Raw genomic sequence first — 57,671 nt, forward strand, 5'->3', positions numbered from 1 at the left:
ATTCCAGAGTATCGTGCATCCAGCCCATATTCCACTTCATGCCAAACCCCAGGCCTCCCATCCAAGCCGGGCGGGTCACCAATGGCCAAGCCGTTGACTCTTCAGCAATCATCAATACTCCCGGATAACGACGATGGATAATCTCATTCAACTCTCGCAGAAATACAATAGCTTCAAGATTTTCATTACCGCCAAATGGATTCGGCTCCCACTCGCCAGAACCTCGGGCATAATCCAGATAGAGCATCGAAGCTACAGCATCGACCCGCAAGCCGTCCAGATGATATTCCTCCAGCCAGAAACAGGCGCTAGCCAACAAGAAATTCTTAACCTGATTTCGGCCATAATTGAAGACCAGCGTTCCCCAACCTCGATGCTCACGGCGGGCAGGATCCGAATATTCATACAAATAAGTACTATCAAAACGCGCTAAGCCATGATCATCCTTTGGAAAGTGGCCCGGAACCCAATCCAGAATCACACCAATACCCGCCTGATGGCAATAATCGACAAAACCGCGAAAATCATCCACCGTCCCATATCGACTTGTCGGCGCGAAATAACCCGTTGGCTGATAGCCCCAGGATGCATCCAACGGATGTTCAGTAATCGGCATTAACTCGATATGAGTAAAACCCAGTGCAACAACATAAGCGACTAACCGTCGCGCTAATTCCCCATAACTCAAATAGCCGCCCTGCGCATCGCGCTGCCAAGAGCCAAGATGCACCTCATAGACGGAAACCGGCTCCTGATCCGGCTTCAGACGCTTTCGTTGCGCCATCCAAATTTCATCACGCCATGCATAAGCCTCATTATCAATAACAATTGACGCGATAGCTGGTCGTCGTTCAAAGAAATATCCATAAGGATCGCTTTTTCGCAATAACTCTCCTGTTTCCAGCCCCCGAATTTCAAACTGATAGCGCATACCCACCATAACATCCGGCATGAATAATTCCCAAATAGAATCACGCCGATGCAAGGGATGACACCTCCCATCCCAGTTGTTGAAATCGCCAATTACGCTGACCCGTTCTGCATTAGGCGCCCAGACAGAAAATAGAACACCATCAATACCATCAACTTGGCGCAGATGAGCGCCCATGATTCGATAGGCATGCAGATAACGGCCTTCATTAAAAAGATGCAGGTCATAAAGACTTAACTGTGGAGCAAAGCTATAGGGATCATACCTGGACTGCTTACAGCCTTGAATATCCACCCAAGTCAACCGATAATGTAAAGGCAACCGTTCACCCAGACCCCGCCATTCGAACAAATCCGTATCCGCCAACCGCCGCAACGGTTGACCCTCATCAGTCAACCAGACCTGCACCGCGCCTGGTATAAACGAACGAACTGCAACCCGATCGCCATAGCCATGACGGCCTAGTACTGCGCAGGGATCAGGATGACGCCCCTCCTGCAACAGGAGAGCTTCGCCAATCATAGATTCATCTGCGGTCGAAGCCAGATTTATATGGTTGTTATCGTTAGATTCCATCATCGGAAAGCCGATTACCTCACCCATCCAACCCGCCTATGCGTCGAAAAGGGATCCATGAGTTGCAAAAATCAGTTTTGAAACCAATTGCTATACTGAAACATTCCAGGGCTTGCCCAAGGTAACAGTGGTTCGTTCATACCCTACACTTCATCCACACTTCACTTCCAAGTCCTATAATTGAGGGAAGCATACCAAAGAGGGAAATCAAACGCATGAGCGATGCCACAACTTCACGTTTTGTTAGTCGTCTGACCCGGGAGACCCTGGCGCTGGTCCTGGCGGGCGGTCGGGGCAGTCGGCTGAAGCATCTGACCTTATGGCGCGCAAAACCCGCCACGCCCTTCGGCGGCAAGTATCGAATTATCGATTTCCCCCTGTCCAATTGCATCAATTCAGGCATTCGGCGGGTCTGTATACTCACCCAATACAAAGCCCATTCACTCATCCAGCACATTCAGCGTGGCTGGGGATTCCTTCGGGGCGAATTTGGTGAATTCGTTGAATTATTACCCGCTCAGCAGCGCATCGATGAAGCGTCATGGTACAAGGGAACTGCAGATGCGGTCTATCAAAATCTTGATATTATTAGAAACCATATGCCAGAATTTGTACTGATTCTGGCAGGGGATCATATTTACAAGATGGACTACGGCCCCATGTTGGCCCACCATGTCGAAACCAAAGCCGATGTTACAGTCGGCAGTATCGAGGCGCCCCGCGAGCGCGCCCGAGAGTTTGGCGTTATCACCATCAACGACAGGGATCAGATTACCGAATTTCAGGAAAAACCCGAACACCCCATGGGATTGCCAGGACGAGAGAACACCACATTAGTTTCCATGGGAATTTATGTATTCAACACAGAATTTCTTTGTCAGCGACTGATGGATGATGCCGAGAATGCTCATTCCAGCCATGATTTCAGCAAGGATATTCTTCCTGGCCTCCTTAACCATTATCGCGTCGTCGCCTATCCTTTTCGCGATGTACAGACCAAGACCCAGAGCTATTGGCGTGATGTAGGCACCGTTGACGCCTTCTGGGAGACGAACATGGAGATGGTCGACATCGATCCGGATCTCAACCTTTACGATCAGAATTGGCCGATCTGGACCTATCAGGACCAAGCGCCTCCCGCCAAATTCGTATTTGACGATGATGGACGACGGGGCATGGCTGTGGATTCCATGGTGGCGGATGGCTGCATTGTATCAGGTGGTTATGTGAATCACTCATTACTGTTTCCCCGAGTGCAAGTTCATTCCTACGTTTACCTGCGCGATGCCGTTGTATTACCCGATGTCGATATTGGCCGTTATTGTCGCCTGCGCAAGGTTATCATTGATCGGGGCTGCATCATTCCGCCAGGTACAGTAATTGGAGAGAACGCCGAGGAAGACGCCCGGCATTTCTATCGAACAGAGCAGGGCGTAGTACTCGTCACTCGGGAAATGCTGGGCCAAGAGCGACAACATATCCGATGACCGCCTCTTACGCTAGTACGCTCAACCACTTAAACTCAAACAAAATCAGAGGATAATATTTTATGAGTATGGCTTCGCCATTTGAACGGCGCCGCGCCGGATTATTGTTGCACCCGACTTCACTACCTGGCCATTATGATAATGGCGACCTAGGACCCAATGCTTATCGATTCCTAGACTTAATGGCGGCCTGTGGTTTTACAGTCTGGCAAACCCTGCCGCTGGGGCCACCTCACGAGGATTTATCACCTTATTCAGCACAGTCGGTTCATGCCGGCAATCCACGCCTGATCGCTCTGGAACCGTTGTTGGAGGCAGGCTGGTTGCAACCTGATAACGGGCCGCAACTGGGAGAGGACGGCTGGGCCTATCGTCAGCGGCGACTGGTCGAAGCTTATCAGGGATTCCAGACGCATGGCGCTGCTGAACGGGACGCCTATATAATCTTTCAGCGCCATCATGCCCATTGGCTGGATGATTATGCGCTTTACCAAGCCATCCGTGCAGCGCATCGGCAAAAAGCATGGTGCGAATGGCCACGCGAATTGCGTGACCGTCATCCAGACACCCTGATTTCGGTGCGGGAAGAATATGCGCCAGTTATCGCCCAACGCAAGTTCGAGCAATTTCTGTTCTTCCAGCAATGGATCCGGCTCAAGCAGTACGCCAACCAGCGAAACATTCTCATCTTTGGCGATATCCCATTATTTGTTGGGTATGATAGCGCCGATGTCTGGGCTCAGCGTGAGGCATTTCTGCTCGATCAAGAGGGGCGACGGGAGGTCGTTGCCGGGGTGCCGCCAGATTATTTCTCGGCCACTGGCCAGTTATGGGGCAATCCCCATTACGACTGGGAGGCAATGCGCCAGATGGGTTTCCAATGGTGGAAAGCACGTATTCGCACACAGCTTACACAGTTCGATCTCTTACGGATTGATCACTTTCGAGGACTGGAAGCTTACTGGGAGGTGCCTGCTCAAGCGGAGACAGCCGCACATGGACGCTGGCAACCCGCGCCTGGCGATGAATTATTGAAGTCGCTACGGGAGGAGTTTGGCCGCCTGCCCCTAGTGGCCGAGGATTTGGGAATTATCACGCCCGAAGTGGAGGCCTTACGTGATGCGCATGGTCTGCCTGGAATGAAAGTCCTGCATTTCGCATTTGGCGGTGATGCAAATAATCCCTATCTACCTCACCATCACATTCGTAATACTGTAGTATATACAGGAACCCATGATAACAATACCACGCTTGGCTGGTTTAATGAGCTAGATGCAGGAACAAGAAGCCATCTGTTCGATTACCTGGGTGGAAAACCTGAACAGATGCCAGAGTTACTAGTCCGCACCGCATTGACATCTGTTGCGCGTTTAGCGATCATCCCGATGCAGGATGTGTTGGCGCTTGATAGCGAGCATCGGATGAATCAACCGGGAATTGCGGAGGGGTGTTGGCGCTGGCGCTTTCGTTGGGAACAGGTCGGGCCACAGGTCGCCGGGCACTACCGGCATCTTCTAGAGTTATATGGGCGAACGTAAATTCCATGAAGACCAATGGAGAATAACAATGCATCATTGCAAGTTGGGTTGGCGTCCTTTCGGCAACCCAGCCGCACGCTATACGCAAAGAGGAATCTATCTTGATTCAAGATGCTGATAATAAATTGAAAGTTTCGACGCGAGTCATCATGTTAAAGCCCGGCATGCATATCTTTCGCTATGCATCCAAGCTACCTAGGGACGAAATTATCCTGTTAACCTTACAACCTGCTCCGCTTGGTAAAGGAACCATCGATTTTTTTCCGGCCGAGGGCGTTTCCAGAAATACTTTATCTCGCTTGGGCGATTGCGTGATCGTCCGGGTGCGCGGGGACCAGGCAGGGATCCTGGTGGCTGAATATCACTTACAGGACAATACTACCTCCTCTGTTGATTTACGTATTGACCGTATCGATACTTCCGAAAATCTTATTCAGTCTTCACCTTTGAGTAACATCAGCCGCGATCAGCCGGCGATGGACAGCAGTCCATTTGAATCAGCCGCAACAATGGTTAATCCCTCCAGACCGGCGACGCCAAGCCGTGCAAGCCCGGCTTTCGAATTATTGCAGTTGTTCGGCCACATTGAGCGGCGAGGCGATGTATCAGTGACTAATGACTGGTTGGGTGATCCGAATGGTCAGGCGCGCCTTGAAGGCTTTGCCATCGAATGGAAAAACCGTTCACAGGATGTGGATTTGGTCTACACTTGCAGGGTCGAGGGGATTGGTCAGACACCCGCCATTTTTTCCGGCGGTTATGCCGGCACTCGCCGTAAGGCGGCGCCGATTACTGCGGTATCGTTCGCGCTGGCTGGTCCAAAGGCTGCTGATTTTGAACTGTCCGGACAAGTGGTTTTCGCAAGTGGTCCCCCGCTTGCCATTGTCTCCGGACAAAAGCTTTCCGGACCCAAGGGTTCGGAGCATTTGGTTGCTCTGTTTGTATCGATTGCCCCGAAGAAGGAAGCTACCGTTTCCCGTTTCACTTCCCCTTGGGATGATCCACGAATTACGCAAATATTCAGGGCAAATTAGAGGCATGAAACCTTAAACTCTCTTACGGGAAACTGCTATGCAATACGATGAGCCGATAACAGGCGGTGAATTTGACAACCTGCTGGACCAAAATCCCGGCGTATCCGAGTCAACCAAGAACGCTATCGAGCAAGTGCTTGGCATCACGGATCCAAGTGAACCGATCAATGTCGCTAGCGCGACTTTTGATCCGGAAACCGGCGAGCTGACTGTTGTACAACCCTCCGGCCAAGTTAATGTCCTGATTGTTGATCTATCTGGCGCTACTGAGGGTCAGGTTATCCAATTGAACGAAGCGCTGAGCCAGGCCAATGTCCTTATCATTGATTCCGATGTTAGCGTTACTCTGACAATAGGAGGTGCTACTGCTAGTGGTAATGACGATGGAATTTTCGCTGCTAAAGCTGATTTTAACACGGTAGATCGAGTTATTGTTAGTGGTAATGGCGATGACATTATTACTGTTAGTGACAATAGTAACACGACTCTGGAAGGCGGCAGTGGCAATGACACGCTGACCACATCAGGCGGCAATGATAGCGTGACGGGCGGCACGGGCAATGACAGCGTCAGCGCGGGCGCCGGCGATGACACCATTGTCTCGGGTTCCGGCAGCGACACTGTTGACGCTGGCGCGGGCTATGACCTGTTACAGATGAGCGGCTCCAAGAGCAGCTACAACATCACTGTGCAGGATGGCGCTTTAGTTATTGCGGGCGCGAACAATGCGACCGTGAGCAATGCCGAGTACATTTCCTTCACCGATGGCGGCTCCATGACGGTATCGGGCGATGTGAATGTTGCGGCCGCCATGCGGATGTATGAATCCTTATTGGAACGCTCTGCCGAACCTGGCGGTGCGGAGTTCTGGGCCGAGGCTGCCGCAAGCGGTAGCTGGACTACGGCGCAAATTGCTGAATTCTTCCTGCACTCCGACGAATTCCAGTCTAAGTTCGGCAACCCCGATGATCTCACGAACGAACAATTCGTACGCGCCCTGTACGAGAACTCGCTGGGTCGCGAAGCCGAGCAAGAGGGCCTGGATTTCTGGGTCAACGTACTGGAAACTGATGCGTACTCGCGTAGTCAGGTCACGGTATTTATATCCGGATCTCCCGAAGCCGCGAACTACCATAGCGATACGGTACAGTTCATCGAAGGCTGGATCTGATTCTTAACTTTTAACTCAACCCCTCTGCTTGCCGCTCCCCGCTTGGGGAGTTGGTTAAGCAGAGGTTTTTTGTTGTTCAAAATCCAAAAAATCGAATAATTTCGTTTGTTTTATGAACAATTAAAGAAACTTTAAAGTGAGTGAGACGCTGGATTTACAGGATACTCTGTTTTCACGCTTTGACCGACTATTGCGATCTGGCGCGATCCAGGAAGCTCATGCGCTATTGATGTTGGCGATGGCAGAACCCACGACGCGCCCTGAGGCGTTGTTGTGGCGAGGTCTGTTGGCCCTGAGAAATCAGGCTTATCAAGAGGCTTTTGCATTTCTGGCGAATGCCCGGTTGCTATTACCCGAGCGGGCGGATGTACTGGCCTTGCTGGCGCGGGCGGCGCACCTTCAAGGCGCTGTCAAGATAGCGGATACCTTGGCAGATCTGACGCTGGAAATCGATCCTTTCAATCCTGCATACCAGGCGATGGTTCGTTCATCCAATCGCTTGGTATCTGATGAATGCTTGACTGTTCAAACACAGGCTAGTACGCCGCCTTTTGTCCCACCGCCGGCTCCGGTTCAGGATCCATCGACGCAACCCGTAGATGTGCTGGTTCCCGTTTATCGTGGTTACACGGATACGCTGGCTTGTCTGGAAAGTCTGATTGCGGCCCGACCACTGAATGCAACGCCTCACGAAATTATCGTGCTAGACGATGCATCGCCAGAGCCAGAGTTGACGACTGCTCTTGAACAGTGGGCGAATATCAGAGCAGTAACGCTGGTACAACATGTAGTGAATCTGGGGTTTATCCGCGGGATGAACCGGGGCATGGCGCGCCATCCGGATCGTGATGTCGTCTGGCTAAATGCGGATACCCAGGTTTGCGGGGACTGGCTGGATCGGTTACGCGATGCAGCTTATCGCGATCCCTGGATTGCTTCGGTGACGCCGTTCAGTAATTGCGGGGAATTGATGAGTTTTCCCAGATCGCGGCACTGTTATCCCTTGCCAGATACAAAGCTGCAAGCGACTCTCGACCGGCTGGCTCGGCAATCCTGGAAAGGGGAACTACCGAACCTGGAGGTGGGTTGCGGGTTTTGTCTTTATGTGAAGCGTCGCGCCCTGGCCGAGGTAGGTTATCTGGATGAAGTCAGCTTGACCGGCGGTTATGGCGAAGATACCGACTGGTGTCTACGGGCGAAACGGCAGGGTTGGCGGCATGTGGGTGCTCCCGGGGTGTTTGTCGCTCATCGGGGTGGAGTATCGTTCGGTGTGGAGAAACGTTGGCGCGTGGCGCGGAATAATGCAATGTTACGTCAACGATACCCAAGCGCTGAGGCGGATTATCAGGATTATTTGCGACGCGATCCAGTGGGCCCGTTCCGGGAACGCTTACAACGCGCCAGATTAAGAGATCAGGATGGACGATGGCCAGCCGGTTTGTTGCATATCATCGGTCCCAATGGACTGGATGATCCGCGTTTGCCGTTTTCCATGCTCTCTGATGTCTTGCCGCAGGAAAACCTGTTATGGTTGTGCTGGCAATTTGCAGAGAATGAAGTGACCGCGACGCTGGGTGCGGCCTGGCGACCCTTGCCATTATTGCTGAATTATCGGTTGTCCGAAGGATTGGAGGCGCTGCTGGCGGATTTGGCGAGGTTGCCGGTATCCGGATTGGTGTTTCATCAGCTCACAGATTGCCCATTTCTGGAGTTGCCGGCGCGGTTGCAATTACCTTATATATTGCACGGTCTAGATGACGCCTTGTTGGAAATGCCAGTCGCCGTTGCTTGTAATGCAGCAGCAGTCCTGTTGCCGTTTCAGGCGCTATTGCCACGCTATAAAGCGGCGCATCCGCAAGCACAGTTACAAGTTGTTTCATCAGTCAGAATTATTTTCCCTCTGGGCGACAGGGAGAAATTGGCGTCGTCATCAGCGGTGGTGATTGCTGACCGGTTGGATTCGGCGCGGATTGCTGGACGCTGGCTGGCGCTGGCCCGCCATTTTGCCTTGAATAACGGACCCTTCCTGTTGTTAACGGAGGCGACACCCTGGGAGCAGGAGCTTCAGGCAACAGGGCAGGTGTTTCGTCTGCCGATCATTCGCGATGTGCCGATGTCCGAACTTGCTCGTCTGGCTGGTGGCCAAGCGGCAGTGAGCCTGGATGATGATCCAGGAGCAGGCTGGATGGCGCCTGCATTGGCCAGCCGCTTGAAGTTGCCGCTGTATGCGCCGCCATCGGCGGTAGGCGAGGAAGCAGGTGCGGAGGTGTTGCCGTTTCCTGCACCCTTCGCTTCACCTCCCCACCCCAGCACTCCTCCACAAGAGGCGCTTAATACGGTCGTCGGGGAGTTGAGCGGGTTAGCCGGAAATGTGCTGCATGGTTGGGTGTTGGATCGGGCGGTGGCGGATGTGCGGCTTTGCGTGGAAGTGCATGTAGACGAGGCAGTCGTGGCGGTGGCGCGGGCTGATCAATTTCAGGGAGCTGCCAGCGAGGGCGATGGATTTCATGGGTTTGCTGTGTCATTACGTTCGGGGCAGTTGCGCCGGGCGCGGCGGATCGCAGTGCGGGTGACGAATCAGGGACCTTGGTTGCCCGGTGCGTTGATGTTGTCGGAACGCCGGGAATCGCTGGCGCCGCCGCCAGCTTTTCAAGCCTGGTTTAGTGGTGGATTACAGATTGTGGGCTGGATTTGGGATCCAGTTGCCCCAGATCGTCATGTCGAGGTGTCAGTTCGGGAAGGTGGCCAAATATTGGTGCGGGCAATAGCGAATCAGCGTCATTCTGCCTTGGCGAATCGATCCTCAGATGATCATGGATTTACTATTGATTTACCTTGGTCGCTGGCGGATGGAAAACGTCATGAGTTGTTCCTGGAGTCGGATCGAGGACATTCTCTGACTGATAGCCCGATTTCGGTGTGTTGCCATCCTGAGGGGCTGGCGGCGCTGGTTAATCGTCTTTGGCCGGAGGTGGATGCTGATCCGGCGCGCGCGTTGCTAGTGAATTTGGCGATATCGCAGGATCGGCGTTCACCGCGCAACGTGGGGTTTGTTCATTATCCAGATTGGTTTGCAACCTTTGAGCAACCGGGAGCGATGTCGGTGACCTCCGGAAAGATCGGAGTGCTATTGTTGGGGGAAGGAACCGAGGCGGAGATGACGGTTAGCAAGGCGAGTCTGGCTAACCAGCGTCTGCTGGCAGTCAAGGTATGGCGGGTTGCTGCCGGTGAGTTGCGGAGCGCTTTGGAAACAGCGCTGGCTACGCTGGGAGAAGAGGCGTTGCTGGCTCCATTGTGGGTGGGCGATCGTTTGACTTCTCATGCGCTGGATCATCTGGCGGCGCTGCTCGCGGATCCCGGGATTGCCTGGGGATATGCCGATTGTGATCAGGAGGGGCCGGAGGGTGGGCGAACCCATCCATGGTTTAAACCAGCCTGGGATCCAGAGTTGTTCTTTGGCGTGGATCTGGTATCAACGGGGTCGGTGTTTCGCATACGGACGTTGTGGGCAGCGCTGGAGTTGTTGGGGAAAATCCCCCCCGACCCACCTTTTGCAAAGGGAGGAACTTTCAAGGAGCCTTTTGCAGAGGAGGGAGCTTCGGGCGTCGAACTAGACTGGCCGTGGTTGCTGGCAGCGGTGGTTGCTAGCGGCGGTCGCGTAGCTCATGGGCCGCGAGTGTTATATCACCGGCGGCGGGATGCGCCCCATTGGCCGCAGGAAGGACCATTGGATAAATCCCGGTTGGCGGCGTTGCAGTGGTTGGCTGCTCGGCAGGCGCTGGGTGCGCTGGTGAAGCCGTTAGTGGATTGGCCAGGGTTGAGTCAGGTGGTGTGGCCGTTGCCAGAGTTGCCCAAAGTGAGTCTGGTCGTGCCAACGCGCGATCAGCCGAAGTTATTGCGGGCTTGTTTGGAAGGATTGTTAAATCGGACGGATTATCCGAATCTGGAGATTGTGGTGGTCGATAACGACTCGATTGAGGCGGAGACCCGTGAGGTATTGGCGACTGCCGTCAGTCAAGGAGTGCGCGTACTGGCGCATCCATATCCGTTTAATTATTCGGCGATTAACAACCGGGCGGTTGCAGTAGCCAATGGGACGATTGTTGGATTGGTGAATAACGATATTGAGGTGCTTGAATCCGGCTGGTTGCGGGAGATGGTGAGTCAATTGTTGCGTCCAGGCGTGGGCGCGGTGGGGGCCAAACTGTTGTGGCCAAATGGTATGGTGCAACATGGCGGGGTTGCGGTAGGCATTGAAGGATTGGCGGCGCATATTGGGAATGCCTGGCATGACCGCGATCCGGGTTATCTGGGGTTTAATCATCTGGTCCGGCGACAGAGCGCAGTGACGGCTGCGTGTTTGTTGGTAAAAAAAGCGGATTATGTGGCGCTCGGTGGTCTGGATGAGCAGGCCTTTCCTGTAGCGTTCAATGATGTGGATTTTTGTCTACGGTTACGGGAACGGGGCTTGACCGTAGTATGGACGCCGTTTGCGCGATTAATGCATCGGGAATCAGCCAGCCGGGGTAAAGAGGATCGTCCCGAAAAAGCCGCACGCGCCCAGCGCGAGCAGGCGAATGTGCGGCAGCGCTGGGCGGGACAGTTAGCGGGCGTTGATCCATGCTATCATCCGTCTCTGAATGGAGATTGGAGTGTGGGACCTTTTGGGGGATTGGCGTTGCCGCCGTTTCGGAGGACGCCTCGCAATGTGGAGGGGTGATCGATGAGCGATGACTTGAGTGAGACTGTCGAATGTGCGGAACCGGCTGAAGTCGCGGAAATCCCGGAGGAAACCCCGGTTAAGTCTTCTCTCCCGATCACTCGCCCGCTGGCAGAAGGGAATGAGTTACCTCCAGACAGTGCGTCTGCATCGCCGCCACAAAAATCCTTTTTGCATATCGGTTGTGGAACGGCGGGTCCCGAGCGCTTGCCGGCTGTGTTTCGCGGCGAAGCGTGGCGGGAAATCCGGCTGGACATCGATCCAGCAGTGCGTCCGGATATTGTAGCTTCTTCCGCGGATATGAGCACGGTGGCGGATGCGTCGGTGGATGCGGTGTGGTCGTCGCATAATCTTGAGCATTTGGAAGCGCATGAAGCGCCTTTAGCATTACAGGAAATGTATCGGGTGTTGAAAGCCGATGGGTTTGCCTTGATCACCTTGCCGGATTTGCAAGCGGTAGCACAGTTAGTGGCGATGGGCCGGTTGTGCGAAACGGTCTATCAGTCGCCGATGGGGCCGATTACGGCGCTGGATATGCTCTATGGACATCGCAAGTCGTTGGCGGCAGGTAATCGGTTCATGGCGCATCGAAACGGATTTGACGCGAAGTCTCTTGGGGAGTCGCTATTGGCGGCGGGCTTTAAGGAAGTGCGAGTGCGCGCGGGGACTTGTTATGACCTATGGGCCTATGCGTTGAAGACAGTGTTATGAATGAACCGGTTCAGCCGATGAAATCATCCGTTGCAAATGCTCGCGAGTTGTCTCTGGCGAGATGCCAGGCTGTAATCGATGATATCTTTCCAGTCGGGGAGACGGGGTTGTTCGTAGTCGGCTGGATTGCCGGGACTGGGAAACAGGCGCGGGAAATTTGGCTGGGTCCGGGTACCGAACGCTACGACATCTTACGGTACGCGTGTCGGTATCCGCGGCCGGATATCGTGGCGGCGAAAGGTTCTGATCCGCAGCTTCGCTACGAGGATGCTGGATTCATGGTGTTCGTCCCGGATGGCGCGTTGCGGTTTCAGGAAAAGCGTTTGGCCGTGGCCTGCGATGGCGAGTTGTTGTACCACCTGGAAATTCGCAAAATGCCGGCACAGGGAATGCGACCGCTGGAAACAGCGAAGCGATTATTGAAACATGTCAATATCCATTCGACGCGAATGCGGGAGTGGATGGAACGGCAGATTGCTCCAGCGATGGCGACCCTGAATTTGCCGAATTCAGTGACAGTCACGCCGGAGGTTCGGGAGTATGGGAGCGCGCCAAAACAGCCAATCGCGTCGGTGATCGCGCCGCTTTATGGGCGACTGGATTTAATGGAGCACCAACTATGTGAGTTTGGGTTGGATGCGCAGTTCCGCGCTGAGGTCGAGCTGATTTATGTGCTGGATGACCCGAAACTCCAGGATTCTTTTACGAGGCTTTGCCATGAAGTAGCGCCATTGTATGGCGTGCCGTTCAAGACGCTGACTTATCCAGTGAATCTGGGTTATGCAGGGGCGAATAATGTTGGGGCGCGGGTAGCGCGAAGCAGACATTTGGTGTTGTTGAATTCCGATGTATTTCCAGATCAACCTGGTTGGGTGCAGGCGCTGGCGGCGACGCATCGGCAACTACCAGATTGCGGGGCGCTCGGTGTGCGATTGCTGTTTCCGGATGGGTCGGTTCAACATGACGGCATGCGTTTTGAGCGGTTTCCGTTCCTGGATCATTTGTGGATTAATACCCATCCGGGCAAGGGGTTGCCGGTTTCTGATGCGCCGGTTGCTCCTGTCGCGCTGGTTCCGGCGGTGACGGCGGCCTGTTTGTGGATCAGCCGGGAGGATTTTCTGGTGACTGCGGGAGGGTTTGATGAGGGTTATATCATCGGCGATTTCGAGGATTCGGATTTGTGCCTCAAGCTGTTGTTGAAGGGACGAAGGAATTATCTGACCCGGAATATAGTGCTTTATCACTTGGAGCGTCAGTCTCAGAGGTTGGCCGGCGCGGAAGACTGGCGGCAGAAAGTAACAGCTTATAATTGCTGGCGGCATACGCAGCGTTGGGATGCGGTGTTGAGCCGCCTGTGCGGAGAGGCGGCGTAAATGCGCGTGTTGATTATTGCGCATGGCCATCCTGATTTTGCCAAGGGCGGCGCGGAGCTGGTTGCGTATCAGATGTTTATTGCGCTCCGGCGACGAGGTGAGGATGCCTGGTTTCTGGCGGCCCATCGGGAGCAAAGTTTGGCGTATGGCGGAACGCCGTTTTCGACGCTGCGAGAGCGGGAAATATTGTGGTTCTCGCCAATGACGGATTATTTCTTGATGGCGCCACCCGATCGACGTCTGGTGTGGAAGGATTTTCAGGAATTGCTGGAGCGGTTGCAACCGGAGGTAATCCATTTCCATCATTACTTGCATCTCGGGGTCTCTTGCATTTTGCAAGCGGCTCATTATCGTCAGATGATGACTCGACCAGTACAGATCGTATTGACGTTGCATGAGTATTTGGCGATTTGCGCGAACGATGGGCAGATGATCATGCGCCAAACGCAAGAATTATGTACGGAATCGAGTCCGCCGCGCTGTGCATATTGTTTTCGTGATATTGGCAAACAACCCGAGGATTTCTTTCTGCGAGAACGATTATTCCGGGCGTGTCTGGCAAGGGTGGATGCCTTTGTAGCGCCGAGTCATTTTTTGAAGCAGGTTTATGTGCGCTGGGGCCTTGCTGAGGAGCGCATTACGGTCATTGAGAATGGCCAACCACCGGTGGACAAGTTGCCGCCACGGGTGTTGCGAGCATCGGAAATGCGGGGTGAGTTTGCCTATTTTGGGCAAATCAATCAATTTAAGGGCTTAGATGTATTACTGGCGGCACTGGTTTTTTTGCCCAAAGCGATCCGGAAAAGGATCAGGGTTCAGGTGTTTGGTGGAGGCATTGAAAGTCAGCCCGAAACCTTTCAGCAAACGATTGCGGCGCTAAGAAAGCAGCTTGGATGCTGCGTAGTGTTTCATGGATCTTATCGACCAGAGCAGTTGCCAGGGTTATTGGCGATGGTGGATACCGTGGTTGTGCCTTCAATTTGGTGGGAAAATTCGCCACTGGTGATTCAGGAGGCTTTTAAGTACGGCCGGCCGGTGATTTGTAGCGATATTGGCGGGATGCGGGAGAAGGTGCGGCATGAGGTAGATGGGTGGCGCTTTGTTTGCCGGTCACCGGCCAGTTTAGCCGAGGCGATGATGAGAACATTAGAGCCTGAAACGTGGGATAAGCTGCATCGCAATACGCCCGTTCCAGTGACTATTGATCAGTCTTTGGAAAATCATCAAGCCATTTATTCAGGAAAAATGAGAACAGATGTAAAATCATGATTGAACAATTTCGACCGCTTGTTGATTTGACGTCCTATCCCGTTATAGTTGGCGCCTTTGATATGGTTGCGGAGGGGTGCGCCCTGGGCTGGGCGCATATTCCGACGAAACCAGGCCAACGCCTGACGATCGAGATTGTTGGTGATGGAGGCGAAATAGTTGCGCGAGGACTCGCTGATCGATTGCGGGAGGATTTGCTGGCGGCGGGTATTAGCGATGGTAGATGTCATTTTTTATTGACGTTATCTTATGAGTTGTTTGATGGAGAGACACATTATCTTTACGCACGGGATGCAGAAACAAATGTGCTCCTTGAGGGTAGTCCGCAGGCTTTCGATGCACCGGTCAAGACCCAGCCGTTTGATGTTTTGACGCGGCAAGAAGGGGTACGTTTTTTTGAAACGCTGCTGGAGCAACCGGCGTTTGCCACGCAGAAAGCGCAATCAGGCGAGTTGATCAAAGCCTATCGCCACGCCAGTTTACTGCAAGAGACCGGTCAGTTTGCCGAGGCGCGGAAAGCCTATATGAAGGTGTTCGAACCGGTTGGCGATTGTGCGCTGGGTCATTGCAAGATCGGCGAGACCTGGCTGCTGGAAGGCGCATATATCCAGGCGCTGGAGGCATATCGAGCAGCGGCGACAGCAGATTTACGGTTTCCTTGGGCGCATTTAGGGATGGGTCATGCGCAGCGGTTGCTGGGTCAGTTTCCGGAGGCTGAAGACGCTTATCAAGTCGCTTTGGAATTGCAACCCGATAATGCAGCAATCCAAGGCTGGCTGACCGAGATGCAGAAGCAATCCATTCCAATGCGCGCCGATGCGCTGGCAGCGCGAGGAGAAATCGATGCGGCAGTAGTGTTGTTAAAGCAGCGGATGATTGAGCATCCGGATCAGGTGATAATTGCTGATAAATTGGGGCAATTGCTGATGCAGCAAACGCCGCCTGCGTATGATACGACTCTGCCAGGTTTGAGCGAGTTGCCGGAATTTGATAAGGCCCGGCGGTTGCTGGAGCTGGTGCTGGCAGATGCCGAGGCTTTGTTGAGCGAGCGCGCCTGATGGATACCTTGTTACAACAGATTGTGCGGAATAGCTCGCTGAAGCCTGGCATTACTTTAGTGGTCGGCGCAGGGGATGGTGCGACTTTGCCTGCTCTGCGACAGCTAGGCAGTCGACGTCTGGTGCTGGTTGAGGCCCATCCCCGGCAGGCGGAGGAATTAGCCCGGCGGGTTCAGTTGGATCAGGGCGAGGAGGTGTGGTCTCTGGCGATTACGCCGGATTCGTCGTCGCGGACGACCTTGCAGGTGTTGAATAATCTCCGATATAGCAGTTTGCGAACGCCGCAGGCGCTCTTCGAATGTGCGCCTAATCTGCGCGTGGTCGGTCAGGTGGATGTTCCAGCGCGCTCGCTAAGCGAAGCGATTGAGCAGTTGGCGCTGGATGAGCATGAGAATCATGTATTGATCCTAGATGCGCCAGGGCTGGGTCGGGAGTTGTTCCATTCTGCGCCGAGCGCCATGTTGCGAAGCTTTGCCTGGATTTTGTTGTGTGGCGGTTCTCTTTCCGAGTTGTACGTGGACGATGTTGCGGTTGCAAAAGCAGCCATTGAATTGATTGATGTCGGTTTTGATCAGGCAGGCGAGGAACCGGATACGTTGTATCCCTGGGCAACATTGCTGATGCAGCGTAACGCTCAGCGGATTGGCGCCTTGCGATTACAGGAGCAGTTGGCTGATTTACATCGGCAGATGGATCATGCCAATGAGATGATTGCGGCCTTGGTCACTGCCCGTGATAACCAAAGTCGGCTTGCGGCTGAGCGTCAAACACAGTTGGAACAGGTTCAAAAAGCGCTGGAGGAGCGCCAACACCAGGCTGAGGACTTGGCCAATAAACAAACTGTGCTGGCTCAGGAGAACATTGATCTGACCAAGCAGTTGGAGCAGGGGCAAAAGATTGTTGCTGACTGCAAGGAAGAGATGATTGCCTTGGCTGGAGAGAAAGCCGCGCTGGTTCAGGAGCAGGCTAATCTCAATGGACAATTGACGCAAGCCCGGAAAGCGTTGACGGAACATCAAGGCCAGGTCAAGGCGCTCACTGCGGAAAAGGCTGCGCTGGCTGGAGAGAAAACTGAGCTGACGGAGCAATTGACGCAAGCCCGGAAAGCGTTGACGGAACATCAAGGCCAGGTCAAGGCGCTCACTGCGGAAAAGGCTGCGCTGGCTGGAGAGAAAACTGAGCTGACGGAGCAATTGACGCAAGCCCGGAAAGCGTTGACGGAACATCAAGGCCAGGTCAAGGCGCTCACTGCGGAAAAGGCTGCGCTGGCTGGAGAGAAAACTGAGCTGACGGAGCAATTGACGCAAGCCCGGAAAGCGTTGACGGAACATCAAGGCCAGGTCAAGGCGCTCACTGCGGAAAAGGCTGCGCTGGCTGGAGAGAAAACTGAGCTGACGGAGCAATTGACGCAAGCCCGGAAAGCGTTGACGGAACATCAAGGCCAGGTCAAGGCGCTCACTGCGGAAAAGGCTGCGCTGGCTGGAGAGAAAACTGAGCTGACGGAGCAATTGACGCAAGCCCGGAAAGCGTTGACGGAACATCAAGGCCAGGTCAAGGCGCTCACTGCGGAAAAAGCCACGTTAGTTCAGGAGAGGACTGACTTGACTATGCAACTGGAACAGGCGCAAAAAACCGCTGCTGACCATAAAAGTAATCTGGATGCTGTACAACAGCAAACTAGTAAAGATAAAAAACAGATTCAACAGCTTCAAGCACAAAACAGCGAAACTGCTCAACGCCAGCAGCTCTTTCAGGAAGAGCTTATCAAGGCTGAGGCTCAGATCGAACTGATCAAGGATCTGCTGCTGCGCGAACCAGGATTATGAAAACATGACAATAAATAACCAAATAAATAACCAAATGAAAATTGTTATAGCCGGATTAGATGCGGAAACCTGTCGCCAACTTCTGCCGATTCAACCCACTGAGAATTCGCTTGAATGGCTGTCGCCGGCTGATTTTATGGTTGCTGCAGAATCTGCGGATTCGGAAGTTACCGAGAGACGTTGGGTCTGGCTGTATCGCGCACCCTGGACGCTGCTGTTGACCTGGTCTTCCGAAAAAGATCTGATGGAGTGGCAGGCTCAACAGTGTATCGCGCTCCGCCTGCGCGGAATCCTGGGCCAACAGTTGATGTTGGTGAATGCAGACCAAGTGAACGTCGCCCGGTTAGGTGCAAAACTCGGGCTAATCGCTGATCAGCCGACTCCCTTTCCTGTTGCAAATGAAGATGAAAGAGGAGAGAAAAAGCAACCGCCGGGACTGGATTTAGCTCTGGCCAAGCTTTTCGAGTGGATAGCGCCCCAGTACTGGGATGTATTCGAGGCGCTTGAGGCTGTGGCTTGGCTCCCTGAAGGCAATCCATTGTTTCGGCATGATCTGTCGCCGCCACCTCAAACGCTTTTGCAAGCATTGGGGCAAACAATAAAAGACAGTCAGGCTTTAACTGCGGCGCTGGAGCGATTGACTTTGCAGGAAGAAACCATTAGCGCTTTGCAAGCGGCGGTCAAGGAAGGTGATGTTGGGTTACAGGCGGCCAGGACCACTTGTGACCAGCAGAAGAAAGAATTGGAGCAATTCCAGGAAGCGCGACAGACTACCGCTCGCCAGGCAGAAGAACAGTATAAGGAGTTGACGCAGGAAAATGAGTTATTGTTGTTGCAGCTTCATCAGGTTCAGGAAGAGCTAGAGAAAACTTTTCTGGAGAGCCGCGAACGCATCGCGAATATGGAGCAGGATCAGGCGACGCAGGCGACGCAGCAGGCTGCGAAAGTCAAACAGTTGGAGGGGGAGCTGGCCAAGATCCGCCAGGCGCTCAATGAGTCGAAAACTACGGCAGCCCAAGCCAGCGAACAATACAAGCAGCTTGAACAAGAAAATGAGTTGTTGTTGTTGCAACTCCATCAGGTTCAGGAAGAACTGGAATCCTATTTTCTCGCAAACCGTGAATTGTTGATGACTCTTAAATCATCACAGGCTCTGTTAACTCGCTCACGGATGGTTATTGGTCGTTTAGCATTGAATGGATGACAATTTCGATGCTGTGGATGCTGTCTGGTATCAGGCAGCTTACCCAGATGTCGCGGCGGCAGGCATGGATCCTGTCGAACATTATCAACAGTACGGTCGTGCTGAGGGTCGATTACCCAAGGCTGTTGATGCCTTGGCGTTGGACGACAAACTGTGGGGCGGTTTCTCCGGTTTGGCGTTGCCAGCGCTGGAGGCGCTGTGCCAATCCAGTACGACTTCTGCAATCGAACGCCTCAGTGCGGCGTGGGCGTTGACGCGCTGGTTCGCTAGCCATCAGGATTGGTCAAACGCAGGACGTTATGTCGATGTGTTACAGCCGCCTTTGCCTGCATTCCTGGATCATCTAGGCGTTCCCCTGTTGCGTATCGAGGTATTGTTGCGCGGTGGGCGCGTCGTCGAAGCCGAAACGGCGCTGCAAGCAGCTCTGGCATTTTATGGCGCCATCCCTGATCTGTGCCTAGCGGCGGCCAATGTGACCCAAGGGTTGCCAGGTGAGAAGGGTGGCGATGAAGTACGGTTGGCCTGGGTTAACCGAGTGTTCGAAACGAAGGGGTTGGCGCAGTTGGCCAAGGAGAACCCATCCGCGCCGCTTGATCTGGATAATCTGACAGCGGCGTCAACACCAGCTTGCAGTCTGGCGCTGGATGCACAGCCGACCATCAGCGTCATTATACCGGTTTATAACGCGGCGCAGTTTGTGAGTACAGCGCTGCGCAGTCTGTTGGCCCAGACCTGGGCGCACCTGGAAATCATCGTGGTGGACGATGGCAGCACGGATAACACCCTGGCCAAGATTCAGGCGCTGGCTAGGGAGGATTCGCGCCTTATGGTCATCCGGCAGCCCGATAATCGGGGGGCTTACGCAGCGCGCAATGCCGGTCTGCGCGTAGCGACCGGCGAATTTATCACGACGCATGACGCGGACGACTGGTCACACCCGCAGAAACTGGAGCAACTCGTTATAACGCTGCTGGAGAATCCAGAGTTAATGGGGGTGCTCGCACATTGGGTGCGCGCCGATAGCGGTTTGCATTTTCAATACCCGCGCATGGAGAGCCAGCTTATTCATCCCAGCGTGTCGACATTTCTATTCAGGCGTCGCGCACTGGAACGGTTGGGACGTTGGGATGAGGCTAGAGTGGGGGCTGATTCTGAGTATTATGAGCGGATGATGGCGGTATTTGGCCAGCAATCGGTGCAGTTGATCGTCCCGGACGCCCCATTGGTTTTTGCTCGCCAATGGGCGGATTCGCTGACGAGCGCTCGCGCCACCCACTTGCACACCTGGTATTTCGGATTGCGCCGGTGGTACGGTGAGTTGTATCGGGCTTGGCATCAATTGGCCGATCCCCTGGCATTGACCCTGGCTCTCTCGTCAGAGGGAGACCGAGTTGCAGAGCGAGCAATTGGACAGGGATTGTATGATCAGGTGCTGATGGCGGATTTGAGCGACGATCCCCAGGTGTTTACGCGGACTCGCGTGTTGTTAAGCTATTTGCTGGAGGCGGGTCAACGGGTAGCGTTGTTCCATTGGCCGGATTACTGTCGCCCGGTGTTGTTGCCCATGTCCGCCTGGTATCTGGCGCGAGTGGTTGAAGGACGGTTCACGGTGCTGGTGCCGGAAGATGCCGCGTGTTGCGTGGAATTGCTGGTCGTGAACCGGCAGTTGCTGCGCTATCCGCCCGATATGGTGCCCCGGGTGACGTTTCAGCGCATCCGGACCCTGGCATTGGCGGAAACGATGGCTTATCGGGTAGCGCAGTCGCGACCGGGTTTGCATGAAGCGGATCGAACCCTGATTAAGCGCTCGGGTTTGTTCGATGCGGACTGGTATGCGCGTCATTATCCAGATGTGTGCGAGGCTGGCGAATTTAATGCTTCTCATCCAACCCCTCTTCTATTGGCGCAAGAGGGGAGTGAACGATTGTTGCAACATTATCTGACGGCAGGCATTTCTGAGGGCCGTGATCCGGGGCCAGCCTTTTGTTCCAGACACTATTTGGCGCGCTATCCGCAGGTCGAGGAGGGCGGATGGCTGCCGATCATCCATTATCTGAAGGCAGGCGCTCGATTGGGCTATGACGGGGCGGCGTTGCCAGAATGGGTTGGCGAGCAGCCCCAGGTTGCTGGTCGACCGACGGTTCTGGTGTGTGGACATTCTGCTGGCTGTCAGTTGTTTGGCGCGGAGCGCAGTCTGCTGGGGTTGTTGGAGGCGTTTGCGGCGCTGGATTTTAATGTGTTAGCGACTGTTCCGGATGATGGAAATCCAGCGTATTTGCAGGCGCTACGGCAACGATGTTCGTGGGTGGGTGTTGTGCCTTATGAACAATGGAGCGCTTCGGTTCCGCCCTGCGCTTGGGCGGTGGAGCGCTTAGTGGCGATTATGATCCGGCATGTTGTGGATGTCGTGCATGTGAATACCATCATGTTGCGGGAGCCGGCGCTGGCGGCTCGCCGGGTTCATTTGCCGGTGGCGGTGCATGTGCATGAGTCGCTGGCTCATGATCCTGATCTGTGTGCGGCGATTGGTTTATCGGCGCATGAGATTCGCAGCCGGGTGTTGCAACGCGCTGATGTGGTGGTTGCTAATTCGGCGTTTACGGCGCGGGCTTTTTATAAACCCGGAGCAACGTACCGGGTGGGAAATACTGTGGATCTGGCGGCGCTGGATCTGGCAAATCCGGTGGAGCCGGGGCGGATGAAGGTGGCGTTGATCAGCAGCCATCAGCCCAAGAAGGGGCTGATGGATTTCGTGGCGCTGGCGCGGTTGCTGGCGGAGATTGAACCAGGAATTGCGTTGCTGTCGATTGGGCCGGAGAATGCGCATATTAAGGCGTTGCGGGCCGCTCAGCCGCCATTGCCGGAGAATTTAACGTTCCCTGGCTATGCGGAAACGCCACAGGCGGCAGTGAGCCAAGCGAATGTGGTAGTCAGTTTGTCACACTTTCAGGAGACATTTGGTTTGACGATCCTGGAGGCGATGGCGGCCCGGCGACCGGTCGTGGTTTACGATTGGGGGGCGTTGCCGGAATTGGTGCGCGATGGGGTGAATGGCTTTGTGTTGCCATTTGGGGATGTAGCAGGTGTGGCGAGCCGGTTACGGGAGCTGTGCCGCGATCCAGCGCGGCTTGAATGCATGGGGGAGGCCGGTCGTCAAAGGGCATTGACCGGTTTTGGACTTGAGAGGGTTAGCGGGCAATTGCGGGAGGCGTATGTGTCCATTCTGGCGGGGCGATTCCCACTGACCCGGCATAACGGGGAAGTCCGATACCTGGGCGGCGTTGGGAATGAACCCGAGTATCCGCAGCAGTAAGCGCCACGGTCGTAAGTCGTTGACTAAAGGCATGGGTGTAGCACGGGCATCAGGGCGGCCAGTTTTTCATGGGCAACCGGCAAATCGGGGTTGGTCCGACGGCCTACGGCGGACACCGCTTGGCGAATTGCGGCATAGCCCCAAGGCCGGGTGTTGCGAATCAAGGCGGATTGTGGTTCATCGGCTTGGCAGTATTCGGCGAACAGGGATTGATTCGGCGATTCTTGTTCGATCAGCCATTCGTTATGGCGCGCTATGCAGAGCATCGGGATGCCGCGCTGTTTGCAGAACGACGCCAGATACAAGTCAGTCATGCCGGGGGTTGAGAAATGGTCAAGCCGCAAACCTTGGAGCAGACCGGAATGGAATGCTACCGTGCCGGTGCCTAGAATATTCACCAGAGCATCACGCTCCAGGGCCTGGATAAACCCGTGTACTTTGCGAAAACCGGAAAAATAACAGGTGGCCTGCTCTGGAATCAGGATGCCATGGACCCCGATAACGGCTTGGCGACCGTACTCGTCGATTTTGCGAATCATGGCCGCCACATAATCCGGCGGGTAAATGATATCGTCATCGATGGTGAAGTAATAACACTCTTTTTTCAGCGGTTCAAACGGTAGAAATTTACCGTTGTCCCGCAAGCCGGGCCGGTCGCGGGAAAGAACCACCGAGAGGTTGGGATGGCAGTTCCGGACTATCTCCGGGATGGCATCGTAGCGATCGAGATAGAGGTGCAATTGATCGACCTGTGGTGTCAGGCTGGCGAGGGTGAGTTTTAATAACTCGGCGCGCTCTGGCACTGAACACAAACTGGCCACTACCGGCAGGCATGGATTGGGCAAGCAAGATAGGTCCGGCGCTACTTCAATCAGGTCGCGCAGTACGGGATAGCGGTAAAAATCCCGGAACCGATCAGCCCTTAATTCGGCCTGTTGGCGTCTGAAGGCATCGACATAAGCCGCCCGGGCCGGGGAAGGGCGTTGGTCGATATGACCATCGGCAACATGGTCGTTGCTGATCATGTCGGTGAATAGTGAACCTTCGCGCAGTGTGTTGTAGTAGAGCGGCAGATCCAGCGTGCGAATCTCGCCGCCTTTCGTCTGGCAATAGGCTTGCAGCCGCTGAAACAGTTCGTCGTCGGACGCCTTGCGAGTGCAATTGAAGTAACCGATCTGATCAAAAACCGATTTGCGTAGCCCCAGAGTAATCAGGCCGAGTTTTTTGACCTGGCCATTGACGGGATAAACGCGGCCCTCGGGGAACGAAACGCGCGAGTAGCTGGCTTGTACACATACGACGCCGGGCTGATTCAATTCCTGCATCGACAGGCGAATGCGCTCCGGATGACATAGATCGTCGCCATCCTGGAAGAAGACGAATTCCCCATTGGCCATCTGGACGCCATAATTCTTGGCAAAATAGGTGCCGAGGTTAGTGTTCAGGCGCCGGATTACGATTGGATGCGTCCCCTGAATGCGTTGCAGGATGTGCCAGGTCTCGTCGGTGCTGGCATCATCCACTACGATAATTTCCAGCGGTTGCCAAGTTTGCCGTAACAAGGAAATAAACACTGCTTCAATGTAATCGGCTACATTGTGAGCTGTCATGACCACCGATACGAGGGGACAGGATTGCTTTATTTTTACGGGGTTGTTCGCTAACGCTAGGGTTACCTCACGATAAAGGTCTTGTAGGTAAATACTACCTTTGGCAGGCTTTTGTTGATCAATGAGCGGTGCGCTCCCGATCCACTTCGCGCGTGCGCGCTTCAGATTGAAGCGATAAACCTCGGCAAGCTCGGGGTGATCGGCTATCGCTTTTTCGTAGAGTGAAACGGCTAGAGCATAATCGCCAGAATCAAACGCCGATTGAGCTTTTTTGAAAAATGAGGTCATTCAATGGTAAATTAAAAATATTTTTTTTGAGGATTCTTGTGGAGCTAGTCAATTCAGGTGCAGATCTTGGCTCCAACCTATTGGTCTTGGAAGAGGTAGCACCAACATGACAAAGAAATCCTCGAAGAACCATTTTTCTGTGCATCATTCTTTAGTTTCAGGCAGCTTCGACCTGCTAATACATTTTCTTATACCAATCTCAATTGCAGCAGAGATATTATTAACATGTAATGCATTGTAAAGTCCTTTAGATGCTAGACTGAATCTATTCCATAATTCTTCACGCTCATAAAGTTGAGCACAAATCTGGCCAAACTCATAAGGATTAGAAGCTTCTATACTAACCGGAGATAGATACTCACTCAGAGATTGAGGCATTTCTCGGTGAATGACTGGTGTACCTAACATGGCAGCTTCTACAGGTATCATTTCAAATGTAGCACCAGGAGTTAAACAGATGCACAATTTGAAATTGCTCAGTATACTCGACAAACCACTAGGTTCATATGGAATAATTTTGATGTAATTTAAAAAAACTTTATTAGTATGGTAGTGTTTAAGTGCATAAATATTCACATGAGGGAGTCTTATTCGAATTTGCTCGATCCATTTCCTAGCATCATCGAATGTTATATCCTGATTAAGTAGTTTCGCAAGATCGCCGATAAATATACCTTCTCTGTTGGCATAAGATTTTTCAATCAATACACCTGGATCTAATGTTTTTGGAATAGTAACGATATACTTGGAAATAGATCTCAAATGACAGTCGATTAGAGAACTAGAGTTTGTAAAAGCTGCCACAAATACCCTAGGTCTATCAAATTCAACATTACAAACTCGCACATATTCAGCGATCCATTTACTGCGATCGTGTGTAGAATTTATGCTAAAATTTATAGCGCACACACTGCCTTTTCGAGCAAGGTCAGTTATTAGATCAAGGAGTGCGCCAAAATCTGGTCGCTGTGGATCTGGTGCGTATGCTAGAACGAGGTCAGGGAATGGTTGTGCAACAGTTAGGGCTTCTAATTTCTTAGTATCGGAAATGCAATATTCTCCGATATCGTGACCTAGATTTGTTAAAGAATTTGCAAGTAATCTAGAGCTTTTAAATATCCCGCCCTTTGGGTTTATTTTGAAGCGGCCAATAATCGCTATTCGAAGGCGATGGTCAGGAAGATTTAGATTCCATCTATGGTTCGATACCAAAAAATTTTGCATCTTTTTAGTATTTTGTCGAGAATTCGATGTTTCATTAGAGCTATGTTTGTAGATTGAGATATCTTGTGATGATTTGATCTCCATAATTTCATCGCGTTCATGCTGAATTACTATTAATGGCACTCGCTGCTTTTGCGCTAATAATGCAAAGTAAACATCAGCCATATTAGGGGTTTCGAAGTCATTAAGCTTCACAGTAATGTGTTGCGTATAAAAACCCAAACAACCAGTTCCTAAAATATGAACATTTAGATTCTTGCTTCTCGGTGTCCGGAAGGAAAACACTCTTCTCGAATCTTTGTCATAAAAATCCTTAAATGGATTTAATATAAGGCTACCGTGCCAACCGATTACTACAGGGTTAGAATAACTCCAGATACAAGTAATGGTTCTATCAATGTAATCAGGTGGGTAAATTAAATCATCATCACATGTAAAATAATGTCCTTGATGTCTTTCAGCCCACAAGAATTTACCCGCGTCTCCCAAATCCCTATCTATATCATCAGAATGAATATACCTTATCTTGCTACCATAGTGAGATAAATATTCTGGAATGTTAGCGTACCCATCTAGATATATTCCAATATTATCCACTTGGTGAATCAAGCTCTCGATAGTCTCCTTTAAGGCTAATTGACGAGATGGAATGCTTGCTATACCAACAAATATACCATTAGTGAATTCTTCTGAATCTCTTTCTATCGAGTTACAGGACGATACAGCAGACGCTCTTTTCTTTGAAATATTCATATTGACATCAAGAAAACACGCCATTTTGGGATTGTCAAGCACTATTTTAGAGTAAAGTTCAAGCGCCTCGATGTATTTTTTTTTTCGAAAAAGCTTGTTGGCTTTTGTTAATTCAGTTTCATTCATGTCAAATTCGATCCTTATTACTTGGTAGATTTTATAAGGCTTATTTTTTTATAAAAATAAAAGTCTGAAAAAGAAGATATCGTACTACTCTTATATTTCTCGAATGGATATTTATTATAAACAATCCTAAATAGGCACCAATTAAGAATATTATCATCAATCCACTTAGAAAATCTTCTTCGTCGAACATGTACGGCGTCTTTTTCGCTCCAATCATCATTGCATGAGTAAATAATACAATATTTCTCGGCTGCACTGAAAAGCATAGTCATGTAGTCTGAGAAGACATCATCTTCTATTAAATGGAATAGAACATCCAAAGACATACTCAATTCCGACTTAAGAAGAACAGCTTTATATTCATTGTTTGTATAAAAAGATTTAAAAGAAGTATTTCCAAATTTTTTTCTACATTTTTCGATAACGGTAGAACTTACGTCAATGCCTATATAGTGGCTTACATTGATCATAGACAGCTGATTTCCATCACCACAACCAAATTCAATGATATTTTGGATATTTTTCTCGACGATGAATTTGTTAATAATATCTGCTTTGAATTGAGCAAGCCTCCCATATGAGCCATATCCTGATGTATCGCCATTTTTATAACGTTCTTCCCAATATTTTTCACTAGAAAACCCTCCGTACTTAGAAATAATCTTTGCTTTTTCTATCTCAGATAAATTAATGGAACTACATTTTTCTGAGGATATCGTGACTTTGTCTATCTCAGTACCTTTATTTTTCGGGCAAACTTCAATGTGTTCAATTTGCTGATGCGACGGGCGGGCAAGTTGATTTCGTGCAGAGGGTTCGAACTGATGTTCTATCTTTAGAGCTTGTATAGTGGTGTTTGTGTGGCTTTGGTGTTGGTCAAGTCGCCCCTCAAGAGCTTGGGTGAATGGCTTGTCGCTGCTTGGTATACCGATACCGACTGCCTGCTCAAAATGTCCCAGCGCTCGTTGTTTTTGCCCACCCAGCGCTGCCGCCTTACCTAAGCTGTTATATACCCCGCCAATAAGAATCTGACTAACAAGCTTTTTCCCAGCCCCCCAATCCTGAGCTAACCGTACATACTGCCGAGCCTCGGCATCCGCGCTGATTTGCAACCGCCCAACCGCCGCCAGCAGCGCCAGCTTGGCTCGGTCTGGGTGGTGCTCAATCTGGTCCTGTTGCAATTGGGCTAGACTTTGCCAGTCGCCGAACTGCCATTGGATTCGGGCTTTCTCCAGCAAATTTTCGCAATAAGGTGTGTAGTGAACAGCGACAATCCTCGCTGTCGGCGGGGCACCGTCTGGCACTGGATCTAGCGGTGGGGTGATCCAGCGGCTGATTAGGGTGCGTAGTGCGGCAAACATCGACCAGTTCGTCTGTTATTCAGTGTGGGAATCTTTAATTAACGCTTCTATCTGGGTCAGAGCGTTGGCGCTATCGGCTTGCTTCTTCTCCAGCGTCGTCTGCATTTTCTGCAGTTGCTGCTCGATCTTTCGGGTAACCACCGTCGAAGCAGACTCTAGGTTCTCTAGGAAGGGTACGGCTCCGGCCAGTCCGAGTTGCATTGCCTGAAGACGCGCCCGCGTCGGAGCCAACAGCCGGACCTCGCTGCCTGGTATCCCGGTTGCCAACGCCTGCCGAAAATGATGCAGCGCCTGGTTCGATTTTCCGGCTACAGTCGCAGCGCGTCCCAGTGAATTGTGCACGCCAGCAATCAATATCCGGTTCATCAGCCGCTGGTCGCCACCCCATTCCATCGCTTGGCGGATCCACTGTCGCGCGGCGGCTGGCTCGCCCATTTGCAGATGCCCCGCCGCCGCCAATAACGCTAGCTTCGCCTGATCGGGGTGATGCTGCAACGCGCCCGGATTCAGTTGACACAGGCTGGCCCAATCACCCAATTGCCACTGCGTCCGGCTGCGCTCCAGCAGATGCTCATCGTAGGGCATCAAGTGCTGCTCTTCCGTAACCGGTTCAACTGGGGCAGGCAAGTGGCGAACTTGCAGTGAATAGGCATGGATCCGGCGAAGCCACTGTACACTGCGTTGGCAGCACTGGGCCAAAGATTGCTTCAACATAAGTTAGGGTTGAACAGGCATAAGGTACAAAAGCCAGTATTTAAGACGAATTGTAAAAGAACACGGGAATAAAAAAAAGTCGGTTCTTCGAAAGTTCTTGTGAAGCCAGACGATCCGGAGGCGGCTCGTGGCTTCAACCCGTTGATCTTTAAAAAGACAGTGCCGATTTAATGTGCTGATCTTGGCCCAGAACCCCACATTTCATAGAAACCTTCGAAGAACCATACAGGAACATCAGGCTCGCCTTGTGACGGAGCAAGAGATCGCGCGGCTGCTGGCTCGTCTCCAGCAGGCAGGTCTGGATCGGGTTTGAGTAGCATTACCCACCTCGACTTTGGCTATTTTGTGGATGGAGAAAGTTCATAGAATATAGATTTCAGGAATAATAACTTAAAATTCGTAAAATCAAGGTTTTCATGTGATATGCTCTAATTCAGGCGTTACACAGTGAAACTATGACGGATTCTGAGCTGCCTCACTAGTTGTCAGGCAAACTGGAACAGGTCCCTATAGTATTTTAGATAATTGGTGAAAGATATTTAGTATGACCACGACACTTCATAACACTGACTTTTATGCTTGGACTCAACAGCAGATTCGTTTGCTCAAATCAAACTGCTGGCATGAGTTGGATGTTAGTGGACTGATCGAGGAAATTGAGAGCATGGGCGCAAGTGAACGGCGTGAACTCATTAATCGATTAGCGGTGTTAATGGCGCATTTATTAAAGTGGCAATACCAACCCACTTTTCAAGGGCGTAGTTGGCAGTTGACGATTAAAGAGCAGCGCCGTCAATTGCAAAGGCTACTCAAGGATAATCCGAGCTTGCAGGGTAGATTATCCGAGTTTAGAGTCGAGGCTTATGGTGATGCTCTTTTGTTAGCCGCAAAAGAGACCGGTTTGGATGAGTCCGTTTTTCCTGAGCAGTGTCCATATGGTGAAGATGATGTTCTGAATGATAAGTTTTACCCGGAATGATCAATTGAATTCCACGTCGCGCTGTTACGCGCGACGATATCTACCACCTGGAGTGGGTTCTTATCGCCCAATTATCCTAACATGTTTTTTAAATGTGACTTCATCAAGACCATATAAGGCATCCAGCAACGCCACCTGTAGACTACCAGGGCCAGCCGCCCAACCTGCGGCAACTTCACCTGCGACTCCAAAAACGGCCAGCGCTGCAACGGTCGCCAATAATGCGTCCGGCTCTACCGCCAAAAATGCTCCAATGATTGCAGTGGCTGAACAACCTAATCCGGTTACACAGGTCATCAATGGATGACCATTATGAATCTCCATGACTTGCTCGCCATCCGTCACATAGTCCACAGCTCCAGTTACCGCAATGACCGAACCGATTTCGGTCGCTAACTGGCGCGCCGCATCCAGCGCTATATTCGAGTCATGCAGGCTGTCCACCCCGCGACCTTGGCCATTCAGCGCTTGTTCGCGAGTCAAGGTCAGAATTTCCGAACCATTGCCGCGAATCACCTTGGGTCTTAACCGGGTCAGGGCGCTGGCGACTGTGCGGCGATAGGGCGTTGCTCCAGCGCCCACCGGGTCGAGAACCCAGGGAATGTTTTTGGCGCTTGCGCTTACCGCCGCCAGTTTACAGGCTGCAACCTGCTCGGAGTACAGCGTACCTATATTGATCACCAGCGCCTGACTGATCGCTACAAAATCTTCGACTTCGTCCATCGAATGCACCATCGCTGGCGATGCGCCGATCGCTAATAATGCATTTGCGGTGTTATTCATCGCCACGAAATTCGTGATGTTATGAACCAGTGGGGATTGCTCGCGCACAGCGATGAATCGCGTCCAGTAAGTGTCGGTTTGCATTTCGCTCTTGAGCTGTTTGGATGAAGTGGATCAGGTCGCTGATTCTTTCAATAACCTGATCTGGGCGGGGAGGGAGATTCGTTGTAAATCATAATGTTCGACAATGGTCTGTCGGCCTTTCAGGCGCAGTCCTGCATAGGCGTCCGGATCGGCCAGGACCGAGCAGACCGTGTTCGCTAACTCGGAGATATCGAAGAAATCAACCAGGAGGCCATTCTTCTCATGGATGATCACTTCCTCAACAGGCGGGGTTCGAGAACCTACTACCAACGCCCCGGCGCTCATCGCCTCAAGCATCGACCAGGACAGCACAAAAGGGTAGGTCAGGTAGACATGACAGCGAGTAATTTGCAGTAGCCGCAGCAAGACATTGTAAGACACCCGGCCCATGAAAAAGACCCGAGAGGGGTCGAGCCGCCGGGCGACTTCATCCAGATAGCGTTGCCGGTAGGAGCTGCTTTCGGGTCGCGCGCCATAGCTGACGTCTTCGCCGCCAACAATAAATACTTTCGCCCTGGGGCGTCGAGCCAGGATGTCAGGCAGGGCGCGCATAAAGATATGGTAGCCGCGCACCGGCTCCAAGTTACGGGCGATGAACGTGAGGACTTCATCACCTGGGCGCGCACAGATGCGCCGGTCTGGTAAGTGAATCTCTGCGGCTGGATCAGGGGCGGCAACGTCAGTATTGATCCCGTCGTGGATCACACTGAGCTTTTCTCGCACCCATGCCGGGTGTGTGGAAGCTTGCCAGCCGGTTGGCGCTACTCCCCAGTCCATGACGTCAAAGGCTATCGCCAGGTTGGCGTTCTTGGTGCGTAACCGCGCCCGATCGGCGAAGGTGGGCGCGGGAAATTCCGGATCAAACCCTATATCTTGCCCCGAAGCCCGGTAATAGTATTCAGCGAAACAGATCAGTCGCGTATCCGGGAATACGTCTTTCAGGTACAGCGCTTCCCCCCAGCCTGGATGGGCCAGGGTTACGTCCGGGATAAACCCTGACTCTCGTAATTTCTCAGCCAGCCGCCCACAAGCCTCTCCACGCAGCACCTTGGATTCAAATTCGATGGCGAATGGATGCACATCGGGAGTGTTTCCTCGTGGCAACCGGTAACCGTGAATGTCAACTCCGGGAACCGCTCGGCTCGGGTTGCCCTGGCATATCGCCATCACCTGGTGGCCCTGATCAACCAGGGCGGGGGCTAGGTGTTGATATTGACCGGGAAAGTTCTGGTGGACAAACAGAATGTTCATCAAGGTAAATAGGGAGGCGCCGTGCTCAATCGAATCGCAGGATACCGTCTTCCTGCGTGAGTCCGAAGCTGTCGAGATCTCCCAGTGAATTAGCCTGTTGCTGCGCTTGTATTTGCTCGGCCCGTCGTGCTTGCATCTGGCTCAGGCGCTCCAGAACAGTGAGCTGGTTCATGGATAGCAGTTGCGCGTAGGCCACGGGTAAGGATTGGTGTTGACGCAGTTCGAGAAAGACTTGGTCATCCAGGGCGTTGAGGGCAACTTCATTGATACGGTAGAGACCTGTCACCGAGAGCATTTGTCCTGCCTGATCCACCTGGAGCGGCCATTGTTCAATGATCCCGACCCTAGCAAGCGCGTCGACCCCCCGCTGAGTTGCAACCCGGTTGGCCTCGACCTGCGTCAAAAAATTCAATATATCGCGAATGGCGACGCCCGGGTCCCCCTGGTCGTTGAAAAAACGTTCATCGGCATTGGCGGCGTCAATGATCAGACCGCTGTCTTCATCTACGCACAGCACCGACTGTTCGCTTCCTTGAGGCCGTAATACGCGGAAGGGATAGGTGCGCCAAGCTACGGGAATATAAGGACCGAGCCACTGACCGCTGGCGGATACGAGCAGGTTGCTCCCCGGTTGCAGGGATAGAACGCCTACCAGTTGATAATGAGTCTGTTCCTGAATGAAGGCGATTGGCATGCTCGGCAAAACTTTGGGCAGTTCCGCACCCACCAGAGGCACAACCGCCTCCTTAGCGGTGAAGGTATAGCTAGTATGGCGCTTCCAGCCTTGATGGGCATGACGTTCTCGGCTCAGTGCGGCGAATGCGGGCATTGAAGTGGCCTTCGAGGTAGGCAGGGATTATGGAGATTTGAGGCGTCTGAAACAGGTTACTTTCCGCTGAAGCAGGGTGTTCTTTTCTCCATGACGTTGGCTTTCTGACGCTAGAGTTCGATTTTGGCTGGAAAATCGGGGAACAGGACAGACTTTTTCAACAGCCCATGCGGGCCGAAAAAACTGAGATGGCCATCGGCGTTGCACAGCCAAACCTCCAGCGCGCCTTTTTCGAAATACAACTGCCGTTTGGTCCGCATTTCCTTACCGGTATTAGTGGAAGACAGCACCTCGACACACAGCTCCGGGGCGACCGAACATTCCACTTCTGGCCAGATGGTCGCGAGTCGTTCCGGGGATGCCCATACGACGTCAGCCACCTTGGTGCCCTTGCGGGTAGCAATCGCGCATTCAACAAAGGCTTTGCCCGTCGGTGAGAGGGTGCGCAACTGATAAGCGATTTCCCCTTGATAAATCGAATGATAAACCTTGGTCGGCGCCATGATGATTTTCCCGGTTTCATCCAGCTCGATCTTGAAGGGCAAATCCTGCAACGCCGGATGTTCACACACTTCCAGCCAGTTCATGGTCAGCGTCTCAGTGATGGATTAAACCGGTAATTCCGAATGGCCCATCAGGAATTCATCGACGGCATGGGCGCATTGTCGGCCTTCACGGATGGCCCAGACCACCAGCGATTGACCGCGCCGCATGTCGCCGGCGGTGAACACTTTGTTCAACGAGGTCTGATAGTCGCTGGTCCCGGCGCGGACATTGCCGCGCTCGTCCAGGGCGACGCCCAGTTCTTCCAACATGCCTTGCTGAACCGGGTGAACAAAACCCATCGCCAGCAACACCAGGTCCGCTTTGATCTCGAAGGCGCTGTCGGGCGCTTCCACCATGGTTTGTCGCCCCTTCACGGTTTGCCATTCCAAGCGGGCGACCCGAATTGCAGTCACATGCCCGTTTTCACCGACAAACGCCTGCGTAGCAACCGCCCAGTCGCGTTCGCAGCCTTCCTCGTGGGAACTGGAGGTGCGTAGCTTGAGCGGCCAGTTCGGCCAGGTCAGCAATTTGTTCTCCTGCACCGGCGGTTTAGGCATAATTTCTAGTTGGGTTACTGATTGTGCGCCTTGCCGTACCGAGGTGCCGACGCAATCCGAGCCGGTATCGCCGCCGCCGATCACGATAACCTGTTTGTCCGTGGCGAGAATCTCCTGTTCGACCGGGAAAGCGTGACCGGCAACCCGGCGATTTTGCTGGGTCAAAAAATCCATGGCGTAATGAATGCCAGTCAGCTCACGACCCGGCACATTCAGATCTCGTGGTTGTTCAGCCCCACCGGCCAGCACTACGGCATCGAATTCAGCGAGTAATTGCCGGGCGGGAAGATCGTCAGCGCCGACGTGGCAATTGGGGCGAAATTCCACGCCTTCCGCCTGCATTTGCGCCAGACGCCGGTCGATTTGCGACGTTTCCAGTTTGAAGTCAGGAATACCGTAGCGCAATAGCCCACCGATGCGGTCGCTCTTTTCAAACACCACAACCCGGTGACCGGCCCGCGCCAGCTGTTGCGCGCAGGCTAGACCGGCGGGACCAGAACCGACAATTGCGACCCATTTTCCGGTGCGATGCGCGGCGATTTGCGGCGTCACCCAACCCTCAGCCCAACCCTTGTCGATAATGGCGCATTCAATATCCTTGATCGTGACCGGATTATCGTTGAAATTAAGGGTGCAGGACGCTTCGCATGGCGCGGGGCAGATACGCCCGGTGAATTCGGGAAAGTTGTTGGTGGAATGTAGAACTTCCAGCGCCTCGCGCCAGTGGCCGCGATACACCAGATCGTTCCAATCAGGAATAATGTTATGCACCGGACAGCCGCGATGGCAGTAGGGAATGCCGCAATCCATGCAGCGCGCCGCCTGCTCGCGAACGTCCGGCTCTGGTAGGGGAACGATGAAATCGCGGAAGTGTTTAACACGCTCATCAACCGGCGCATAGCCGTGGTCGTGGCGTGGAATTTCCAGAAAACCGGTAGGCTTACCCATAAGTTTTTAACCTTAAAACTTAAAACTTAAAAATTTCACGCCGCCACGCTGGCGTCTTCGTCTTCGTCCTGCTGAACGGCGCGCGCCGCCTGGGCCTGTAAATCCTGCAAGGCGCGCCGGTAGTCGAGCGGCATGACTTTGACGAATTTCGGCAACAGTTCGCGCCAATGCTCCAGCACCCGGTGCGCAGGTTCGCTGCCGGTGTACAGGAAGTGGCGAGCAATCAGCGTTTGCAAGCGCCGGGCATCGTGGCGCAACCGGTCTTCCGGTAATTCCGCGTCGGCCAAGGCGCGCCAGTCATCCCGCAAAACGCGGACCTTGAGGGTTTCCTCTACATCGTTCAGCGGTTCCAGCACCACCATGGCCGGATTGGCGCGGCGAGCGAAATCGCCCGCTTCGTCGAGGACGTAGGCAATGCCGCCGCTCATGCCGGCGGCGAAGTTGCGTCCAGTCGGTCCCAGTACGACCACGATGCCGCCGGTCATGTACTCACAGCCGTGATCGCCGGTTCCTTCGATGACGGCTAAAGCGCCAGAATTGCGCACGGCGAAACGCTCGCCAGCGACGCCCCGGAAGTAGCATTCGCCGGCAATGGCACCGTAGAGGACGGTATTGCCGACGATGATGTTATCCTGCGGGCGCAACCGGCTGATTGCGGGCGGGTAGATGATCAGCCGTCCCCCGGAAAGTCCTTTGCCGACATAATCGTTGGCTTCGCCAGCCAGTTCCAGCGTGACGCCCTTGGCGACGAATGCGCCGAAGCTTTGTCCGGCAGTGCCGTGCAGGTGGATGTGAATCGTATCGTCCGGGAGACCGGCATGACCGTAGCGCCGAGCGATCTGCCCGGAGAGCATAGCGCCGGTCGTGCGGTCGGTGTTGCGGATCGGGGTTTCGATGCGCACCGGTTGACCGGATTCCAGGGCGGGTTGCGCCTGGGCGATCAGCCGATGGTCCAGGATGTGCTCCAGACCGTGGTTCTGCGTTTCGCAATGATAGGTCGCGACACCGGGGGGCGCCGGGGGGACGGCCAGTAATCGGCTGAAGTCCAGTCCGCGCGCTTTCCAGTGATGGATCGCCCGGCGCATGTCGAGCCGGTCGCTGCGGCCAATCATCTCGTCGAAGGTGCGGAAGCCGAGTTGCGCCATCAGTTCGCGCACTTCTTCCACCAGGAAGGTGAAGAAGTTGATAACGTGAGCCGGTTGACCAGGGAAACGCTTGCGCAGCGCTTCATCCTGAGTGGCGACGCCGACCGGGCAGGTGTTCAGATGGCATTTGCGCATCATGACGCAGCCAGCGGCAATCAGGGCGATGGTGCCAAAACCGAATTCATCGGCCCCGAGCAGCGCGCCCACAACCACATCGCGCCCGGTGCGCATGCCGCCATCGGCTTGCACCGCGATACGTCCGCGCAGGTGATTACGCACCAGGGTTTGATGGGTTTCGGCCAAGCCAATTTCCCAGGGCGAACCGGCGTGTTGAATAGAGGTCAGGGGACTGGCGCCGGTGCCGCCGTCTTCGCCGGAAATGGTGACGTGGTCGGCGTGAGCTTTGGCAACGCCGGCGGCAACCGTACCAACGCCGATTTCCGAGACTAGCTTGACGCTGATGTCTGCCTGCGGATTGGCGTTTTTCAGATCGAAAATCAGCTGCGCCAGATCTTCGATGGAATAGATATCGTGGTGCGGGGGCGGAGAGATCAGGCCGACGCCGGGGGTGGAAAAACGGACCCGGGCAATCCAGTCGTTGACCTTGTGGCCGGGCAACTGGCCGCCTTCGCCGGGTTTGGCTCCTTGCGCCATCTTGATTTGAATAGCGTCGGCGTTGACCAGATATTCCGTGGTGACGCCGAAGCGGCCAGAAGCAACCTGTTTGATCGCTGAACGGGCCAGGTCACCATTTTCCAGGGGGACATAGCGCTTGGCGTCTTCCCCGCCCTCGCCGGTGTTGGACTTTGCGCCGAGCCGGTTCATAGCGATCGCCAGCGTGGTGTGCGCTTCCCAGGAAATGGAGCCAAAGGACATGGCGCCGGTGGAGAAGCGTTTGACAATGGAACTGGCAGGCTCCACCTGGTCCAGGGGCAACGGTTGATTGGCGAAGCGGAACTCGAACAGGCCGCGCAGGTTGCGCAAGCGATCCTGCTGGTCGTTCATCATCTGGCTGTAGGCTTTGAATTGCGCGTAGTCACCGGAACGCACCGCGTGCTGGAACAGGGCGATGGTTTCCGGCGTCCAGGCGTGATCCTCACCGCGGATGCGGTAGGCAAGCTCCCCACCAACATCCAGGGCTTCGCGATAAAGCGGTGCGTCGCCATAGGCTTGACGGTGACGTTGCGCTGCTTCCCGGGCAACTTCGGTGAGTCCGACACCTTCAATAACACCCTGGGTGCCAGTGAAGTAGCGGTCGACGAAGTCGTTGGCCAGACCGACAGCCTCAAAGATTTGCGCGCCGCAGTAGGACTGGTAGGTGGAAATGCCCATCTTGGACATGACCTTGAGGATGCCCTTGGAAACGGCTTTCGTGTAGTGTTCATGCGCTTCGCTCTCGCTCATCTTCTGCGGGCCGCGCGCCAGCGTGGCGGACAGCGTGTCGAGCGCCAGGTAGGGGTTAATCGCTTCCGCGCCGTAGCCGGCCAGCAAGCAGAAGTCGTGAACCTTCTTAGCTTCGCCGGTTTCTACCACCAGACCGACCTCGGTGCGCAGACCGTCGCGGATCAGGTGATGATGCACGGCGGCAGTGGCGAGCAGGGCGGGGATAGCGATGTGGTCGGCGTCGATCTCGCGGTCAGAGAGGATCAGGATGTTGTAGCCCCGGCGCACCACGTCGGCGGCTTCTCGGCAGAGATTCTCCAGGGCGCGGGCCATGCCGCCAGCGCCGCGTTCGACCGGGTAGCAGATGCTGAGCGTTTCGGTGCGAAAGGCGCGGTCAACGTGGTATTCGATGCGGCGAATGCGCTCCAGGTCGATGTTGCCAAGAATAGGCCGTTTGACTTCCAGGCGCTTGTGGGTTCCGCCGCTTTCCAGGTCGAGCAGATTGGGGCGGGGACCGACCAAGGACACCAGCGACATGACCAGTTCTTCGCGGATCGGATCGATAGGTGGGTTGGTCACCTGGGCAAATTTTTGCTTGAAGTAGTCATAGAGCAGCTTGGCGCGACTGGACAGCACAGCGGGCGGGATGTCGCGGCCCATCGAGCCAATCGGGTCTTCGCTGTTGACCGCCATCGGCGTGAGGAAGGCGCGGATGTCTTCCTGGGTGTAGCCAAAGGCTTGTTGGCGACGCAGCAGGGTCTGCGGATCGGGGGGCATCGAACCGATTTCGGTCGGCAGGTCCTTCAGGCGGATTTGCGTGGCGTCCAGCCAGGTCTGGTAGGGATGCTTCGACGCCAGTTGTTCCTTGATTTCGTCGTCGTCGATGATGCGGCCCTGTTCCAGGTCAATCAGCAGCATCTTGCCAGGTTGCAGCCGCCATTTCTTGACAATCTTTTCTTCGGGCACGGACAGCACGCCCATTTCCGAGGCCATGATCACTTGATCGTCGTCGGTGACCAAGTAACGTGCGGGGCGCAGGCCGTTGCGGTCCAGGGTCGCGCCGATCTGGCGGCCATTGGTGAAGGCGATCGCGGCTGGACCATCCCAGGGTTCCATCAGAGCGGCGTGGTATTCGTAGAAAGCGCGCCGATGGGGGTCCATCAGCGGGTTATCCGACCAGGCTTCCGGGACCATCAGCATCATGGCGTGGGGGAGGGAGTAGCCGCCCGCTATCAACAGCTCCAGGGCGTTGTCGAAAGTAGCGGAGTCGGACGCGCCGTCGCCGATCAGCGGCCAGAGCTTGTCCAAATCAGCGCCGAGCACTTTGGACGTCATGCCGTGGCGGCGAGCCATCATCCAGTTGATATTGCCGCGCAGGGTGTTGATTTCGCCGTTATGGCAGAGATAGCGGAACGGTTGCGCCAGCGCCCAGGAAGGAAAGGTGTTGGTAGAAAAACGCTGGTGAACCAGGGCCAGCGCCGATTCCAGGCGCGGATCGCGCAGTTCCGGGAAATAAATGCCAATATTCCGGGCCAGAATCATGCCCTTATAAACGATAGTCCGGGCTGATAATGAAGAGACATAAAACTGTTGATCGTCGCCGAAGGCGTTGCCGCGCCAAATGGAGCGGTGCGCCTGCTTGCGGATGATGAACAGTTTGCGCTCGAAGGCGTCACTATCAGGGCAATTCGCTTCGCGTTTAACGAAAATTTGCCGAACCACCGGTTCAGAGGAACGCACACTGTCACCCAAGCAGCTATTGTCGGTGGGTACATCGCGCCAGCCCAGCAGGGTTTGTCCTTCGGCAGTAATGCTGCGTTGCAGAGCAGCTTCGCTCTGAGCGCGGTCCTGGTTATCACGAGGCAGAAAGACCATGCCAGCCCCGTAGTCGCCAGGGGCGGGCAGGTCGATGCCCAGATCGGCGCACTCGGCGCGCAGGAAGGCGTCGGGAATTTGCAACAGGATGCCTGCGCCGTCGCCCGCCAGAGGGTCAGCGCCGACTGCGCCGCGATGGCTGAGATTGGCAAGGATTTCCAGACCCTGGGAGATGGGTTGGTGGCTCTTGCGGTTTTTGATATCGACGACGAAGCCGATGCCGCAGGAGTCGTGTTCATTGCGTGGGTCGTAGAGACCCGCAGCGGGTGGCAGGTGGGTGACGCTCATGCAAATTCCCCAGCGATTGAGGGTTATAAAGAGTTTGGAGAATAAATTACTTGCATACTACCGATCTGAGCGCCGTTCTTGCAACCGGCGAGATGAATAAACCCGGCGTTCGCGCCTGTCAGAGCGCGCTGAATATAGCCGCCGCTGACCGCAAGACCCCTGATAGTCAAATACAGCGGCGACAGGATGTGGCTATTTGAGATTTGCCTCAAGAAATCGGTTGAACAGTGCCCAGGATTTCTGATCAGCGTCTTCCCGGTAACGCTCTTCGCCAAAGACGGTGAAGGCGTGGGGCGCGCCGCTGTAGACGGCGATTTCGTAAGGAACGTTTGCGGCTTCCAGTTCTTTGGCGAGGGTGGCTACGTCATCTATGGTAACAGCGGTATCCGCGCCGCCATGCATGATCAGAACAGGGGCGCGTGTTTTAGCGTAGTCCTGACCTTCTGGGGTTTGCAGACCGCCGTGAAAGGTGGCGAAGCCTTTGAGATTTGCGCCGGAACGGGCCAACTCCAGCACCGCCGCGCCGCCGAAGCAGTAGCCCATAGCAATGGCGTTGTCGATGTTAGCGCCGTTGGCCTTGGCGGTCTCCAGGGCACCCATCATCAAAGCGCGCATTTTTTCGCGGTCCTTGTACAGTTCACCGGTATGTTGGCGTTTATCAACGTCTTTCGTCGGACGCACGCCCTTGCCGAACAAATCCGCTGCGAACACAGCGTAGCCTTTCTCAGCGAGCATGTTGGCGCGTTTGACTTCGTAATCGGTCAGGCCATCCCAGTCGTGGATCATCAGGATGAACGGGGCGTCCTTGCCGGGGTTGATAAAGTAGCCTTCATAAGGTTGGCCGTTGACTTCATAAGTGATAACTTTGCCGGTTGCGCCCAGCGCCAGGAAGGGTGTCAGGCTCAGTATCATCGCAGCAATCCAGTTTCGCATGGCTTGATCTCTATGGGTAGGGACTTTCCGGCGGATTGCCGGCTTTCGTTCAAGACCGTTCCTGATTCAATGAGGTTCCGCTATTCCATCACTCCTTTTGCCTTTTGAGGCGATGGCGCTCCATGGCCTCATGCCATTCGTTTTCCTCGGCGTGCAGGTAAAGGCCGGTGGTGTCGAGACGGGCATGACGGGCATTGCGTTGCAAATGGCGAAGATCGATGCCTGCATCAGCCTGGTGGGTGATGCTGGTGTGGCGGAACCAGTGGGTGGAAGCGCGCCGTAGTTTTTCCGCCTGATGGGGATCATCGGCTTCCAAACGGGCAGCGGCGCGGATCACCAGGCTCTTGACGATGCGGTAAATCATATTGTCGCCAATGCCGGCGGCGCCCTTGAGGTTCATGACTAGCGGCGTCGATTCATCTGGATCGGGCAAGGGAGGGAGACCGTAGAAGCGCCGATATTCGCTCAGGGCAGCCAGCAAATCCTCGTTGACCGGCACCCGGGCTTCCTTGCGCCCCTTGCCGGTGACCTGCCACCACCAGCGACCACGAATGCGCTGAAAACTGCTCATGGTGTGTTCGGCGACTTCGCTGACCCGGGGGCCGAGCAAATAAAGTAGGGCCACCAGATACTTTGCCCGGGCGTAGTGTTGGCAGTCGCGTTCGCTGTCGCGCGGCAAGGCGTCGACAGCAGCTAGCAACGCCTGCCATTGGTCCTGTTCCAGAAAGCGTTCCACCTGTCGGGTCGATTGATGGTTTCGGGTGCGGCGGCGGGCTAATGCCAGCGGGTTGCCGGCCAAATATCCGGCTGTGACCAGATAGCTAAATAGGGAATTGATGATCAGCAGGGCCATCTGGCGGCTGGCGGGACTTAATGGTCCCACGAACGGCCGCCATTGGGGACTGAAACGTGGCGCTTTGACTCCGCACCAGCGCTCGCGGGGCTGCGGGTCGTTCAGGAATGCTTCGTATAACAGGCAATCCTCGCGAGTCAGGCTGGAGAGCGGTTTGCCGCGTTCAAGTAAAGCCCACAGCAGCAAACGTTCAGCTTCCTTGCGGTAGTTGCGCAGGGTCTGTGGGGAATCGTGAAATTCAGCCAGCCAAGCTTGAATGGCTTCCATGTCATTACTTGCAGCCAATTGGCAGACTACATCGGGACCAGCGCGATTGCTGCCGGTGCGTCCGTCGAAACCTGCGGGTACCCGAAATATTTCCAGTGGTTGCGGTGTGGCGGGCGGTAAAACGGGCATCTTGGTCGTATCGTTCATAACAATTAAGTTTAAGGTCAGAATCGGTTGCTTTCACGGTAATTTTTAAGAATTAATTTAGCATAATGTAATTCCTGATAATGGTGATTATCAGGAATTTTACCCTAAAATAGATCGTAAAAAAACGTAATATGTAATAATAATATTTGATATTATTACAGCGATTTTCACTTTTCACCCAGGAGCAATCCGATATGGCCCGTTCAGGAATCCGTTATGAAGAAGTCAAGGAAGTTGCTGAAACGCTGCTCGGTCGCGGTTTGAATCCGACCATCCAACGGGTGCGCGAAGTCCTCGGCACCGGCAGCAACACCACCATCAGCGAGCATCTCAAGCGTTGGCAACAACAAATGGCTAATGCGCCTCGCGCCGTATTGCCGCCGACGGTGCCGGAAACTGTAACTACGGCCATGGAAACCTTTTGGAAAATTGCCGTACAGTCCGCCGAAGCGGCTTTCGAAGAGCAACGTGACCGCGCCCTGCAAGCCGTTACGACCGCCGAACAGGCTCGCGACGCCGCCATTGCCCAATCGCAACAGGCGCAGGCCGAAGCTGCTGAGGCGCATCATCAGTGGGAAACTGCTCAAACTATGCAACGCGAACTCACTGATCGCCTGCTTGTGGAACAGGAACGTCGAGCCGCTGCGGAAACAGCGACCCAAGCCGCTGAAGAGCGAGTACAGGCGGCTACTACTTCTATTGCAGAAATGCGCGCGGAAACCGATTCTCGAATCGCGCAGATGAACGCTACCCTTCTACAATTACGCAATGATCTTGATCAGCAGCGCCAGGAAGCGGAACAGCGGCTTGAATACGAACGCCAGCGCGGCGAAGTCAATGAGGCGCGTTTCATGCAATTACTGGATCGGGAGCGCGCCGAGCGGACTACAGAACAGCAGTCGTTCGCCACGGAACGGCAAAATCGCCTACAACACGAAGCAACGCTGACGCATCAACTGGAAAGTATTCAACGGGAACGTGGTGAATTACAGCGCCATCTCACCAACGTCCAGGAACGGCTGGAGCAAACTACTGCAACTCTGGAGACGCTTGACGCGACGCTTAAACGGCGCGAACAACAGGTTCAAGAAGCCGGACATGCTCTGGAAATCATGCAGGTTCGCCTGGAAACCGAAATCGATCTGCGACAACGCCTGGAGCAGGAGACCGCGGAGATGCGAAGATTGCTCAAGGAAATTATGACTCGACGTGATAATCCCTCGCATCCGAACCTAAATGAATAGCAGTAAAAAAACAAGGCTCAATATGGATTCCAGTCAGTTGGCGTTGTTAGGCGACCAGCAGTTCCAAGAGAGGTCTGAGCAAGCCTTTGCCCCGAATGCGGACGTTATGCACGAACTGAAAGAAGCCCAGGTAGAGCGGCAGCTTTTCTTGCGAAATTCCTCGATGGGGTCGCAACCAGGAACGCAACAGGGACCAGAAACCCTCAGCGGTATTAACATGAATCTCATGGAAGCCATCGCCATCGTCGTCGCGGGCGTATTCACCCCGGCTGTGACACACCGTATGATGATCAAAGCCCCAATCCTTCAATGGGTTATAGATTGCATATTCATCGGTATACACCCGGGTTCCCGGGGCGATGAAAGTCTGAAGGAGCGGTTGGATGGTCGCTTGCTGGACATTATCCAGCATCCGGACGACCACCGCGCCGCCGCGCTCAATCATGCCGAGAATCGGCGGCTTTTCCTGCTCCAGGGTGCCTCGACCCCGTGCCCCCTTCAGCCGGCGACGCCGCCCGCGGCGGCCTTTTTTTTCACCGCGTCCGGATGCCCTTTATGCCCGGCCACCATATAGACCTCGTCGCATTCCACTTCCCCCGCCAAGGTGGGTTCGGGTTGGCGGGCGACGATACCTTGGCGCAGTTGCTCGGTCATCCGCTGCACGTCGTCCGGATTCAACGCCAACTCTTGGGCAATCTGGGCATTAGACAAGTTCAAACCCATAAAATATAAACATAATATCCAAATTCGTAACGGCGGGTGGTGGCCGGCCAACACCGTCCCGGTTAGATCGTCAAAAGAGCGATGGCACCCAGCACACCGATATTTCTGTCGCGCCGGTTGGGTCGTGTCGTGACCCTGCTTCGTCACGTTCGCCGCCCCACAATGGGGGCAGTGAACCCCATCGGGCCAGCGCAGTTGGCGGACCGTTTCGTAACACCGGACATCGTCCAGTAGATTCTGAAGGTTGATCATCGACGGGAAACCTGGAGCGCGGCGGTTCAAAACCTCTTCAGTGTAGATCCTGTCCCTTGGCAGGGCGAGCCATCTTCAACAGCCTGGAATCCATATTGAGCCAAAAACAAAAGCCCCTGACCGGGGCCTTTGCTTAAAAGAAATTCAGACTGACTAGTGGGCTGACACAGAAGTTTTGACAGGTTCAGAGGTTTCTAGGTCCACCGGGGTTTCAGAAGATTTCAAGGGAGGATAGAGGCGCTTGAGTTTGACCCGGGCCAAGTCGGTGCCGAACTGCCAGTGGATTTTGGTCTGACGTAGGTTGCGTGGGCCTTGCCAAGCGGCGATTTCCTTCCGCAAAGTTTCGAGGTTCGCAATGCGGCGATTCAAACACTGGCCGGCGAGAACAGCGAACTCACATTCCGCCATATTGAGCCAACTGCCATGCTTGGGGGTGTAATGAAATTCGAGCTTGCGGGTGATCCGGCGGGCTTCCTCTGGAGAAAAGACACTATACAAGGCCGCAGGAGTGTGGGTATTGAGGTTATCCACGACCAACCGGATTCGCTCCGCCTTCGGAAAGTACACATCAACGAGTTGCTGCATTTGCTGGGCAAAATCGCGTTTGGTGCGCTGTTTCGTGACATTAACATGACGCCACCCGCGCAAGGGTTGTACGAATAGAAATAAATTGGCGGTGCCTTCGCGTTTGTATTCACAGTCATAGCGCGCCGGTTGACCCGGGCGGGCGGGTTGAGGACAGCGGGTTTCGCTGGTCAATTGCACCGGACTTTCATCGAAGCACACTTGGGGGTATTGAGGATCATCGGGTTCGGCGTACAGGTCCAACACATCCTCCATATGCCAAACATAATCGGGACTGACACTGGGAATACACCATTCTTGACGTTGCCAGGGTTTGAGGTCGTTTTTTTAAGGATGCGCCGCACACTCTCACGGGAAATGGCTTCGATGGGCCGGAGTTCCATGAAGCGGTCCGCTAACAATTGGAGAGTCCACTGACAACGGCCAGCGGGCGGGGTACTACAGGCCAAGGCGACCAGAAAGGCGGCCTGTTTGCCGGTCAAGGCCGGGGGCAAACCGACTCGTGGCCGCTCGCTTAACGCCGCCAGCAACCCTTCGTCGACAAACCGTTGACGGGTACGATGAACGGTCGAAATCCCCAAGTGAAGGCTTTGGGCAATGGCCTCATCCGTCGCCCCTTCCGCAGCCTGCAGCAACACATGGGCACGGGCAACCTTGCGCGCCGCTGCCTTGCCTTTATGAATGACCTTCAGCAGGTCTTCCCGCTCCTCTTCAGTTAGATCAACCAGATACTTGTGGGCCATGGTGATTCCTCCTGTTGATCTCAACCATAGGGCACCCACCGCTACCTGTCAAAACTTCTGTGTCAGCCCACTAGATCAAGCCGCTTCTTCCAGCACTGGTTAGGTCGGAGCGGCTAGCAGTGCTCGCGCGACTTTGGAGGCTGGCGCCCGCCCCAAGATTGTGCTGATCCACAGCGCACAATCGACCAGAGCGTTGAGATCGATGCCAGTCGTGATCCCCAGCCCGTTTAACAGATACACAATATCTTCGGTCGCCACGTTACCTGACGCGCCGAGTGCGTAAGGACATCCGCCCAGTCCGGCGACTGATGCATCAAATACCGTGACGCCACATTGCAGCGAAGCATAAATATTCGCGATCGCCATGCCGTAGGTGTCATGGTAATGGCCGGCGATGCAATTGAGGGGTACGCGGACGCTGACCGCTTCAATCAGACGTTTCGCCGCCTCCGGCGTACCGATGCCGATGGTGTCCCCCAGACTGACCTCGTAACAACCCATATCGAACAGAGATCCTGCTACTTGTGCGACTGCCGCCGGCGAGATGGGTCCTTCGCAGGGGCAACCGAGGACGCAGGACACATAACCCCGGACCCGGACGCCAGCCTGGTGCGCCGTGGTTATCACCGGCTCGAAGCGTTTGATCGAGTCGGCAATGGAGCAGTGAATATTTTTTTGTGAGAAGGACTCGGAGGCCGCGCCAAAAACAGCGATTTCCCGCGCGCCAGCTTCGAGAGCCGCCTCCAGACCTTTGAGGTTCGGAGTCAACACCGGGTAGGCGATGTCAGGTAAACGTTTAATAGTGCGCATAACCTCGGTGTTATCGGCCATCTGTGGAACCCATTTCGGCGACACAAAGGACGTGGCTTCAATGACCTTCAAACCCCCCTCGCCTAATCGGGCGATCAGCTCCACTTTGGTGGCGGTGGCGACGATTTCTGGTTCATTCTGCAAGCCATCGCGGGGACCGACTTCAACAATTTTGACGGTTTTGGGTAGGGACATCACTAAAAATTCCAGAATTTGAGGTTCCACATCAGGCGATCCCTCGATGCGTCAACAGCAGTTGATTGAAATTCTTTAAAAAAGGTCAAAAATAATACTTAAGCGAATTATAGACTAAAATATAGCATATCCAAGTCTAGAACACCCATCACTCACTGCCCTCGTGAGTCACTCCATCTCAGCCTTTAGTGGCGGGTAGGAGGCGTCCATTCCATCTGCCCTGAGGATACCCTTATAAGTGTCGTCTCTTGAATACTCGCCTCTTCTTAAGACGAAGATCAGCATTCCGCCGCCCCGATCACAATTGGTTTCTCGATCCCGACTGCTGATGCGCCTAGCGGAAGGTGCGCGTGGACCGCTCACCCTGATCTCCGGTCCGGCTGGCTTTGGCAAAACGACTCTGATCAGCGACTGGATCAGCACCGGCGATAACCACTGTCGTGTCGCTTGGTTCTCGCTCGATCAGGACGATAACGATCTTGTGCGCTTCATTTCCTATTTAGTCGCTTCCCTACAGATCATCGAGCCAGGGATCGGACGAGCGCCCCTGTCTTTACTAGGCTCTCTGCAAACCCCGACATCCAAAGCTCTGATGGTCCAGTTGCTCAATGAAATCGGTGATTTGTCGAACCCTATCATGTTGATTTTGGACGATTATCATGTCATTGAAGATTCAGAAATCGACGCAGCGGTAACCTTTGCCATCGATCACTTACCGGAACAACTACGGTTAATCATCGCTACCCGTGAAGAGCCGAGGCTGCCTTTAGCGCGCTGGCGGGCGCTCGATCGCATCACCGAAATCGGTCTGGAGGATTTGCGCTTCTCGGATGAAGAGTCCGCGCTGTTTCTGGATCGGACCATGGGACTGAAGCTCGATGCTAAGTTAGTGCGGATACTGGAGAAGCGAACCGAGGGTTGGATCGCAGGTCTCCAGATGGCGGCGCTTTCCTTACAGGGTCATTTACGGATCGAAGGCGTGAATCATCTTGCGGAGGCAGTCAAGACTTTTAGCGGCGAACACCGCTATGTGATCGACTATCTGGCAGCGGAAGTGCTGCGCCAGCAATCGAGCGAGATTCGTGTCTTTCTGCGCCAAACCGCGATATTGGACCGGTTCTGTGCTTCCCTCTGCGATGCATTGACGGATCGGACCGACAGCCGATTGATTCTGGCCCAGCTCGAACAAGCGAATTTGTTCCTGATCAGCCTCGATGACCATCGTCAGTGGTATCGTTACCACCAACTCCTCGCCGATTTTCTGCGGACCGATTTATGCGTTGGCGAGCAGGCGACGTTGCACCGTCAAGCCAGCGCCTGGTATGAAGCCAACGGCTTCGGCACCGAAGCGGTCAAACACTCTCTGGCGGCGCAGGATATCCCCACGACGGTATCCCTGATTCGCGTCCATGTAGACGAGATGCTATGTCGGGGCGAGTTCCCCGCAGTGCTGGCCTGGCTGGAGGCGCTGCCCGATGATACGGTCCACGCTCACGGCGACCTGGCTGGTTATAAAGCCTGGCTGTTATATCTGCGCGGCCGGATCGAGGAGGCGGAGGCATATTCGGCGCCCGCGCATACCGCCGAGCACGCTGACATTCCTCCCACACATCAAGCAACGCTTTTGGCTTTCCAGGCATTCCTGGCCATCAATCGAGGCAACCCGGAACAGGCCGTGACGCTCGCTCGGCAAGCCCTGGATGAGCTGCGCGAAAGCGGGTCTTTCTTCCACACCTGTGCGCTCAGCCTGCTGGGTCATGCGCAACGCCTTTCCGGCGATCGGAAAACAGCGATCAAAACGCTAAGCCAGGCTGTGAATCTCGGTCAAAAGCTCGGCAATCACTTAATCACCCTGGATGCGTTGGGTAATCTGGCGCCGCTGATGTATGCCCAGGGTCGTTTACGGGAAGCGATGTTGCTCTGTTGTGAGAACGTCGAACGTTACGTGGATGTCCGCGGTAAGCCATTGGCGGTCGCCGGCCTGGTCTACGTGCCGCTGGGCGTTTTGTTTTACGAGATCAATGACTTGGAGTCAGCCCAGCGTCACTTGAGCACAGGGATCGCTCTTTGCCAGCAGTTGGGAATGGTCTATTACACCTTGATGGGCCAACGGTCGCTCGCCAAGCTGCAGCATGTGAGCGGCGCGCGCGAAGCGGCCTGGGATACGTTAACGGCGGCGCGGCAACTGGCCGAAAAATCCGAAAATCCTCGGCGCTGGCGATTGATAGATGCTGCGGCGGCAGAACTGCAATTGCGTGAGGGAAACGTCGCTGCCGCCGTGCGGACTTTGGAGAGGGCGACCATTTCGGCTGAATCCCCTTCCGAGTTTGAGCGCTTGATCTATGCGCGCCTGCTGCTGGCGCAAAATCAGCCGCGGATCGCAGAGCGGATATTAAACGCTCTTGAGACGGTGGCGGTCAAAGAAGAACGGAACGGCAGTCTGATCACCGTTTACGTGTTGCAGGCGTTGTGCAAACGGGCCTGCGGCAATCGGGCCGCCGCCCTGGACCGATTGGAGCAGGCGCTCTCACTCGCCGCCTCGCCGGGATACCGGCGGGTTTTCCTTGATGAAGGTCCGGCTGTAGCCGCGTTACTGTCGCAACTACGCCATGTAGCACCTGCTTTCGTCATCGAACTCTTGCAAACATTTTCCCACCTGCCTGCGCCTGCGCCTGCGCTGGATGGTCTGGCGGAACCGGTGAGCAAAACCCAGCGCGAGGTCCTGCGCCTATTGGACTTCGGCCTTACCAATCAGGAAATCGCTGATAAGTTGGGAATCTCCGTAGGCACCGCTAAATGGCATCTGCATCAGATTTTCGGCAAGCTACAGGCGCGCAATCGCACTGAAGCCGTCACTAAGGCCCGCGAACGCGGGCTGTTGTAATCCTAATATCCCTAACTCTTACCCAACCCTCGCGCCTATCTCACGATAGGTGAGCTTTTTCCGTGCGCGTCTACAGTGTTAATCAACGTAATTGAGATCAATAGGTAAGAGAAGATGACGCTAGCAAACTACCGTATCGCGACGGTCGGCGCATTCGTCGGTCGAGATCTGGGGGTTTCGGATTGGATTGAAATCGGCCAAGTGCGTATCGATCAGTTTGCCGAATGCACCGGCGATCACCAATGGATTCACGTCGACCGGGAACAGGCCGCTCGCGAGAGTCCCTATGGCGGCACAATCGCCCATGGCTTTTTGTGTCTGTCGCTGGTCGCTACCACCCATCTCCAACTTGGCGTCGCCCCGCCGGATACGGATCAGGTGCTCAATTACGGACTCGACCGGGTGCGCTTCATGGCACCCGTCAAGGCCGGCGCCCGGGTGCGCAATCGCATAGAACTGATAACAGCGGAACCCAAGGGGCCAGGCCGCGTCCTCATCAAGACTCGCAATACCATCGACATCGAAGGCGAAGGCAAGCCCGCTTTGGTTGCTGAGTTACTGACCATGCTCATTGCCTCTTAACCGGAAGGACGCCATGCCGACGACAGCTCGAAGAGTGCGAAGGCAGGGGCGCAGATCACCACCTAGCACCGACGCGCCAGCTACCTACAATAATCCTGAATGGACTGTGGAACCGCCGAACCAAACCACCCTGGTCTTCGTGCACCCCTTCTTATTACAAGGAGGGAATTTCCACAACCTGGACAGGATGGCCAATTAACTCCCATCGAATGGTGTGCAATGAGAGAGGACAATAATGACTAACAGTATCATCGACAAAACCCCGTCGGCTTATGCTTACCCGCTGCTGATTAAAAATCTGCTGGCCAATCCGTTGCGCCAGTTTCCCGCTCAGGAAATTGTTTACGGCGATTTCAAACGCCAGACCTATCGAGAGATGGGCGAACGCATCCACCGGCTGGCCAGCGGTCTGGCCGGATTGGGCGTCAAACCTGGGGATACTGTGGCGGTCATGGACTGGGACAGTCATCGCTATCTGGAATGCTTCTTTGCCGTCCCGATGATGGGCGCGGTGCTGCATACCGTGAATATTCGACTGTCTCCAGAGCAGATTCTCTATACCATCAATCACGCCGAGGACGACGTGATCCTGGTTAACGCTGAATTCCTGCCGATCCTGGAGGCCATCCGCGACCGGATCGAACCCGTCAAGAAATTCGTGTTGCTCAACGATGCCGATCAGCCTCCCGTCACCTCCCTGAATATTGACACGGAGTACGAAGCGCTGCTGGCCGCTGGTGATCCCAACTACCTGTTCCCGGATTTTTCCGAAGACACCCGCGCCACCACATTCTACACCACCGGCACCACTGGCCTGCCCAAAGGCGTGTATTTCAGCCACCGGCAACTGGTCTTACACACCTTCGGCGTGATGACGGCGGTGGCAGGGAGCGGACAAGGCCACATCAGCCGCGACGATGTGTATTTGCCGATCACCCCGATGTTTCACGTTCACGCCTGGGGCGTCCCTTATATCGCCACAGTGATGGGCTTAAAACAGATCTATCCGGGCCGCTATGTGCCAGATCACCTGCTGCGCCTGATTCAGCGGGAAAAAGTGACGTTTTCCCACTGTGTGCCAACCATCCTGCAAATGCTGCTCGCCAGTCCGGTCGTCGACGAGGTCGACCTGTCGCGTTGGAAGGTGGTCATCGGCGGGTCAGCATTGCCGCAAACCTTGGCGCAGCAGGCCCGCGCTCGGGGCGTGGACGTGTTTACTGCCTACGGCATGTCGGAAACCTGCCCGATTCTGACCCTAGCGCAACTCAAACCGCACATGCTGGACTGGGATGAAGAGCGGCAGTTGGACATTCGCTGTAAGACCGGGTTACCGGTACCACTGGTCGAACTGCGTGTGGTGGATGAGGCGATGAACGACTTGCCGCATGACGGCAAGACGCCGGGCGAGGTAGTGGTTCGCACACCCTGGTTAACTCAGGGTTATCTCAAGGATCCCAGGAATTCCGAAGCGCTGTGGCGCGGCGGCTATCTGCACACCGGCGATATTGGGGTCATCGATGAGGAGGGCTATCTCAAGATCACCGACCGGCTCAAGGACGTGATCAAGACCGGCGGCGAGTGGGTCTCCTCGCTGGAGCTGGAAAACCTCATCCTCAAGCATCCTGCGATCGAAGAAACCGCGGTGATCGGCATGCCCGATCCCAAGTGGGGCGAACGACCGCTGGCAGTGGTCGTCCTCAAGGCTGGGCAGGAAGCTAGCGAGGCCGATGTCAAGGCGCTGCTCCAGGATTTCGCGGCCAAGGGCATCATTTCCAAATACGGGGTGCCGGATCGCGTGGTCTTCGTGGACGTACTGCCCAAGACCAGCGTCGGCAAGCTCGACAAAAAGTTGATGCGCGAGCAATACACGACTGGGTAGCGGCCTGTTGCGGGGAATGACGTCGTCAGAGACTCTACTGCAGAGCCTCCCCCCTTTGAAAAAGGGGGGCCGGGGGGGATTTTGACGAGCAACGGCCATCCACGGCGTTCAAATCCCCCCCCTCACCCCCCTTTGCTAAAGGGGGGAACTCAGAATTCAAAATTTATTGAGAAATCGATATAACTACATGAAGACAGGAGGAGCGACATGAAAATTCTCGTCGCCGTGAAACGGGTAGTCGACTACAACGTCAAGGTTTACCCCAAGGCGGACGGCTCCGGCGTGGAGATCGCCAACGTCAAGATGAGCATGAATCCTTTCGATGAAATCGCCGTGGAGGAAGCGGTGCAACTGAAGGAATTGGGCAAAGCGACGGAGATCGTTGCGGCCTCCATCGGCGTCAGTCAGTGCCAGGAGGTGCTGCGCGCAGCGCTGGCCATGGGCGCTGACCGGGCCATCCTGGTCGAGACCGACGCTGCGCCCGAACCGCTGGTGGTTGCCAAGCTGCTGAAAATCCTGGTCGAACGCGAACAGCCGGACCTGGTGATCCTCGGCAAACAGGCGATCGACGACGACTGCAATCAGACCGGGCAGATGCTGGCGGCGCTGCTCGGCTGGGGACAAGGCGCTTTCGCCTCCAGGCTCATATTGGGCAAGCAAGAAATCGAGGTCACCCGTGAGATCGACGGCGGGCTGGAGACCGTGGCGCTCAAGCTGCCGGCGGTGATCACCGCCGACTTACGGCTCAATGAACCCCGCTATGTCAAGCTGCCCAACATCATAAAGGCCAAGAAGAAGCCGTTGACGACCTTGAATCCGGGCGACCTGGGCGTCGTGTTGGCCACCCAACTGACCACGCTGAAGATCGCCGAACCGCCCAAGCGCGAAGCCGGCGTCAAAGTCGCCGATGCGGCGGAACTCGTCGCCAAACTCCGAAACGACGCCAAGGTGATTTGATATGACCCACCTCTTAGTCATTGCAGAACATGACCACGCCACATTGAAAGCGGCCACTCTGAATACGGTGAGCGCTGCGCAGAACATCGGCGGCGAGATTCACCTGCTGGTGGCGGGAAACCACTGCGCCAGCGCCGCCGCCGCCAGCGCCAAGATTTCCGGGGTCACCAAGGTGCTGCAAGTGGATGCCGACCACTACGCCCATCCGCTTGCCGAGGACCTTGCGGTGCTGATCGCCGGATTGGCCAAAGATTACAGCCATGTGCTGGCCCCGGCCACCACCTTCGGCAAGAACCTGATGCCTCGGGTAGCGGCGCTGCTCGACGTTACCCAGCTATCCGATATCGTCGGCGTGGAGAACGCGGATACCTTTGTCCGTCCGATCTATGCCGGCAGCATGTTGGCTACGGTGCGGTGCAGCGCCCCGGTCAAAGTGATTACGGTGCGCAGCACCGCTTTTGCGGCGGCCGCCAGTGAGGGCGGCGCGGCGCCAATCGAAATGGTTCCCGCAGCGCCGCCACTGGGCGTGACCCGCTTTGTCGGCCAGGAACTGACTACGTCCGAGCGCCCCGAGCTGACCGCTGCCCAAGTGGTCATCGCCGGTGGTCGCGGCATGGGTTCGGGCGAGGATTTCAAGCTTCTGGAAGGCATCGCCGACCAGCTCGGCGCGGCGGTGGGCGCCTCGCGCGCGGCGGTAGACGCCGGTTTTGCGCCCAACGATTACCAGATCGGTCAGACCGGCAAAATCGTCGCGCCTGAACTCTATATCGCCGTGGGTATTTCCGGCGCCATCCAGCACCTGGCCGGGATGAAGGACAGCAAAACCATCGTCGCCATCAACAAAGACGAAGAAGCGCCCATTTTTCAGATCGCCGATTACGGCCTTGTCGGCGACTTATTCAAGGTGCTGCCCGAGCTGTCCGCCGAGCTGGATAAACTCCCACCCGCCTGAGGAGGCGACCCATGACGACTTATCTTGCGCCAACCCGCGACATGCGGTTTGTGATCGAGGAACTGGCCGGTCTGGACCGGCTGACCGGCCTGCCAGGCTACGAGGAGGCGACGCCGGATCTGATTGAAGCGGTTCTGGACGAAGCGGCCAAGCTGGCCGGTGAGGTGCTGGCCCCGATCAACAAAACCGGCGACGCACAGGGTGTGCGCCTGGAGGCGGGCGGTGTGCTCGCCGCCAATGGTTTCAAGGCCGCCTATCAGCAATTTGTGGATGGCGGCTGGAACGGCATCAGCAGCGCTCCCGACTATGGCGGCCAGGGTCTTCCGGAACTGGTGCTGGCGGCCACTGTGGAGATGTGGAATGCGGCGAATACGTCCTTTGCCTTGTGCCCCCTGCTGAACGCTGGCGCGACCGAAGCGCTCAAGCAGCACGGTTCGGATGCGCTGAAGGCGCAATATCTGCCAAACATGGTCAGCGGCGTATGGACTGGCACCATGAACCTGACCGAGCCGCAGGCGGGTTCCGACCTCTCAGCGGTGCGCACCAAGGCGGTGCCCGAGGCTGATCACTACCGGCTTTATGGCCAGAAAATATTTATTACCTGGGGCGATCACGACCTGACCGACAACGTCATCCATCTGGTGCTGGCGCGCACCCCGGATGCCCCCGAGGGGGTCAAAGGCATCTCGCTGTTCCTGGTCCCCAAATTTCTGGTCAACGCCGATGGTTCGCTCGGCCCACGCAACGATGTTCATTGTGTATCTATCGAGCACAAGCTGGGCATCCACGCCAGCCCTACCTGCGTGATGAGCTTCGGTGATCGAGACGGTGCCATCGGTTACCTGGTGGGCCGGGAGAACAAGGGACTGGCCCACATGTTCACCATGATGAACGAGGCCCGCCAGAAGGTTGGCATCCAGGGCCTGGGAATCGCCGATCGCGCCTACCAGCAGGCGCGCGACTATGCCAAGGACCGGATTCAGGGCCGTCCCTTGGATCAGAAATCCGGTGATCGCGTCGCCATCATTCAACACCCAGATGTGCGGCGCATGCTGATGACCATGAAATCCCAAGTCGAAGCCATGCGCGCTTTTGCCTATGTGATGGCCGCCGATATGGATCTCGCCCACAAACATCCAGACGCCGCCGAGCGCCAGCGTCGCCAGGCGCGGGTGGATTTGTTAATCCCGGTGGTCAAGGGTTGGTGCACCGAGTTGGGCGTGGAGATTGCTTCCATCGGGGTTCAAGTTCACGGCGGCATGGGTTATGTCGAGGAGACGGGCGCCTGTCAATATCTGCGTGACGCGCGCGTCGCCCCGATCTACGAGGGGACCACGGGCATCCAGGCCGCTGATCTGGTCGGCCGGAAACTCGTCATGGACCAGGGTAAAGCGATGGCGGAATTGATTCAGGAGATGTACAGCGTTCAGGCTGAACTCGCTCAGGCCGATAGCATCGAACTGATAGCCATCGGTGAATCGCTGACAGCGGGCGTCCAAGCTCTGGAGCAGGCGACCCAATGGGTGTTGCAGACGTTCAGCCGGGACCCTAATGCCGCCATCGCTGCTTCGAGAAATTATCTGATGCTGACGGGTTTTGTCTGCGGTGGCTGGCAGATGGCGCGGGCAGCGCGGGCGGCTAAGGTGAAACTTGATACCGGGGAAGATCCCGGATTCTACAGCGCTAAATTGGCCACCGTGCGCTTCTACACTGAACAAATCCTTCCTCAAGCGGACGCCCTGCTCAAGATCGTGCGCAGCGGCGGCTCAAGCGCCCTAGCGCTGCCAGCAGAACAGTTCTGAACCTTGCTACGGGGCGCTACTGCGCCCCGTTAACGACCTCCCAGCAAGCTACGGGGGTATATCGCCCTGATCATCCCGGCGCCGGTTCAAACTCCACTAGTTCCGCCCCATCGCTCACCTGATCGCCAACCGCAAACCGGAAGGACTTGACCCTCCCGCGCGCCGGAGCAGTCAGCGTGTGCTCCATCTTCATCGCCTCCAAAATCAGCAACGGCGCACCCTTCTCCACCAGCACGTCCACCTGCGTCAGCAAAGCGATCACGCTGCCGGGCATCGGCGCCAGCAACCCGCCTTCCTGCCCGCCGCCTTCACCGCTGTAGTACAACGGATCAACCCGCGCCAGCGGCCAGGCGCGGCCGTAAAGGAACACATACCGTCGCTCCCCAGCCACCACCACCGTCGCATTCAACCGCAACCCACCCAGATCCGCCCACAGCATATCGTTCGGCCCCAGCTCGCCCCGCACCCGCGTCTCCTGCCCATCCAGCTCCAGCACATAACCGCGCTCGGCGTAACGCACCCCCACGGTTTTCTCCAGCTCCCCGGCCCGGAACAATAAACGGCGTTTTGCTCGGGAATTGAGCCGCCAGCCATCGCGCCAGTGCCAGGGCGACAACGGATCGGTATGCGTGGCCGCTTCCGTGTTCGCCCGCACCTCCTCGCGCAACAGCGTCGCTAGCGCCGCTACCAGGAACACTTCACGGGGAATGGGCGCGTCAGTAGCGAAAACGAAATCCTGTTCGCGCTCAATCAGTCCGGTATCCAGATCAGCCCGCGCAAAGGCCGGCGAAGCCACCAGCCGCGACAGGAAATCCACATTGTTGGCAACGCCGACAATCCGGTATTGCGCCAGCGCTTGCAGCATCCGGGCCAGCGCCTGCTCCCGGCTAACATCCCAGACAATCAGCTTGGCAATCATCGGATCGTAGAATGGGCTGATCTCATCGCCCTCCTCCACCCCGGTATCGACCCGGACATGCAGACTCTCTTCCGGCAGGGCCAGATGCACCAATTGACCCGTGGACGGCAAAAAACCCTTGGCCGGATCTTCCGCGTAAATCCGCGCTTCCAGCGCGTGGCCGTGGATTTGCAACTGTTCCTGCGTCAGCGGCAACGGCTCTCCCCACGCTACGCGCAACTGCCACTCCACCAGATCCAGCCCGGTGATCATCTCCGTCACCGGATGCTCGACCTGCAATCGCGTATTCATCTCCATGAAATAAAATGCGCCATCCGGGTTGACGATAAATTCCACGGTTCCAGCCCCGACATACCCAACCGCCTGCGCCGCCGCAACCGCCGCCTGACCCATTGCCACGCGACGTTCCGGCATCATCCCCGGCGCAGGCGCTTCCTCCAGCACCTTCTGATGCCGGCGCTGCACCGAACAGTCCCGTTCAAACACATATACGAGATTGCCGTGGGTATCCCCGAACACCTGGATTTCCACATGACGCGGACGCGCCAGATATTTTTCGATCAGCACCCGTGCATCGCCAAAGGCCGACGCCCCTTCCCGCTGACAGGACGCCAGCGCCGCCGCAAAATCATCCGCGCGCTCCACTACGCGCATTCCCTTTCCGCCGCCGCCGGCGCTGGCTTTGATCAGCAGCGGATAACCGATCTGGTCAGCTTGCTCCTGCAGAAAATCCGGTTCCTGGCGATCGCCGTGATAACCCGGAATCAATGGAAGGCCCGCCTGCGCCATCCGCGTTTTAGCAACGCTCTTGGAGCCCATGACGCGAATTGCCTCGACGGGCGGTCCGATGAATACGATGCCGCTGGCGGCGCAAGCCTCGGCGAAATCCGGATTCTCGGACAGAAAGCCGCTGCCGGGATGAATGGCTTGCGCGCCGGTTTGCCGGGCGGCGGCGATAATCCGCTCAATGGACAAATAACTGTCCTTTGCAGCAGCAGCACCGATCAGCACCGCCTCCCGGGCCAAACGCACCGGGCGAGCATCCGCATCCGCTTCGGAATACACCGCAACCGTAGCGATGCCCAGACGATGCGCGGTTTTAATAACCCGACAGGCGATTTCCCCCCGGTTCGCGATCAGAATTTTCTGAAACATCGCTCTATCTCTCCGTCACGGCAATCCAGGTCGCCGCTCGCTTTTCCAGAAACGCCGCCAATCCCTCCCGGGCCTCTGGCGTTGCGCGCAGGGTCGCAATACGTCGGGCGGTATCCTCCATCAGCGCATCGCTCATCGGCTCACCAGCGACCGCCCGAATTAACGCTTTCGCCTCCGCCTGCGCTTGCGGCCCGCCTGGCAACAGCGCCTCAATCAGTTGTTGGATGCGGGCGTCCAACTCTTCCGGCGCAGCCACTTCATGGGCCAGACCGATCTCCCAAGCGCGCTGAGCGTTAATCCGTTCCGCGGTCTGAAAATAGCGATACGCCTGCCGCTGCCCGATCGCCCGGATCACATAAGGACTAATGGTCGCTGGCGTAATCCCGAAGCGCACCTCCGAAGTGGCGAACACCGCCCGAGTTGAAGCAACGCACAGATCACAAGCTGCCGCCAGGCCCATCCCGCCGCCCAGCGCCGCGCCCTGCACCCGGGCAATTGTCGGCTTGCGCAATTCCGCCAGGGTGCGCAGCATCGCCGCCAACCGCCGAGCGTCTTCCAGATTGTCCTCGACCGATGCCTGACCCGCCGCTTTCATCCAGTTCAGATCCGCGCCCGCCGAAAAGCTCTTGCCACGACCGGCCAGAACCACCACGCGCACGTTGGCATCGGCATCCAGCATCCGGCAGGCGTCGGTCAATTCAGCAATCAACTGCGGATTAAAGGCGTTGTGCAATTCCGGGCGATTCATCCAGAGCGTCGCGACCAGCCCGACAGATTCGATTTCCAGCGTTGCGTACATGACTTACATCCTGAAAACGCCATAGCGGGTTGGCG

The 57,671-nt window shown here is 55.2% G+C and carries 38 protein-coding genes and 2 pseudogenes (2 of these 40 cut by a window edge); 21 read left to right on the forward strand and 19 right to left on the reverse strand.

What is annotated here, in order from left to right:
- Positions 1-1,507 carry the 5' portion of a 1,4-alpha-glucan branching protein GlgB gene (glgB, locus tag H6973_13425; GenBank protein ID MCP5126589.1) on the reverse strand. Its footprint begins 716 nt before the window's first position, so only the first 1,507 of its 2,223 coding nucleotides appear in the window; the start codon lies at positions 1,505-1,507; its stop codon lies beyond the left edge, outside the window.
- Between the two features lie 215 nt (positions 1,508-1,722).
- On the opposite strand from glgB, the gene glgC reads away from it, so the two are divergent.
- From glgC to H6973_13485, 12 genes are all read left to right on the forward strand, one after another.
- On the forward strand, positions 1,723-2,994 hold the full coding sequence (glgC, locus tag H6973_13430) for a glucose-1-phosphate adenylyltransferase (protein MCP5126590.1): 1,272 nt from the start codon (positions 1,723-1,725) through the stop codon (positions 2,992-2,994).
- A gap of 62 nt (positions 2,995-3,056) precedes the next feature.
- The gene (malQ, locus tag H6973_13435; protein MCP5126591.1) at positions 3,057-4,532 is read left to right on the forward strand and encodes a 4-alpha-glucanotransferase; all 1,476 of its coding nucleotides are present in this window, start codon (positions 3,057-3,059) and stop codon (positions 4,530-4,532) included.
- Between the two features lie 101 nt (positions 4,533-4,633).
- Complete coding sequence (locus H6973_13440) at positions 4,634-5,566, forward strand: hypothetical protein (protein ID MCP5126592.1); 933 nt, start codon at positions 4,634-4,636, stop codon at positions 5,564-5,566.
- Positions 5,567-5,603: 37 nt separating this feature from the next.
- Positions 5,604-6,737: a DUF4214 domain-containing protein gene (locus H6973_13445; GenBank protein ID MCP5126593.1), complete on the forward strand. Its 1,134-nt coding sequence runs from the start codon at positions 5,604-5,606 to the stop codon at positions 6,735-6,737.
- A gap of 136 nt (positions 6,738-6,873) precedes the next feature.
- On the forward strand, positions 6,874-11,457 hold the full coding sequence (locus tag H6973_13450) for a glycosyltransferase (protein MCP5126594.1): 4,584 nt from the start codon (positions 6,874-6,876) through the stop codon (positions 11,455-11,457).
- Positions 11,458-11,460: 3 nt separating this feature from the next.
- On the forward strand, positions 11,461-12,168 hold the full coding sequence (locus H6973_13455; GenBank protein ID MCP5126595.1) for a class I SAM-dependent methyltransferase: 708 nt from the start codon (positions 11,461-11,463) through the stop codon (positions 12,166-12,168).
- Positions 12,165-13,541, forward strand: a complete 1,377-nt coding sequence (locus tag H6973_13460) for a glycosyltransferase (protein ID MCP5126596.1) — start codon at positions 12,165-12,167, stop codon at positions 13,539-13,541. The genes H6973_13455 and H6973_13460 overlap by 4 nt, the downstream gene beginning before the upstream one ends.
- A complete protein-coding gene (locus tag H6973_13465) occupies positions 13,542-14,810 on the forward strand; it encodes a glycosyltransferase family 4 protein (GenBank protein ID MCP5126597.1) in 1,269 nt (422 codons plus the stop codon).
- On the forward strand, positions 14,807-15,868 hold the full coding sequence (locus H6973_13470; GenBank protein MCP5126598.1) for a tetratricopeptide repeat protein: 1,062 nt from the start codon (positions 14,807-14,809) through the stop codon (positions 15,866-15,868). The genes H6973_13465 and H6973_13470 overlap by 4 nt, the downstream gene beginning before the upstream one ends.
- The gene (locus tag H6973_13475; protein ID MCP5126599.1) at positions 15,868-17,694 is read left to right on the forward strand and encodes a hypothetical protein; all 1,827 of its coding nucleotides are present in this window, start codon (positions 15,868-15,870) and stop codon (positions 17,692-17,694) included. Before H6973_13470 ends, H6973_13475 begins: the two co-directional genes overlap by 1 nt.
- Positions 17,695-17,728: 34 nt before the next feature.
- Positions 17,729-18,898, forward strand: coding sequence for a hypothetical protein (locus tag H6973_13480; GenBank protein ID MCP5126600.1), 1,170 nt, complete (start codon positions 17,729-17,731; stop codon positions 18,896-18,898).
- Entirely contained in the window at positions 18,891-22,211 is a 3,321-nt protein-coding gene (locus H6973_13485; GenBank protein MCP5126601.1) for a glycosyltransferase, read from the forward strand. Before H6973_13480 ends, H6973_13485 begins: the two co-directional genes overlap by 8 nt.
- Positions 22,212-22,234: 23 nt before the next feature.
- Here the strand turns inward: H6973_13485 and H6973_13490 are convergent, their stop codons facing one another.
- From H6973_13490 to H6973_13505, 4 genes are all read right to left on the reverse strand, one after another.
- The gene (locus H6973_13490; protein MCP5126602.1) at positions 22,235-23,821 is read right to left on the reverse strand and encodes a glycosyltransferase family 2 protein; all 1,587 of its coding nucleotides are present in this window, start codon (positions 23,819-23,821) and stop codon (positions 22,235-22,237) included.
- 432 nt (positions 23,822-24,253) lie between these two features.
- On the reverse strand, positions 24,254-26,212 hold the full coding sequence (locus H6973_13495; GenBank protein ID MCP5126603.1) for a hypothetical protein: 1,959 nt from the start codon (positions 26,210-26,212) through the stop codon (positions 24,254-24,256).
- 17 nt (positions 26,213-26,229) lie between these two features.
- Complete coding sequence (locus H6973_13500; protein ID MCP5126604.1) at positions 26,230-27,573, reverse strand: class I SAM-dependent methyltransferase; 1,344 nt, start codon at positions 27,571-27,573, stop codon at positions 26,230-26,232.
- A gap of 15 nt (positions 27,574-27,588) precedes the next feature.
- Positions 27,589-28,287, reverse strand: a complete 699-nt coding sequence (locus H6973_13505; protein ID MCP5126605.1) for a hypothetical protein — start codon at positions 28,285-28,287, stop codon at positions 27,589-27,591.
- Positions 28,288-28,831: 544 nt separating this feature from the next.
- Between H6973_13505 and H6973_13510 the strand changes: the two genes are divergently transcribed.
- On the forward strand, positions 28,832-29,266 hold the full coding sequence (locus H6973_13510; GenBank protein MCP5126606.1) for a DUF29 domain-containing protein: 435 nt from the start codon (positions 28,832-28,834) through the stop codon (positions 29,264-29,266).
- 60 nt (positions 29,267-29,326) lie between these two features.
- Here the strand turns inward: H6973_13510 and thiM are convergent, their stop codons facing one another.
- The 6 genes from thiM to gltB form a co-directional block, all read right to left on the reverse strand.
- Positions 29,327-30,133, reverse strand: a complete 807-nt coding sequence (gene thiM, locus H6973_13515; protein MCP5126607.1) for a hydroxyethylthiazole kinase — start codon at positions 30,131-30,133, stop codon at positions 29,327-29,329.
- A gap of 30 nt (positions 30,134-30,163) precedes the next feature.
- The gene (locus H6973_13520) at positions 30,164-31,384 is read right to left on the reverse strand and encodes a glycosyltransferase (protein MCP5126608.1); all 1,221 of its coding nucleotides are present in this window, start codon (positions 31,382-31,384) and stop codon (positions 30,164-30,166) included.
- A gap of 25 nt (positions 31,385-31,409) precedes the next feature.
- Positions 31,410-32,213 carry a SapC family protein gene (locus H6973_13525; GenBank protein ID MCP5126609.1) on the reverse strand — a complete coding sequence of 268 codons (804 nt, stop codon included), beginning with the start codon at positions 32,211-32,213 and terminating at the stop codon, positions 31,410-31,412.
- 110 nt (positions 32,214-32,323) lie between these two features.
- Positions 32,324-32,800 carry a Uma2 family endonuclease gene (locus H6973_13530; GenBank protein ID MCP5126610.1) on the reverse strand — a complete coding sequence of 159 codons (477 nt, stop codon included), beginning with the start codon at positions 32,798-32,800 and terminating at the stop codon, positions 32,324-32,326.
- Positions 32,801-32,821: 21 nt separating this feature from the next.
- Positions 32,822-34,264 carry a glutamate synthase subunit beta gene (locus H6973_13535; protein ID MCP5126611.1) on the reverse strand — a complete coding sequence of 481 codons (1,443 nt, stop codon included), beginning with the start codon at positions 34,262-34,264 and terminating at the stop codon, positions 32,822-32,824.
- A 35-nt stretch (positions 34,265-34,299) separates the two neighbouring features.
- On the reverse strand, positions 34,300-38,955 hold the full coding sequence (gene gltB, locus H6973_13540) for a glutamate synthase large subunit (protein MCP5126612.1): 4,656 nt from the start codon (positions 38,953-38,955) through the stop codon (positions 34,300-34,302).
- A 50-nt stretch (positions 38,956-39,005) separates the two neighbouring features.
- Between gltB and H6973_13545 the strand changes: the two genes are divergently transcribed.
- Positions 39,006-39,155, forward strand: coding sequence for a hypothetical protein (locus tag H6973_13545; protein ID MCP5126613.1), 150 nt, complete (start codon positions 39,006-39,008; stop codon positions 39,153-39,155).
- On the opposite strand, the gene H6973_13550 is transcribed toward H6973_13545, so the two are convergent.
- Both H6973_13550 and H6973_13555 read right to left on the reverse strand, forming a co-directional pair.
- Complete coding sequence (locus tag H6973_13550) at positions 39,148-39,888, reverse strand: dienelactone hydrolase family protein (protein ID MCP5126614.1); 741 nt, start codon at positions 39,886-39,888, stop codon at positions 39,148-39,150. The genes H6973_13545 and H6973_13550 overlap by 8 nt on opposite strands.
- An 88-nt stretch (positions 39,889-39,976) precedes the next feature.
- Complete coding sequence (locus tag H6973_13555; protein ID MCP5126615.1) at positions 39,977-41,137, reverse strand: tyrosine-type recombinase/integrase; 1,161 nt, start codon at positions 41,135-41,137, stop codon at positions 39,977-39,979.
- Between the two features lie 212 nt (positions 41,138-41,349).
- On the opposite strand from H6973_13555, the gene H6973_13560 reads away from it, so the two are divergent.
- A complete protein-coding gene (locus H6973_13560; GenBank protein MCP5126616.1) occupies positions 41,350-42,399 on the forward strand; it encodes a DNA-binding protein in 1,050 nt (349 codons plus the stop codon).
- 46 nt (positions 42,400-42,445) lie between these two features.
- On the opposite strand, the pseudogene H6973_13565 reads toward H6973_13560, so the two are convergent.
- The 3 genes and pseudogenes from H6973_13565 to H6973_13575 form a co-directional block, all read right to left on the reverse strand.
- Positions 42,446-43,374 (reverse strand): annotated as a pseudogene (locus H6973_13565) (IS1595 family transposase).
- Between the two features lie 153 nt (positions 43,375-43,527).
- Positions 43,528-44,702, reverse strand: a pseudogene (locus H6973_13570) (IS630 family transposase).
- A gap of 99 nt (positions 44,703-44,801) precedes the next feature.
- On the reverse strand, positions 44,802-45,707 hold the full coding sequence (locus H6973_13575) for a hydroxymethylglutaryl-CoA lyase (protein MCP5126617.1): 906 nt from the start codon (positions 45,705-45,707) through the stop codon (positions 44,802-44,804).
- A gap of 238 nt (positions 45,708-45,945) precedes the next feature.
- Here H6973_13575 and H6973_13580 point away from each other — a divergent pair, with 238 nt between their 5' ends.
- From H6973_13580 to H6973_13605, 6 genes are all read left to right on the forward strand, one after another.
- Entirely contained in the window at positions 45,946-48,591 is a 2,646-nt protein-coding gene (locus H6973_13580; GenBank protein MCP5126618.1) for a helix-turn-helix transcriptional regulator, read from the forward strand.
- A 114-nt stretch (positions 48,592-48,705) separates the two neighbouring features.
- Entirely contained in the window at positions 48,706-49,173 is a 468-nt protein-coding gene (locus H6973_13585) for a MaoC family dehydratase (protein MCP5126619.1), read from the forward strand.
- Positions 49,174-49,408: 235 nt separating this feature from the next.
- The gene (locus H6973_13590; protein ID MCP5126620.1) at positions 49,409-51,052 is read left to right on the forward strand and encodes a fatty acid--CoA ligase; all 1,644 of its coding nucleotides are present in this window, start codon (positions 49,409-49,411) and stop codon (positions 51,050-51,052) included.
- A gap of 207 nt (positions 51,053-51,259) precedes the next feature.
- Positions 51,260-52,009 carry an electron transfer flavoprotein subunit beta/FixA family protein gene (locus H6973_13595; protein ID MCP5126621.1) on the forward strand — a complete coding sequence of 250 codons (750 nt, stop codon included), beginning with the start codon at positions 51,260-51,262 and terminating at the stop codon, positions 52,007-52,009.
- 1 nt (position 52,010) lies between these two features.
- A complete protein-coding gene (locus H6973_13600; protein MCP5126622.1) occupies positions 52,011-52,961 on the forward strand; it encodes an electron transfer flavoprotein subunit alpha/FixB family protein in 951 nt (316 codons plus the stop codon).
- Positions 52,962-52,972: 11 nt separating this feature from the next.
- Positions 52,973-54,763, forward strand: a complete 1,791-nt coding sequence (locus H6973_13605; protein ID MCP5126623.1) for an acyl-CoA dehydrogenase C-terminal domain-containing protein — start codon at positions 52,973-52,975, stop codon at positions 54,761-54,763.
- A gap of 70 nt (positions 54,764-54,833) precedes the next feature.
- On the opposite strand, the gene H6973_13610 is transcribed toward H6973_13605, so the two are convergent.
- The 3 genes in view from H6973_13610 to H6973_13620 are tightly spaced (at most 4 nt apart) and all read right to left on the reverse strand, a layout consistent with a single transcriptional unit that may run on beyond the window.
- On the reverse strand, positions 54,834-56,837 hold the full coding sequence (locus H6973_13610) for an acetyl/propionyl/methylcrotonyl-CoA carboxylase subunit alpha (GenBank protein ID MCP5126624.1): 2,004 nt from the start codon (positions 56,835-56,837) through the stop codon (positions 54,834-54,836).
- 4 nt (positions 56,838-56,841) lie between these two features.
- Positions 56,842-57,636, reverse strand: a complete 795-nt coding sequence (locus tag H6973_13615; GenBank protein ID MCP5126625.1) for an enoyl-CoA hydratase/isomerase family protein — start codon at positions 57,634-57,636, stop codon at positions 56,842-56,844.
- A gap of 3 nt (positions 57,637-57,639) precedes the next feature.
- Positions 57,640-57,671 carry the final stretch of a methylcrotonoyl-CoA carboxylase gene (locus H6973_13620; protein MCP5126626.1) on the reverse strand. The gene runs 1,576 nt beyond the window's last position, so the window shows 32 of its 1,608 coding nt (coding positions 1,577-1,608); the start codon falls outside the window, past its right edge; its stop codon occupies positions 57,640-57,642.

The organism is Gammaproteobacteria bacterium (assembly GCA_024235095.1).
Classification (GTDB): domain Bacteria; phylum Pseudomonadota; class Gammaproteobacteria; order Competibacterales; family Competibacteraceae; genus UBA2383.

What these genes read in the sequence shown, in the direction of transcription:
- glgC (MCP5126590.1), top strand. Translation starts at nt 1,723, where the DNA reads ATGAGCGATGCCACAACTTCACGTTTTGTTAGTCGTCTGACCCGGGAG.
- malQ (MCP5126591.1), top strand. Translation starts at nt 3,057, where the DNA reads ATGAGTATGGCTTCGCCATTTGAACGGCGCCGCGCCGGATTATTGTTG.
- H6973_13445 (MCP5126593.1), top strand. Translation starts at nt 5,604, where the DNA reads ATGCAATACGATGAGCCGATAACAGGCGGTGAATTTGACAACCTGCTG.
- H6973_13455 (MCP5126595.1), top strand. Translation starts at nt 11,461, where the DNA reads ATGAGCGATGACTTGAGTGAGACTGTCGAATGTGCGGAACCGGCTGAA.
- H6973_13460 (MCP5126596.1), top strand. Translation starts at nt 12,165, where the DNA reads ATGAATGAACCGGTTCAGCCGATGAAATCATCCGTTGCAAATGCTCGC.
- H6973_13465 (MCP5126597.1), top strand. Translation starts at nt 13,542, where the DNA reads ATGCGCGTGTTGATTATTGCGCATGGCCATCCTGATTTTGCCAAGGGC.
- H6973_13470 (MCP5126598.1), top strand. Translation starts at nt 14,807, where the DNA reads ATGATTGAACAATTTCGACCGCTTGTTGATTTGACGTCCTATCCCGTT.
- H6973_13475 (MCP5126599.1), top strand. Translation starts at nt 15,868, where the DNA reads ATGGATACCTTGTTACAACAGATTGTGCGGAATAGCTCGCTGAAGCCT.
- H6973_13480 (MCP5126600.1), top strand. Translation starts at nt 17,729, where the DNA reads ATGAAAATTGTTATAGCCGGATTAGATGCGGAAACCTGTCGCCAACTT.
- H6973_13485 (MCP5126601.1), top strand. Translation starts at nt 18,891, where the DNA reads ATGGATGACAATTTCGATGCTGTGGATGCTGTCTGGTATCAGGCAGCT.
- H6973_13490 (MCP5126602.1), bottom strand. Translation starts at nt 23,821, where the DNA reads ATGACAGCTCACAATGTAGCCGATTACATTGAAGCAGTGTTTATTTCC.
- H6973_13495 (MCP5126603.1), bottom strand. Translation starts at nt 26,212, where the DNA reads ATGAATGAAACTGAATTAACAAAAGCCAACAAGCTTTTTCGAAAAAAA.
- H6973_13500 (MCP5126604.1), bottom strand. Translation starts at nt 27,573, where the DNA reads ATGTTTGCCGCACTACGCACCCTAATCAGCCGCTGGATCACCCCACCG.
- H6973_13505 (MCP5126605.1), bottom strand. Translation starts at nt 28,287, where the DNA reads ATGTTGAAGCAATCTTTGGCCCAGTGCTGCCAACGCAGTGTACAGTGG.
- H6973_13510 (MCP5126606.1), top strand. Translation starts at nt 28,832, where the DNA reads ATGACCACGACACTTCATAACACTGACTTTTATGCTTGGACTCAACAG.
- thiM (MCP5126607.1), bottom strand. Translation starts at nt 30,133, where the DNA reads ATGCAAACCGACACTTACTGGACGCGATTCATCGCTGTGCGCGAGCAA.
- H6973_13520 (MCP5126608.1), bottom strand. Translation starts at nt 31,384, where the DNA reads ATGAACATTCTGTTTGTCCACCAGAACTTTCCCGGTCAATATCAACAC.
- H6973_13525 (MCP5126609.1), bottom strand. Translation starts at nt 32,213, where the DNA reads ATGCCCGCATTCGCCGCACTGAGCCGAGAACGTCATGCCCATCAAGGC.
- H6973_13530 (MCP5126610.1), bottom strand. Translation starts at nt 32,800, where the DNA reads ATGAACTGGCTGGAAGTGTGTGAACATCCGGCGTTGCAGGATTTGCCC.
- H6973_13535 (MCP5126611.1), bottom strand. Translation starts at nt 34,264, where the DNA reads ATGGGTAAGCCTACCGGTTTTCTGGAAATTCCACGCCACGACCACGGC.
- gltB (MCP5126612.1), bottom strand. Translation starts at nt 38,955, where the DNA reads ATGAGCGTCACCCACCTGCCACCCGCTGCGGGTCTCTACGACCCACGC.
- H6973_13550 (MCP5126614.1), bottom strand. Translation starts at nt 39,888, where the DNA reads ATGCGAAACTGGATTGCTGCGATGATACTGAGCCTGACACCCTTCCTG.
- H6973_13555 (MCP5126615.1), bottom strand. Translation starts at nt 41,137, where the DNA reads ATGCCCGTTTTACCGCCCGCCACACCGCAACCACTGGAAATATTTCGG.
- H6973_13560 (MCP5126616.1), top strand. Translation starts at nt 41,350, where the DNA reads ATGGCCCGTTCAGGAATCCGTTATGAAGAAGTCAAGGAAGTTGCTGAA.
- H6973_13575 (MCP5126617.1), bottom strand. Translation starts at nt 45,707, where the DNA reads ATGTCCCTACCCAAAACCGTCAAAATTGTTGAAGTCGGTCCCCGCGAT.
- H6973_13585 (MCP5126619.1), top strand. Translation starts at nt 48,706, where the DNA reads ATGACGCTAGCAAACTACCGTATCGCGACGGTCGGCGCATTCGTCGGT.
- H6973_13590 (MCP5126620.1), top strand. Translation starts at nt 49,409, where the DNA reads ATGACTAACAGTATCATCGACAAAACCCCGTCGGCTTATGCTTACCCG.
- H6973_13595 (MCP5126621.1), top strand. Translation starts at nt 51,260, where the DNA reads ATGAAAATTCTCGTCGCCGTGAAACGGGTAGTCGACTACAACGTCAAG.
- H6973_13600 (MCP5126622.1), top strand. Translation starts at nt 52,011, where the DNA reads ATGACCCACCTCTTAGTCATTGCAGAACATGACCACGCCACATTGAAA.
- H6973_13605 (MCP5126623.1), top strand. Translation starts at nt 52,973, where the DNA reads ATGACGACTTATCTTGCGCCAACCCGCGACATGCGGTTTGTGATCGAG.
- H6973_13610 (MCP5126624.1), bottom strand. Translation starts at nt 56,837, where the DNA reads ATGTTTCAGAAAATTCTGATCGCGAACCGGGGGGAAATCGCCTGTCGG.
- H6973_13615 (MCP5126625.1), bottom strand. Translation starts at nt 57,636, where the DNA reads ATGTACGCAACGCTGGAAATCGAATCTGTCGGGCTGGTCGCGACGCTC.